The 45700-nt window shown below is 70.0% G+C and carries 31 protein-coding genes, 1 tRNA gene and 1 pseudogene (1 of these 33 running past the window's edge); 14 read left to right on the top strand and 19 right to left on the bottom strand.

The annotated features are described in order from the left end of the window. From G447_RS11250 to G447_RS0107010, 3 genes and pseudogenes are all read left to right on the top strand, one after another. Positions 1-219, top strand: a pseudogene (locus G447_RS11250) (hypothetical protein); the annotation flags it as partial. Positions 220-316: 97 nt separating this feature from the next. Next, the gene (locus tag G447_RS12285; RefSeq protein WP_026430545.1) at positions 317-1630 is read left to right on the top strand and encodes a DUF6318 family protein; all 1314 of its coding nucleotides are present in this window, start codon (positions 317-319) and stop codon (positions 1628-1630) included. A 296-nt stretch (positions 1631-1926) separates the two neighbouring features. Further along, positions 1927-5514, top strand: a complete 3588-nt coding sequence (locus G447_RS0107010; protein ID WP_026430544.1) for a S8 family serine peptidase — start codon at positions 1927-1929, stop codon at positions 5512-5514. A 115-nt stretch (positions 5515-5629) separates the two neighbouring features. Here G447_RS0107010 and G447_RS0107005 read toward each other — a convergent pair whose 3' ends face one another. After that, positions 5630-6430, bottom strand: coding sequence for an ABC transporter permease (locus G447_RS0107005; protein ID WP_026430543.1), 801 nt, complete (start codon positions 6428-6430; stop codon positions 5630-5632). A 29-nt stretch (positions 6431-6459) separates the two neighbouring features. Then, positions 6460-7401: an ABC transporter ATP-binding protein gene (locus tag G447_RS0107000; RefSeq protein ID WP_051226273.1), complete on the bottom strand. Its 942-nt coding sequence runs from the start codon at positions 7399-7401 to the stop codon at positions 6460-6462. A 710-nt stretch (positions 7402-8111) separates the two neighbouring features. Here G447_RS0107000 and G447_RS0106995 point away from each other — a divergent pair. Both G447_RS0106995 and G447_RS12065 read left to right on the top strand, forming a co-directional pair. Continuing rightward, positions 8112-8582 carry a MerR family transcriptional regulator gene (locus tag G447_RS0106995; protein ID WP_026430541.1) on the top strand — a complete coding sequence of 157 codons (471 nt, stop codon included), beginning with the start codon at positions 8112-8114 and terminating at the stop codon, positions 8580-8582. Beyond that, positions 8572-8982, top strand: coding sequence for a carboxymuconolactone decarboxylase family protein (locus G447_RS12065; protein WP_081491403.1), 411 nt, complete (start codon positions 8572-8574; stop codon positions 8980-8982). Before G447_RS0106995 ends, G447_RS12065 begins: the two co-directional genes overlap by 11 nt. A gap of 296 nt (positions 8983-9278) precedes the next feature. On the opposite strand, the gene ileS is transcribed toward G447_RS12065, so the two are convergent. Continuing rightward, a complete protein-coding gene (gene ileS / locus G447_RS0106985; protein ID WP_026430540.1) occupies positions 9279-12554 on the bottom strand; it encodes an isoleucine--tRNA ligase in 3276 nt (1091 codons plus the stop codon). A 270-nt stretch (positions 12555-12824) separates the two neighbouring features. On the opposite strand from ileS, the gene G447_RS0106980 reads away from it, so the two are divergent. From G447_RS0106980 to G447_RS0106965, 4 genes are all read left to right on the top strand, one after another. Further along, the gene (locus tag G447_RS0106980) at positions 12825-13814 is read left to right on the top strand and encodes a permease (RefSeq protein ID WP_034476627.1); all 990 of its coding nucleotides are present in this window, start codon (positions 12825-12827) and stop codon (positions 13812-13814) included. Beyond that, complete coding sequence (locus G447_RS11740) at positions 13811-14788, top strand: TIGR03943 family putative permease subunit (RefSeq protein ID WP_051226272.1); 978 nt, start codon at positions 13811-13813, stop codon at positions 14786-14788. The genes G447_RS0106980 and G447_RS11740 overlap by 4 nt, the downstream gene beginning before the upstream one ends. Before the next feature lie 277 nt (positions 14789-15065). Further along, a complete protein-coding gene (locus G447_RS0106970) occupies positions 15066-16583 on the top strand; it encodes a sulfatase family protein (protein WP_026430538.1) in 1518 nt (505 codons plus the stop codon). Positions 16584-16591: 8 nt separating this feature from the next. Further along, a complete protein-coding gene (locus G447_RS0106965) occupies positions 16592-17872 on the top strand; it encodes an anaerobic sulfatase maturase (RefSeq protein ID WP_026430537.1) in 1281 nt (426 codons plus the stop codon). Positions 17873-17976: 104 nt separating this feature from the next. Here the strand turns inward: G447_RS0106965 and G447_RS0106960 are convergent, their stop codons facing one another. From G447_RS0106960 to glpA, 4 genes are all read right to left on the bottom strand, one after another. Then, entirely contained in the window at positions 17977-18738 is a 762-nt protein-coding gene (locus G447_RS0106960; RefSeq protein WP_026430536.1) for an SDR family NAD(P)-dependent oxidoreductase, read from the bottom strand. Positions 18739-18810: 72 nt separating this feature from the next. After that, positions 18811-20103, bottom strand: a complete 1293-nt coding sequence (locus G447_RS0106955) for an anaerobic glycerol-3-phosphate dehydrogenase subunit C (RefSeq protein WP_051226271.1) — start codon at positions 20101-20103, stop codon at positions 18811-18813. A 29-nt stretch (positions 20104-20132) separates the two neighbouring features. Then, positions 20133-21383, bottom strand: coding sequence for a glycerol-3-phosphate dehydrogenase subunit GlpB (gene glpB / locus G447_RS0106950; protein WP_026430534.1), 1251 nt, complete (start codon positions 21381-21383; stop codon positions 20133-20135). Next, entirely contained in the window at positions 21380-22966 is a 1587-nt protein-coding gene (gene glpA, locus G447_RS0106945) for an anaerobic glycerol-3-phosphate dehydrogenase subunit GlpA (protein ID WP_026430533.1), read from the bottom strand. Before glpA ends, glpB begins: the two co-directional genes overlap by 4 nt. Before the next feature lie 280 nt (positions 22967-23246). Between glpA and G447_RS0106940 the strand changes: the two genes are divergently transcribed. Together G447_RS0106940 and pepN are read left to right on the top strand one after the other, a co-directional pair. Continuing rightward, positions 23247-25310: a M13 family metallopeptidase gene (locus tag G447_RS0106940; protein WP_026430532.1), complete on the top strand. Its 2064-nt coding sequence runs from the start codon at positions 23247-23249 to the stop codon at positions 25308-25310. Positions 25311-25432: 122 nt separating this feature from the next. Further along, a complete protein-coding gene (gene pepN / locus G447_RS0106935) occupies positions 25433-27991 on the top strand; it encodes an aminopeptidase N (protein ID WP_026430531.1) in 2559 nt (852 codons plus the stop codon). Between the two features lie 208 nt (positions 27992-28199). On the opposite strand, the gene G447_RS0106930 is transcribed toward pepN, so the two are convergent. From G447_RS0106930 to G447_RS0106875, 12 genes are all read right to left on the bottom strand, one after another. After that, positions 28200-30623 (bottom strand): N-acetylmuramoyl-L-alanine amidase family protein, encoded by a 2424-nt coding sequence (locus G447_RS0106930; protein WP_424141093.1) that lies wholly within the window; start codon positions 30621-30623, stop codon positions 28200-28202. A gap of 200 nt (positions 30624-30823) precedes the next feature. Next, a complete protein-coding gene (locus tag G447_RS0106925; protein WP_026430529.1) occupies positions 30824-32596 on the bottom strand; it encodes a CAP domain-containing protein in 1773 nt (590 codons plus the stop codon). Positions 32597-32873: 277 nt separating this feature from the next. Further along, positions 32874-32949 (bottom strand) — tRNA-Ala (locus G447_RS0106920). Between the two features lie 228 nt (positions 32950-33177). Then, the gene (locus G447_RS0106915; protein ID WP_026430528.1) at positions 33178-33906 is read right to left on the bottom strand and encodes a histidine phosphatase family protein; all 729 of its coding nucleotides are present in this window, start codon (positions 33904-33906) and stop codon (positions 33178-33180) included. A 1-nt stretch (position 33907) separates the two neighbouring features. Continuing rightward, positions 33908-34336 (bottom strand): ribosome silencing factor, encoded by a 429-nt coding sequence (rsfS, locus tag G447_RS0106910; RefSeq protein WP_026430527.1) that lies wholly within the window; start codon positions 34334-34336, stop codon positions 33908-33910. Continuing rightward, on the bottom strand, positions 34311-35009 hold the full coding sequence (gene nadD, locus G447_RS11240) for a nicotinate-nucleotide adenylyltransferase (RefSeq protein ID WP_081697877.1): 699 nt from the start codon (positions 35007-35009) through the stop codon (positions 34311-34313). The genes rsfS and nadD overlap by 26 nt, the downstream gene beginning before the upstream one ends. Next, positions 35006-36283, bottom strand: a complete 1278-nt coding sequence (locus G447_RS0106900; RefSeq protein WP_026430526.1) for a glutamate-5-semialdehyde dehydrogenase — start codon at positions 36281-36283, stop codon at positions 35006-35008. The genes nadD and G447_RS0106900 overlap by 4 nt, the downstream gene beginning before the upstream one ends. A 33-nt stretch (positions 36284-36316) precedes the next feature. After that, on the bottom strand, positions 36317-37417 hold the full coding sequence (gene proB, locus G447_RS0106895; protein ID WP_026430525.1) for a glutamate 5-kinase: 1101 nt from the start codon (positions 37415-37417) through the stop codon (positions 36317-36319). After that, complete coding sequence (gene obgE / locus G447_RS0106890) at positions 37414-38946, bottom strand: GTPase ObgE (RefSeq protein WP_026430524.1); 1533 nt, start codon at positions 38944-38946, stop codon at positions 37414-37416. Before obgE ends, proB begins: the two co-directional genes overlap by 4 nt. Positions 38947-39021: 75 nt before the next feature. Continuing rightward, positions 39022-39282, bottom strand: coding sequence for a 50S ribosomal protein L27 (rpmA, locus tag G447_RS0106885; protein WP_005871435.1), 261 nt, complete (start codon positions 39280-39282; stop codon positions 39022-39024). A gap of 33 nt (positions 39283-39315) precedes the next feature. Then, entirely contained in the window at positions 39316-39636 is a 321-nt protein-coding gene (gene rplU, locus G447_RS0106880; RefSeq protein WP_009400213.1) for a 50S ribosomal protein L21, read from the bottom strand. Between the two features lie 210 nt (positions 39637-39846). Then, positions 39847-42465 (bottom strand): ribonuclease E/G, encoded by a 2619-nt coding sequence (locus G447_RS0106875; RefSeq protein ID WP_131295709.1) that lies wholly within the window; start codon positions 42463-42465, stop codon positions 39847-39849. Positions 42466-42929: 464 nt separating this feature from the next. On the opposite strand from G447_RS0106875, the gene G447_RS0106870 reads away from it, so the two are divergent. From G447_RS0106870 to cydD, 3 genes are all read left to right on the top strand, one after another. Next, entirely contained in the window at positions 42930-44480 is a 1551-nt protein-coding gene (locus tag G447_RS0106870; protein WP_026430522.1) for a cytochrome ubiquinol oxidase subunit I, read from the top strand. Positions 44481-44497: 17 nt separating this feature from the next. Continuing rightward, the gene (cydB, locus tag G447_RS0106865; protein ID WP_005867505.1) at positions 44498-45619 is read left to right on the top strand and encodes a cytochrome d ubiquinol oxidase subunit II; all 1122 of its coding nucleotides are present in this window, start codon (positions 44498-44500) and stop codon (positions 45617-45619) included. Between the two features lie 80 nt (positions 45620-45699). After that, position 45700 carries a 1-nt sliver of a thiol reductant ABC exporter subunit CydD gene (gene cydD / locus G447_RS0106860; protein ID WP_243442330.1) on the top strand. 1694 nt of this gene lie beyond the right edge of the window, so only 1 of the gene's 1695 nt is visible here; only part of the start codon is in view: it crosses the right edge, with 1 base visible at position 45700; the stop codon falls past the right edge of the window.

Here is a 45700-nt window from a genome sequence, read left to right as displayed (position 1 = left end):
GCCCGCCTGACCCACCACTACGAGCAGACCACCCACGGGGACGAAAGACGGGTGATCACGTTGACGACCACGTGGGACGCCACCACCACCAACCCCTTCACCGGCCAAACCCTCACCCTCCCAGCAGTAGTGACCACCACCGAGAGGTCCGACCCCTTCCCCATCTCCCACCTACGCATCGACCTGACCGACACCGCCGACGAACAAGACGGCCACTAACCCCACAACCCCGCACAACACGACCCAGGCCCCGGCAGTCCGACCCGCGCTCGGCGCGGGCCGTGGTGGTGGGGACCCTTGCGATGGAGGCACGCCGATGGCCCACGACGACCCGAACGACCCGCACAGCCCGTACGGCGAAGACGACCCCTTGGACGCGGAGTGGGAGGCGTTGATGGGGCCTGGCGCTCCCGGAACCCCGTTCGCCCCGCGCCGCAAGACACCCCCCGACCCCGCCGGGCCGGACGGGCCGGCAGGCGCGCGCCCCGGCCCCCAAGACCCCGGCACGGCCGGCCCCCAAGACCCCGGCACGGCCGGCCGTGATGGGCCCGAAACACCCGGTGGGCCCCCGGCCAGTGCCCTGGCGGCCCTCGACGAACTCGCCAAACCCCCGGCCGCCACCACACCCCGCCCCGGGCCCCTGGCCCGCCTCCTGCACCGCGCCCGCCCCACCGGGCCCGCCCAGCCCTGGCAGCACTGGTTCTACACCAGCGGGGCGTGGATCGGCGCAGACGACTGGAAGAACCACCGCGGCCCCCTCACACACGACCAACGCCGCCTGGCCCACATCGGAGCCGCCCTCGCCCTCACCCTGCTCGCCTCCGCCACCGCCTCGGCCCTCCTATGGCACTGGACCAACCCCCCACTGCCCCCACCCGGGCCCGCCACCGTCAACGGATACCCCACCGGGGCCGACTCCAACCCCACCCCCTACCCCACTCCCGCGCCCACAACCCCCACCCCACCAGCAGGAAACAACCAGAACACCCCCAACGGAGCACAAGCCACCGCCTACCACGCCCTCGCCCTGGCCGACTACACCTGGAACACCGGCGACACCACACCCCTGCACGACCTATCCGCCCCCGAATGCCAATGGTGCGCCCAAACCACCACCGACACCACCACCACCTACACCACAGGAGGATGGGCCGCCAACGCCTGGCACACCAACACCAACACCACAACACCCCCACCCACCACACCCAACACCCACACCACCACCCTCACCACAACCCAACGCACCCCCGACATCTACACGCACGGCCACTTCCAACGCTTCACCTATATCGAGAAGGCGACATTCGAGATCACGGTCCGCTGGGACGGGAACAGGTGGCTGATCAGCGAAGTCGTCCCCACCCCATCCACACCCCGTCCCGACTGGCTGCCACCCGTGGCGAAGGCTCCTGCGCCAACGACCCCGCCGCCGACCACACCACCATCCCAGCCCCCGGCTCCCACTCCTCCAGCGCCGCAACCCCCTGACGGCGCCCCCACGAACAGGACCGCACCAGAGCAGGACACCGGCCCCGACACCACTGCACCAGGGACAACCGGAAGCTCCCCAACGGACCGCAGCGCTGACGAGGACGAACCAACCAACCCCGCCGACGCCTACGCCCGCTGAGCGGGACCGCCCACAGGATCGGTACACGACGGCGACGAAGACGAGACGGCTTCCGTCGGCGGCCATCCGCGGAACCGGTCGGCCAACACCCACAGGACCCGTCGGCGAACACCCACGGGACCGGCCAGCGCCCGCCCCGCTGGACCAACTGGTGAACGCCCGCCGGACCGGCCATCGGCCGTCGTCCAACCGGTCAACGTTGGCATTCACTGGCACTATGCTTAGTCCATTGCTCTCATGACCGCCGTACCGGCGGCATCCCGGTGATCCCACGGGTCGATACTCAAGGAGAACTCATGCCAACGCGGAGAACGAACGCCCTCGCGTCCCTCATCGCCTCATCTTCGCTTCTCCTCGCCTCCGCTGTGGCGCTGCCCGCGCAGGCGTTTTCACCGCCTGGAGAGGACGATCAGGGGCGGGGGTCACCGGCCACGAGCCAAGCAGCCGCCGACACCGCGCTGACCTCGAAGGCCGACTACGAGAACGGGACAGGCCCCGGGCCCGTCGACGACACCCAATCGGATGCCGCCGAGCCGGACGGCACTGGGGGGCACGCGCCGGACGAGGGCGTGCGCATCATCGTCCAGTTCGAGGACGGAGTCTCGGAGTCGGACTGCGACGAAATGGTCGACCGGATCGGCGAGGCCGTCGCCGCGTCCGTGCCCTCAGCGGCGGCGGGCGGCTCAGCGGTCACCCGGGCGCGCGACTACCGCAATGTGTTCATCGGAGTCGCAATCGATGCTCCGGCAGCGGCCCTCCCCGTGATCCAGGGCGTTGACGGCGTGAAGTCCGCGTTCATCGAACGCGAGGGCCACATTGAGACCGACGAGTCCGAACAGCCCGGTGGGCCCTCCGGAAACAGCAGCCCGGCCCACGAGGCGGGCGCCGCCGGCTCCGGCTCCGCGAGTGCGGCCGGCTCGCCTTCCCCCGCCGACGCACCTTCCCCCGCGGACACCCCGTCCTCGGGCGGCACGGCTTCCAACGGGGACGATGCACCGTCCGGCGCCCCGGCGAGCGGCGCCGCGCCCTCCCAGGATCCGGCGGCCGACTCGGGGAACGTGGAGGGCACAGCGGGTTCCCTGGCCGCAGAGGGGATCGACCCGTCGAACCGGTCGGCGCACCAGATGATGCGAATGGACCGCGTGCCGCACAAGGGCGAGGGCAGGGTCATCGCGTTCCTCGACACCGGGCTCGAGGTCGCCCACCCCGCGTTCTCCGGCGCGGTCGACGCCTCCAAGACGGCCCTCAAACGGGCGGATGTCGAGCAGGCCCTCCCCCGCCTCGGCGAGGGCAAGGACGGGCGCTACGTCAATGACAAGATCCCCTTCGCCTACGACTACGCCGATGATGACGCGGATGTGGCGCCCTCCTCGGGTGCCGGGGGCTTCCACGGAACGCACGTGGCGGGGATCGCGGCCGCGAACGCCGACAGGATCCGGGGCACCGCGCCGGGCGCGCAGATCATCGTCGCGAAGGTGGCGCGCAGTGGGAACGGCTCGCTGCCGGACTCGGCTGTGCTGGCGGCGCTCGACGACATGGCGGTTCTGCGACCCGATGTCATCAACCTGTCCATCGGGTGGTCGGCTGGCATGGACAACGCCGCCGATTCCCTCTACTCGACGGTCTACGCGAGGCTGCAGGAAGCGGGGGTCACCGTGGACGCGGCCGCGGGCAACGCGTACTCGGCGGGGCGCGGCAACAACTCTGGTAAGAACCTCCCCTACGCCTCGGACCCTGACTCGTCGGTCATGGACGAGCCTGCCACCTACTCCTCCGCGGTCGCGGTGGCGTCGGTGGACAACGCCCCGGCGAACGGCGCGTACAAGGCGAGCGACTTCTCCGCGTGGGGGGTGAGCCCGGATCTTCGCCTCAAACCGGAGATCGCCTCCCCCGGTGGCGGGGTTGTCTCAGCGGTTCCGGGCGGTGCCTACGATCAGGCTTCGGGCACGTCGATGGCGACTCCGCAGATGGCGGGCATCTCCGCCATCGTCCTCGAGAGGGTGAACACCGACCCCCTTTTCGCCAGCATGAGCGCGGCGGAGAGGATGGGAGTCGCCCAGAGCCTCATCATGGGAACGGCGCACCCCCTGGTGGACGCTGACCAGGGCACCGGGGCGTTCTACTCGCCGCGCAAGCAGGGCGCGGGCCTGGTGGACGCCCTGGCGGCGACGACCTCCCCCGTGTACCCGACCGTGGACGGCGCGGCCGAGCCCTCGCGCCCGAAGGCGGACCTCGGTGACGGGACGGCGGGCTGGTCCTTCACCATTACCGTGCACAACCTGTCCGATTCGGCGAAGTCCTACGCCCTGTCCTCGCAGGCGCTGTCGGAGGCCGTCGAAGGCGGGTTCTTCACGCTGCGCAGCAAGGATTGGGGCGGCAGGGGCATCTCGGTGTCGTACTCGGGGGCGGCCGTGGCCGGAAGCGGGGAGGGCGCGACGCTCGCCGTCCCAGCCTCCGGGCAGGCGTCCGTGACGGTGTCCGTCTCCCCGGGCGCCGACTTCGCCTCCTACGCCGCAGCGAACGCCCCGAAGGGCACGTTCATCGACGGTTTCGTGCGGCTCGCCGCTCAGGGCGGGTCCGGCCCCGATCTGTCGGTGCCCTACCTGGGGTTCTACGGGTCGTGGGGGGCCGCCGACGTCTTCGACGCTAAGGCGAGCGACGCCGCCGCCTCGCCCGCGCACATCTACCCCTCGGCGTTCGTCGATTCGCGGACGGGCCGGTCCCTGGGGGCGAACCCCTTCGCGCCGCAGAACACGGAGACGATCCCGGATCCGGGGCGCTACGTCGTCTCCCGTGCCGCCTCCTCCCTGGCGACGCGCCGCGCGGAGCCGCGCACCGGTCTGCTGCGCAGCGTGCACACTCTGACCTCGACGTACACGAACGAGGCGGGGACCACCGTCCTGGAGTACAGGAACTACCAGAACTACAAGTCGGTGCGCAACGCGAATGGGACCGTCTCCCGCGCTGAGTCCTACCACCTGGCGCCGGTGTTCGATTCCGAGGACAAGCAGGTGGCCGGTCTGCCCGACGGGAAGTACACGCTGACCATCGCCGCCACGACCTCCGGCCCCTCCCCCACGCGGCACGCGATCGCCTACGACTTCGCGCTGGACACCACGGCCCCACGCGTCACGGTCAGGGGCGTGAGCGGCGAGGGGGCCGGGGCGAAGGTCGCCTTCGATGTCACGGACGCCTCGCCCCTGGCCGCCTTCGACTTCCACGACCCGTCCAACGGGACGTGGTACTACCGCGAGTTGGTCAACGACGACGGGACAGTGAACCCCGACGGATCCCACACCTACCATTTCGAGGTGTCCGCCTCGGCGCTGCAGGCCGCGTGGGAGGCGCAGCACGGAAAGGGCGCCGCCCCGTCCGAGCCCTACGTACTCGCGTGGGATTGGGGCGCGAACCCCTCTGACAAGGCGGTCGTGCGCTTCCCGGGCACCACTTCGGGCGCTTGGACGCACGATTCCCACGGGTGGTGGTACCGCCTCTCCGACGGCTCGTGGCCGTCGTCGACGTCGATGGTCATCGACGGCGCGACCTACCGTTTCGACGCCTCGGGCTACATGCGCACCGGATGGGTGAGCGAGGCCGGCTCGTGGTACTACCATCTGCCCTCTGGGGCGATGGCGAAGGGGTGGGCCAACGTCGGCGGCACCTGGTACTACCTTTCCTCCGGCACGGGCGCGATGGCGATGGGCTGGCTCAACCAGGGTGGGACCTGGTACTACCTCGCGGCCTCCGGCGCCATGGCGATCGGATGGGCCGACGTCGGGGGGACCTGGTACTACTTCTCCCCCTCGGGCGCGATGGCCACGGGGTGGAAGTGGATCGACGGCGCGTGGTACCAGTTCTCGTCCTCCGGGGCGTGGACCGGCTGACGCCGAGCCAAGCAGGCGCGGACGCCGGGTCCCTCTCGGATCCCGGCGCCCGTCCTCGGCCCCACCAGCGGTTCGTTCCGCGGCGCCCCCTGTCCGCGGTTCCGCGGCGGTCCGACTAGCGGTTCGTGTCGCGGCGCTGCCCCCACACCGCTATGCCCACGAACAACACGGTCCACACGACGAAGTTCACCGGGTCCACCCAGTGGAAGGAGTCGAGCCCCTGGAGGGGGACTTGCACCATGTTCGTGATGCCGTACAGGGGCGTGAACGGGGCGATGGCCGAGAACACGGGTCCCATCATGCTCAGGGGCATGAACATGCCCGCGCACACGGCGCTGAGCAGGATGACCGCGCTGGACGCCGCGTAGGCGCCGTCGGATCGGACTGTGAAGGCGACGGCCAGTCCGATCGCAGCCGCCAGGATGGAGGCGGGGAGCATAATGACCGGTGTGAGCACCCACGCCGAGGCCTCCATCTGCGCTCCCGTGAGGGCCCCCACGGCGTAGACGATGGCCACGACAATGACTCCAGCGCCCACGGCCGCGACCAGGCGCGCCAGGATATTGACGGAGGAGCGCATGGGCGTGAGGGCGAAGAGGCGGGAGATCCCCATGGTGCGGTCCAGAGCCACGTTGGCGCCCATGGACGAGGCGACCAGGACGACGCCGTAGGTCGTCATGTTCGCCAGGACGGAGGCGGCGGCATTGCCATGGACGCCCCAGTTCTGGGCGTAGCTCTGGCCCGATCCGAAGATCAGGTACATGAGGATCGGGAGGACCAGGGAGAAGCTGATGGTGATCGGGTTGGTGATGAACTTCCAGAAGGTGAACCAGGTGAGGACGCCGAATCCTTTGAACCCCGAGGACGGGGCGCGGCGGGAGATTGCTTCGTCGGTGAATACTGTGGAGGACGACATGGTGATTCCTTATAGTGCTGGCGGCGCGGTCACGCGGTGAGCGAGGTGAAAACGTCCTCCAGCGAGGACGCGGTGATCTCGAGGCCGTGCGCCTCTGGGTGGGACAGCAGGATGCGGGCCGCAGGGTCGGTGTCATCGCCGTCGACGACGATCCGCCCTCCTTCGGTCGAGATCTTCCACGCCCCTGCCTCGGGGGCGGCGCGGAGCTGTTCGACGAGGCGGGGGCCGGCACCGGGATCCACGTCGACAGTGAGGTGGAAACTGCGGTTCATCCGGCGCAGCTCATCGGTGGGTGCGTCCTTGATGACGGAGCCGTCTTTGATGATGACGGTGCGCTCGGCGAAGTCCTGCGCCTCGGTGAGGTAGTGGGTGGCGAAGACGATGGTCCTGCCGCGTTCGGCCTGGGTGCGCATGACGTCCCAGAACTCGCGCCGGGCCGTGGCGTCCATGCCCGCGGTGGGCTCGTCAAGGATCAGCAGGTGGGGGTCGGGCAGGAGGGCCAGTGCGAGGCGCACGCGCTGCTGCTCGCCGCCGGAGAGCTTGCGGATGATCCGTCCGCTCATGTGGGCCAGCTGTGTCTCCTCGAGGATGGTCCCGTAGTCCACGTGGGTGTCGTGGGTGGAGCCGAACAGGTGGAGAGCCTCGGCCACGGTGTAATCGACGGGCAGAGAGCCGGTCTGGAGGACGACGCCGACCAGGGAGCGCCGTATCGCGTCGCGGGGCGCCAGGCCGAATACGCGGGCGGCGCCCGAGGTCGGGGCCTGCAGGCCGAGGATGATGTCGATCAGAGTGGACTTCCCGGCGCCGTTCTTACCGAGCAGCGCCATGATCTGGCCCCTGGGGATGTCCAGACTGAGGGCGTTGAGGGCGCGGACCTTCCCGTAGTCTTTCGTCACCTCCTCCACTGAGACCGCTCGTGCGCGCCTCTTCGCGCGCGGTGGGTGTACTGCGGTGGTGTGTTCTGTGCTCATGGCTCTCAAGTATTAGCCACACCACACCGATGTGACAGTGGCAACTAACCCGGAGGAGACTGTGCCATATGTCATGGTTGCCCAGTCATCGTTGTTTCACTCCAGGACCTTTTACCCCAGAAATCGCACCAATTGGCGGAATGCTTGAGTGCTCGCGTTTTCCATCGGTGGTGGCGCGCCTGGTGCTGGTGGCGGGCCATTATTGCCTCCCCGGCCCCATGTCGTGGTCGTCGGTGTCAGGGCGCCCGCCCAGTCAACCGCATGCCCACGATCGGGGGCTCACAACCCGTCGGATGGGTGCCCACTTCTGCGCGCCCACGGCCGCCGGGGGCAGCACGAGAGCGCGCTCCTACGAGGCCCCTCCTCCGCGGTGGCGTGTGGATCCACGTGGGAAGTCGCCCCGTGGCTGATCGTGCGCCCATCGGCCGCTGGGGAGCCAGCACATGGCGCCCCCGACGGTCAACGGCGCATTAGGGTGGGACATGGTAACGGCCTCCTGGACCAGGACACGGACTTCGACACTCCACATCCTGCCAGGGGCCGCTACCCCACGACAACAACCTCACACCCCACAACAACTAGCCCCGGCCCCACCAATGATGATCTATGGGTGAGCCGCCAGGATAATGAGGCCCGCGGATGTCCACCACCAATGGGGGCCGTGTCCTGGTCTTGCCTTAGAGCATGCTCACAGGTTTAGCATCGCAAACATGATGGACGATCAACTATTAAAAGCACTGCGCCTGGCAGTAGACCCCCCTGGCGCCATCAACGTGCAAGCCCTGCGCGACCTGGCCTGTGACGACGACACCATCCATTGGGACATATCCACCGTCGCGGAGCACTTACAGGTCAGCCCACACACCTTGCGCTACTACGAACGAGCCGGCCTGGTAACGGTTGGCCGAGACCAATCCGGTTATCGGCAATACGATGCTGCAGCTGTACGCAGACTGGTGTTCATCACGCGAATGCGAGTATCCGGCATGTCGATATCCGAGCTCCAACGCTACATACACCTCGTTGAAGCAGGCGACTCCACCACCGATGAACGCCTCAAACTGCTGCTGGAACACCGCGACGCGCTGCGCCACAAGATCGAACAGTTACAGATTTCCCTCGCAGCCACTGAATACAAAATCGCCATCTATCAGGAAGGAATGCTAAGCCATGACCACTAAGCAATACGACATTGAGACATCAGAAAACCTCGAACGCCGCAACCGGGGACTGGATGTCCTCTCCCACATCGATGGGGCCGCAGGGCACCGTGTTATGGATTCCCTAGCAGTTGCCAACCCCGCTCTTGGCCACCACATCGCAGCCTTCGCCTTCGGCGATATCTATGACCGGCCTGGTCTTGATCCACGAAGCCGCCAACTCGTAACCCTCGGTGCCCTCACCGCCTTGGGCGGGTGTGAAGCACAGCTGAAGGTACACGTGGGCGCTTCCCTCAATGTTGGGATAGCCCCCGAAGAAATCAGAGAAGCCATCCTGCATGCTTCTGTGTACTGCGGATTCCCCAGGGCGCTAAACGCAACATTTGCAGCCCAAGAGGTGATCGAGTCACGGAAACAATAGCAGGCAAGTGCCCGGAACAAGGCGGCCACTACCCATCACTAATCACGCGCGAACGAGACAGGCCCACTACCGCCGCACGAATCACACCAACAATGAAGAGACTCACCCTAGGGAGATTCCCAGTGCTGGTGGTCCACTCGCCCTCGTCCCTGTTCCCAAGCCAGCCAGCAGCTCCATCGGATCGCAATCAACGCCAGGCCCGGGAGCCGTTCCTCCCGGGCCTGGCGCACGCAAGCGGGTGGGCCGCGCACCGCGCGGCCCACCCGCCCCTGCGATAATCGGCGCTTGGCGGCGCCTCAGCGGGCGCGCACCGACACCGATACCGCCAGCGCCTCCGCCTCGGAAACCGACACCGACAGAGCGAGGGTCTCGGCGGCGATCATGTCCCGCCAGGCCTCGACGTCGGCCACGTGGGCGGCCGGGACTGCCAGCTCCAGGTCGATGCGGTCGGCGATGTGCAGGCCCGCGTTCTTGCGCTCCTCCTGGACGGCGCGCACGACATCGCGGGCGTAGCCCTCGGCCTCCAACTCGGGGGTGAGCTCGGTGTCCAGGACCACGAACGTGCCCGAGGGGAGCACGTCGGCGACCTGCCCCTCGGCCGCGTCCACCGACGTGGACACCGAGAACATGCCATCCGTCAGCACAATCGGGGAACCATCGGCCAGCACGGATGGGAAGCGGCACGACCCGTCGTCCAGAACCTCCCAGTCGCCCGACTTCTGGGCCTTGAACAGCTGGCTGGTGAGCTTGCGGAACGCGGGGTCGAAGGCCCGCGGGTTGAGGCTCAGCTCGGTGCGCACGCCCAACCCCGATTCCTCGGGGGCGGAGAAGACCACGGACTTCACGTTCACCTCGGAGGCGATCAGCTCCGCGAAGGGCTCCAGGTCCGCGTAGCCCTCGGACACGACCCGCAGGGAGGCGAGCGGCTGGCGCACGCGCAGCTGATGCGTCTTTCGCAGCGCGTGGGCCGCCGACACGACGGAGCGGACCTCGTCCATGGCGGCCACGAGAGCGGGGGCGGCCACGGCCTCGTCGATGACGGGGAAGTCCTGCAGGTGGACGGACTCACCGCCTGTCAGGCCGCGCCAGACCTCCTCGGCCAGCAGGGGCAGCAGCGGGGCAGCCACCTCCATGAGGACCACCAGCGCCGTGTACAGGGCGTCGAAGGCGGCGGGGTCCTCGTCCCAGAAGCGCTGGCGCTGGGTGCGCACGTACCAGTTCGTCAGCACGTCCAGATGGTCGCGCACCGCGTCGCAGGCCCCCGCGACGTCGTAGGCGTCCAGGCGGGCGCGCACGTCCTCGGCGAGGCCGCGCGTGTGGGCCAAAAGGTAGCGGTCCATCTGGGCCAGGCCACGGGTCGCCGAGGCGGACGACAGGTCGAGGCGGCGCGCCCGGTAGCCCGCGCCCTTGTCCGCGGCGCCCGCGTAGAGGGTGAAGAAGTAGTACGTGTTCCAGATGGGCAGCAGCACTTGGCGCACGGTGTCGCGGATCGCGGACTCCTTGACCATGAGGTTGCCGCCGCGCACCACGGGGCTGGACATGAGGAACCAGCGCATCGCGTCGGAGCCGTAGCGGTCGAACACCTGCGACACGTCCGGGTAGTTGCGCAGCGACTTGCTCATCTTCATCCCGTCGTCGCCCAGGACGATTCCGTGGGACACGCAGTTGCGGAACGCGGGCCGGTCGAAGAGCGCCGTGGCCAGGACGTGCAGCGTGTAGAACCAGCCCCGCGTCTGGCCGATGTACTCGACGATGAAGTCGCCCGGGTAGTGGGACTCGAACCACTCCCGGTTCTCGAAGGGGTAGTGCACCTGCGCGAAGGGCATCGACCCGGACTCGAACCAGCAGTCGAAGACATCGGGGATGCGGCGCATCGTCGACTTGCCCGTCGGATCGTCCGGGTTGGGACGGGTGAGCGAATCGATGAAGGGGCGGTGGAAGTCCGCCACCTCCACGCCGAAGTCGGCCTCCAGCTCGGCGATCGACCCGTACACGTCCGTGCGCGGGTACGCGGGGTCGTCGGACACCCACACGGGGATGGGCGCCCCCCAGAAGCGGTTGCGGGAGATCGACCAGTCGCGGGCCCCGGCCAGCCACTTGCCGAAGACGCCGTCCTTGATGTGCTCGGGGGTCCAGTTGATCTGCTGGTTCAGCTCCACCATGCGGTCGCGGATCGCGGTGACGCGCACGAACCACGAGGACACCGCCTTGTACATGAGGGGCTTGCGGCAGCGCCAGCAGTGCGGGTAGGAGTGGGTGTAGGACGCCTCCGCCACCAGGGTGGCGCGCACCCGCGGATCCCGCCGCGCGATGGGGCCCGACTGGTCGCGCAGGTCGGCCACGATGTGGCGGTTCGCGTCGAAAATGTGCATTCCCCGGTAGTCGGGTACCTCGGAGGTGAATACGCCGCCGTCGTCCACGGGCAGGACCATGCCGATGCCGTACTCCATGCACGTCCACATATCGTCCTCGCCGAAGGCGGGCGCCTGGTGGACCAGGCCGGTGCCGTCCGTGGTGGTCACGTAGTCGGCCGCCACGACCGTCCACGCGTTGGGGCCGGGCACCGCCCCCTCGGCGCGGTGCGCGTCGTCGTCGAAGTAGTCGTAGATCGGGTGGTAGCGCCGGCCCACCAGGTCGGAGCCCTTGAAGGACGCGACGACCCGGGGCTCCTCGCCGAGCTGTTTGGCGTGGGCGGCCAGCAGGTCCCGGGCGATGAGGACCCGCTCGCCGGCCACCGGCGACGCCGCATCGGGGTCCGCCTCGACGACCACGTAGTCGATGCCGGGGCCGACGGCGACCGCGGAGTTCGACGGCAGGGTCCACGGCGTCGTCGTCCACACGAGGGCGAGCTCGGGGCGCTCGGAGTCCGCCAGGAGGGCCTCAGTCAGGCGCAGGCCCACGGTGACCGTGTTGTCCGTGCGGTCCTGGTAGACCTCGTCGTCCATCCGCAGCTCGTGGTTGGACAGGGGGGTCCGGTCGTTCCAGCAGTACGGCAGCACGCGGTGGCCCTGGTAGGCCAGGCCCCTGTCGTAGAGCTGCTTGAACGCCCAGATCACGGACTCCGTGTAGGGCATGTCCAGGGTCTTGTAGTCGTGCTCGAAGTCCACCCAGCGCGCCTGACGGGTGACGTAGTCCTCCCACTCCTTGGTGTAGCGCAGGACGGAGGAACGGCAGGCCTCGTTGAAGGCGGCGATGCCGACACCGCCCTCGCGGGTGATCTCGGTGACGTCGTCGATGCCGAGCTGGCGCTGGGCCTCGAGCTCGGCGGGCAGGCCGTGGGTGTCCCAGCCGAAACGGCGCTCCACGCGATGGCCGAGCATCGTCTGGTAGCGCCCGACCACGTCCTTGACGTAGCCGGTGAGCAGGTGCCCGTAGTGCGGGAGGCCGTTGGCGAAGGGGGGGCCGTCGTAGAAGACGAACTCGTTGGAGCCGCCCTCGCGCCGGGCGATGGACTTGCGGAAGGTGTCGTCAGCGGCCCAGAAGGCCAGTGTCGCGCCCTCCATCGCGGGGAAGGACGGGCTTGGATCCACCTCGTCGTCCCGGTGGAGGGGGTAGAAGCCGTGCTTCGTCATGGCAGTCCTCGTGTTGCGCCGTGCACAGGGACGAGGACCGGCGACGCCGGGACCCGCGGTACCACCCCGCTTGCCGCGCTCACGCGGCCTCTTCGTTGGGGCTGTGTCGGGCCCTCCCGTCCGGTTCTACTGGGGGACGGGGCAGCGCCCAGCGGATCCCTGTTCTTCCGGATGCTCCCCGGTGATGCCCCGCTGAGCGGGCCGGATCATAGCAACGCCGATTCTACCCACAGATGCGCGCCCGGTGCTGGGTATGCTGGTGGCGTGACCATGGAACGCACCCGGCCCGCCGCCCTCGCAGCCTACTCCGCCGTCGCCGTCGTGGCCGGGGCGGTGGTCCTCGCCGGAGCCCTGGGCGGCCAGGGCGTGCGGATGTGGGCGATCGGCGTCGGCATTTTCTTCCAGGCGGCGCCCTTCCTGGCCCTGGGAGTGCTCGTGTCGGAGCTCATCGAGGAGTTCGCGCCCCCCGAGCGCCTCGCCCGCCTCTTCCCCCGCGGTCCGGCGTCGATCGCCGCTGCCCTGGCGGCCGCGCTCGTCCTGCCGGTGTGCGACTGCTCGGCGGTGCCGGTCTTCCGCTCCCTGGTGCGCAAAGGCGTGCCCACCTCGGCGGCGGTCACCCTCATGCTGGCCTCCCCCTCGATCAACCCGATCGTCGTGTGGTCCACGTGGTACGCCTTCGGCTCGTGGCGGATCGTCGTCCTGCGCGCCCTGCTGGCCGTCGCCGTGACCGTGGTCGTCGGAGTCATGATGGGCCGCGTCGGCGGGCCCGTCCTGGTGGAGGACGAGGCGGAGTGCGCTGCCGGGTGCGGGTGCCACCCGGGTGGGGGCGGGGCGGGCGCCCCCGTCGGCGGGCGGCTGGCGCTCGTGGCCTCCCACAGCGCCACCGGCTTCGGCCGTATCCTGCCCTACCTGCTGGTGGGCATAGCCCTGTCGAGCGCGGCCCAGGTGCTCATCTCCCCCACCCAGTCCCTCGACGGGGCGCCCGCGCCCGTGGCACTGGGCGCGATGATGGCCGCGGGATTCGTGTTCTCCCTGTGCTCCTCCTCCGACGCGATCATCGCGCGCTCCCTGTCGGCGCTGGCGCCCGCGGGCGCGCTACTTGGCTTCATGGTGTACGGACCGATGATGGATGTGAAGAACGTGCTCCTGCTGTCCAGCTCCTTCGACAAGCGCTTCGTCGCGAAACTCTTCGTCGTCGTCACAGTGACCAGCGCCGCCGCCGTGGGCTGCGTGTGGGCGCTGGGATTGGTGGCGCTGTGAGCGGGAAGGAGCGAGAGGGGCAGAACGGCCAGGACCGGGCGTTCCTGGCGATCGCGGGGGACTTCGAGGCGTCCCAGCGCCGCAGGGCGGCCCGCCGCGCCGAGGAGGAGGAGCGCCGGCCCCGGCTGGTCGCCTGGGCGGAGGCGGCGGTCCTGGTGGTCCTGGCGGCCTCCCTGGCCCTCGCCGTCGTCTCGGGACGCTACCTCAAGGTGGTGCCCCCCAGGGCGGTGTGGGGCATCGGCTTCCTGGTCGTGTGCTGCCTGGTGTGGGCGTGGGCGAGGGCGCGCAGCGCCCGCAGGCGCCAGGCCCCGGCCCGCGAGCCCGGGGCGTGGGTCCGCGTCATCGGCCTGTGGGCGGCGGCGGTGTGCATCGCGCTGCCCATCAACCCCACCCCTTCCCAGCTGCTCGGCTCGGGGGCGCCGCGCTCGCAGACCTCCGCCCACTCCCAGCTCTCCCCCGCCCCTGAGGCGCCCTCCGCCCCCGAGGACCCCGCGGACCCGGGCGCCGACCCCACAGCCGCGTCCTCTCCCCCGACCGGCCCCTCCCCCTCGGCCAGTCCGGCCGCGCGCGCCACTGGCGCCCCACAGGGCGCGCCTTTGGAGGTGGGCACGGAGACCTTCTACTCGACGCTGCGCGAGTTGTCTGCCAACGGCGCCGCCTACGAGGGCCGGGAGATCACCGTCACCGGTTTCGTCGTGTCGCCGCAGACCGCCGCCTCGCAGCAGGGCCTGCCACGACTGGCGGCCACCGATTCCTTCGCTCTCGCGCGCATGACGATCTGGTGCTGCGCCGCCGACGCCTACGCCCTGGGGTTCGCGGTCGAGGCCCCGGCGGGCACACAGGTGGAACCGGACCAGTGGGTGCGGGTCCACGGGCGGCTCCACTCCCGCGGCGGCAAGGCGCTGGCGCTGGAGGCGGACAGCGTCGAGGCCGTGGACGCCCCCGACCAGGAGTTCGTCTTCGAGGAGCGGTAGCCGCCCCCTCGGGGGCGTTGGACCGCCTGGCCCGGTGCCGACTCCGCACCGGCACCCCGGATTGAGCGGTGGCGCATTTCACTGTAATAGTTGTGCCTATGACAACGGCCATCGAACAACGTCCGCGCTGCGGAGCGCGGGAGGGGGATCCCCTCCCCCACCGCCCACCGGCGAGCGCGGACCCCGCCCGCAGATCCCACGGATCCGGCGCCCCGGGCCTGGCGTCCGCCGTCGCCGGGCGCACAGCGTCCCGTCCGACCGACGCGAGGAGGCGTCCATGACCCGTTCGCACGACATCCCCGACAACGTCCGCAACATCCTGGTCGTCATGACCGACCAGCACCGCGTCGACACCATCGGCTGCCTGGGCAACCCCCACGCCCGCACCCCCGTCATCGACCGGATGGGGCGCGAGGGCTTCGCCTTCACGAACGCCTTCACACCCACGGCGATCTGCACGCCCGCCCGCGCCTCGCTGCTCACGGGGAAACGCCCGGGCAAGCACCAGGTGCTGGCGAACCCCGAGTGGAACATCGCCTACCGGGTGTCGATCCCGGAAGGCACGTGGACGTACACGCAGGAGCTGCGCGACGCCGGGTACAACGTCGGGATCGTGGGGAAGTACCACTGCGGCCACAACCTGCCCGACAAGTTCGGCGCGGACGACGACACGTTCTGGGGCGCGGAGAACCCCGTCGCCAACGAGGAGTACGTGGCGTGGCTGAACGAGCGCGGCCTTCCCCCTGTGCGCGCTCACGACCTGTGGCGCGGAAAGCTGCCCGGCGGCCGGGACGGGCACATCCTCGCCGCGCGCCTCGACCAGCCCGAGGAGGCGACCTTCGAGCGCTTCCTCGCCGACCGCGCCATCACGAGGCTGCGCCAGTACGCGGCCGACTGGAAGGAGGCGCGCCGGCCGTTCTGCCTCGACGTGCACTTCTTCGGCCCGCACCTGCCCTACTTCCTGCCCGACGAGTGGTTCGACCTCATCGACCCGGCGGATGTCGAACTGCCGGAGAGCTTCGGGGACCCCCTGATCGGCAAGCCCCCCATCCAGCTCAACTACGCGACCTACTGGTCCACGTCCTCGTTCACGAACGAGCAGTGGAAGAAGCTGATCGCCGTCTACTGGGGGTACGTGGCCATGATCGACTTCGAGATCGGTCGCATTATGGACGCGGCGCGCGAACTGGGGGTCCTGGACGACACCGCCGTGTTCTTCTGCGCGGACCACGGGGAGTTCACGGGCGCCCACCGCCTCAACGACAAGGGACCGATGATGTACGACGACATCTACAACATCCCGTTCATCGCCCGCATCCCCGGGGTGTCGGCTGTGGGCGCCTCCGACGACTTCGTCTCCCTCATCGACCTGCCTGCCACGGTCCTCGACGTGGCGCGCCTGGACACCTCCCTGGTGGAGGACGGGCGCTCCATCGTGGACCTGACCCGCGGCGGGGAGGTCGAGGGGTGGAGGCAGGACATCGTCTGCGAGTTCCACGGCCACCACTTCCCCCTCCAGCAGAGGATGCTGCGCACCCGCGACTTCAAACTCGTCATCAACCCCGAGTCGGTCAACGAGCTCTACGACCTGCGCCGCGACCCGGCCGAGATGACCAACGTGTACGCCTCCCCCGTCTACGACGAGGTCCGTCGGGAACTGGCCACGAACCTGTACCGCCAGCTGCGCGAGCGCGGCGACCACTCCTTCGCCAAGTGGATGGCCGCCATGACCGACTTCGACGTTCCCCTGGCCAACACGGCGCGCTCCGACCTCGACGGGGTCGGAACCGAGTAGGCGCCCCCATGAGCAGCCCCCTCCCCTTCTCCGTCGTCGTCAAACCCACGGGGGCGGCGTGCAACCTGGACTGCCAGTACTGTTTCTTCCTGTCCAAGGAACTGCTCTACAGCGCGCGCTCCCAGATGATGGGCGAGGACACCATGGAGGAGTACGTGCGCGCCCACCTGCGCGCCAGCCCCGACGGGGACGTGACGATGCTGTGGCAGGGCGGGGAGCCGGCCCTGCGGGGCCTGCCGTTCTTCCGCGCCGCCGTGGACGCGTGCGAGCGCCACCGCCGCCCCGCCCAGCGCGTGCGCCACTGCCTGCAGACCAACGGGACACTGATCGACGACGAGTGGGCGCGCTTCCTCGCCGGCAACGGCTTCCTGGTGGGCGTCTCCATCGACGGCCCCGCCCCCATGCACGACGCGTACCGCCTCAACCGCGGCGGGCGCGGCACCCACTCCATGGTGCTGCGCGGCTGGGAGGCCCTTGAGCGCGCGGGAGTGGACGTGAACGTGCTGTGCGCCGTCCACGCGGCCAACCAGGACCACGGGGCCGAGGTCTACCGGTACTTCCGCGACGGACTGGGCGCCCGCTTCCTGCAGTTCATCCCCATCGTCGAGCGGGTCCCCGCCGCGGCCCTCGCCCAGGCGGAAGCCGGGTGGCGCAGCGGGGCCGCTGCCCTGCTGTACCGCCAGGAAGGGGACCGGGTGACCTCGCGCTCCGCCTCCCCCGCCTCCTACGGGGCGTTCCTGTGCGAGGTCTTCGACCAGTGGCTGCCCCGCGACGTGGGCGGGGTCTTCGTCCAGGACTTCGACTCGGCGCTGTCAGCGCTCTTCGGCGCGCCCACCGTGTGCGTGCACGCCCCCCGGTGCGGGGCGAACATGGCGATGGAGTTCAACGGGGACGTGTACGCGTGCGACCACTGGGTGGAGCCGGACTGGCTGATCGGCAACATCGCCGATTCCTCCTTCGGGGAACTGGCGTCCTCGCCACGCATGCGGGAGTTCGTCGAGAAGAAGCCCGACCTGGACCCCGACTGCCGCTCCTGCCCGCACCTGCCCCTGTGCTGGGGCGGGTGCCCCAAGGACCGTTTCGTACCCACCGCCTCGGGTGCCCGGCGCAACTACCTGTGCGAGGGCTACCGCGCTTTCTACTCCCACGCCCGCCCCGCCTTGGCCGCCATGGCGCGCCTTCTGCGCTCCGGCCGCCCCTCCTCCGACATCATGGATCCGCGCACGGCTGCCCTCCTGGGCGTCGCATTGCCCGCCGCGGAAGACGGCTCGTGCGCCCACGCTCGTTGAAGCGCTCCCGGTCGGCCTCCCCACCGGCTCCTAGCGGTCCCCGGTCCCCCCACCGGTATCGCGCCCGTCCTCGAACGAGGCCCCCGCGGCCCACGCGAGGGCGCTCACCGCTGCTCCCCGTCCGCGCTGCGGGCGACCACCGTGTTCGTCGCCTGCGCCACGGGTCGCACGATCATCGAGTCGATGTTCACGTGGCTGGGGCGCTCCAGGGCCCACACGATCGCCTCGGCGATGTCGTCGGCCACCAGTGGCTCGGCGACGCCCGCGTACACGCGGTCCGCGGCCTCGCGGGAGCCGAGCCGGTTGAGGGAGAACTCCTCGGTGCGCACCATGCCCGGGGCGATCTCGATGACGCGGACGGGCTCGCCCACCAGCTCCTGGCGCAGGGTGTTGGCGATGACGCGCTCGGCGTGCTTGGCGGCCACGTAGCCGCCGCCCCCCGGGTAGGTGTCGTGGGCGGCGGTCGAAGTGAGGAACACCAGGTCCCCTCCCCTCTTGCGCATCGCTGGCAGGAAGGCGCGCGTGCAGTGCAGGGCGGTGAGGACGTTGCGGTCGAACATGGCGCTCCACCTGCCCGCGTCCGCCTGCGCCACATGGTCGACGCCGATGGCGCCGCCCGCGTTGTTGACCAGTGCGTCCACCGGCCCGCCCTCCAGGACGTGGGAGACCATGCCCTCCACCTGCGCCTCGTCGGTGAGGTCGGCCGCCCAGTACTCGCAGCCGATCTGGTCTGCGAGGGCCTTGAGGCGCTCGCGGCGGCGGGCGACGGCGACGACCCTCCACCCGTGGTCCACCAGCATGCGGGCGGTGGCCTCCCCGATCCCGGTGGAGGCCCCGGTGACGACGGCGCGGCGCGGAGTGCTCATGGCGCAAGTGTATCCCCAAGTGCGGGGCCGGAAGGCCCGCGACGCCCGGGGCTGAACGCCCGAGTGCGGGCCTCAGCCGTTGGGCAGGCCGTAGGCCTTGTGGATGAGCCAGATCGGGTGGACGACGTTCGCGCCGGTCGCGGTGCGCAGCTGCCAGCGGCACGTCTCCGTGTCGCACGCCGCCAGTTCGGCGTTGACCTGCTTGATGAAGTCGAAGACGGGGGCGCCCACGGCCTGGGCGACGGCGTACTTCTCCTTCTTCATGCCGTAGGTGCCGGCGATGCCGCAGCACGGTTGCTGGGACTCGACGACCTTCACCCCGGGGATGAGGCCCATGACCTCCATGGCGGGCAGCCCCAGTCCCTGGGACTTGAGCTGGCAGGGCGCGTGGTAGGGGATGGTCACGTCGATGCGCTGGAAGTCCGTGTCCAGCTCCCCCCGGTCGTGCAGGTCCAGCAGGAACTCGCAGATGTCCCAGGTCCTGCTGCCCACGTCCTCCAGCTCGGGGGTGTCCATCTCCAGGATGTCGTGCGCCTCGTGGCGCAGCATCCCGGCGCACGAGCCGGAGGCGGAGACGATCGGGGCGCCCCGGTTCACCTTGCGCAGGTCGTCCGTCAGGCGCGACACGTACTTGCGGGCGTCCGAGTAGAGCCCGTTGGACTGCAGCGCCAAGCCGCAGCACCCGTGCTTGGGGACCAGCACCTCGTAGCCCAGGTGCTCCAGGACCAGGACGGAGTGGATGGAGGTCTCCACCTCGAAGTACTGGCCCGCGCACCCGTGGAAGAAGATGACCTGGCCGCGCTCGCCCGACGAGGGCAGGGGCTTGTGCTTCTTGAACCACCCCTCGAAGGTGCGCCCGTAGGCGCGGGGCATCGGGGCGGAGCGGTGGACGCCGATGACCTTCTCCATGACCATGCGGATCGGCTTGACGTCGAGCGCCCAGTTCGCGATGGGCGCCACGGGCGTCATCATCGTGCCGATCAGGGAGGTGCGCCCGATGAGGCGGTCCCGCACGGGGATCCCCATGGCTATCTTCATCTCGGTGCGCCGGTGGTGGATGATCTCCGTGACCTTCACTCCCTGCGGGCACACCAGGGAGCAGGTGCCGCACGAGGAGCAGTAGTCGATGGACTTGTCGACGATCTGCCCCTTCTGGCGGAAGCGCTCGGCCTGCGGGCCGGAGTACTTGGGCCCGCCGAACAGGTCGGTGACCCGCATGACGGGGCAGTTCGTCTCGCAGATCGTGCACTTCACGCACGCGTCGAGGCTGCCGCGCAGGCCTCCGACGGTGGCGTCGCCGAGGCTGATGACGTCCTCCTCCTCGACGCCCTCCGACGACAGCCCCCCGTTGAAGGCGGGGAACATCCCGGCGATCCCTTTCGTCGTTCCAGCACTCATCGCAGTCCCTCCACAATCGTGTCCGCGGCGCGCACCGCGCTGGCGAGGGCGATGCCCTCCCCGCTCTTCTCCCTCCACCGGGTGGCGCCGGCCAGGTTCCCGCCGACCGCGTGGAGGTTGCTGTGAACGGCGCTCCCGTCGGGGCCGACGGGGCGCATCTGGTCGTCAACCGCGATCCCGGCTAGGAACAGGGGCTGGTCCTCGCCCCAGAAGTCGGCGTGCAGGAGCTGCCCCTGCGCGCCCATGACCGGCAGGCCGAAGACGGTCTCGGACACCTGGCCGTGGGAGTCGACGGCGAGGGCGCCGGATTCGAATCCCCCGGCCGCCAGGACGAAGGCGCCCGCCTCGATGGTGGTGGGCCTGCCCGCGGTGGAGATGTCGACGGAGACGATCCTGCCCGCCCGGCGCTTGAAACCGGTGACCGCCGAGCCCATTATGAGGCGCCCCTCGTACTTGACGATCTCGCTGAACGCGGTGTTCAGGCGCATGCCCGGCACCGACGGGGGCTGCACGGGGATCTCGAAGACCTCGTGCCCCAGGCGCCCGGCCAGGTCGGCGGCGGCGTCGGGGTCGGCCAGGCCCAGGACTGCCGGCAGTCCGACGACCTCCCCGGCCGACAGGAGCGGTCCGATGGTGTCGGCGAGGCGCTGGCGGGCGTCCGCCTCGTCCAGGGCGCGCGCGTGGTTGGTGCCCGTGGAGTCCGCCTCCCCGGCCCGCACCTCGAAGTCGACGCTGATGGCGCGCGCGTCCAGGCGCTGGCCGTCGGGGCCCATCTGGCGGGAGAGGTTCTCGGCCACCAGCGCCGGGTAGAAGTCCTTGAAGCGCTTCAGGCCGACGATCGCGTAGGAGGCGCCGGGGGTGGGCACGCCCGCCGCCATGGACGGCTGGTACAGGCTCGTGGGGCGCAGCGCCCCCACGCCCGTCGGTATGGTGACGTTGCGCGAGGCGTCCCCCACCAGCAGGGACGGGCCCGCGGTGTCGCGCAGCCAGTTGACGGCCTCCCCCACGAACCCGGGGGTGAAGTGGGAGTAGGGGTGGCTCTCGCGCGAGGCCACGTGGGGGCCTATCGCTTCCAGGGGGCGCTCGACGCGCTCCGGGGAGTAGCCGAGGACGTCGACTGTCCCTGTGCCCAATTGCAGGCCGCCCACGCCCTTGGCGACCAGGGTCACCGAGGCGCCCGAGCGGGCGAGGCGGATAGCGGCGGCGAGCCCTGCGATGCCCGCCCCTATGACGACTGCGTCCCTCATCGCACGACCTCCTCGACCGGGACGGGCAGGTGCTCGACATCGAGCGTGCCCTCGTGGATCCAGTTGTCCAGCGCCGCCTGGCGGACCTGTTTGCCGTAGAGGATCGGCCACAGGCCGATCCACCGGTTCTTCAGGAAGAGGCGCAGCAGCCCGTTGGCGCGCTCGGCGTCGATGTCGCCGCGCTCGTGGGCGATGCCCGCTGCCCGCTGGGAGCAGAACCCGCCCTGGCACGGCCCCATGCCCAGGCGCATCTGGCGGCGCACGTCGTCGAGCTGGCTCTTGGGCAGGGTGTCCATGACCCTCTCGAGCATGGCGCGCGTGGCCATCTCGCACTCGCAGATGATCTGCTCGTGGGAGGGCCCGTCGTTGCGGGACTCGACGTTGTCGAGGCGGTGGCCGATGGTGTAGAGCCTGCCGTCCTCGGCCGGGGGAACCGCCTCGCCCGCGGTCTTGCAGGGCCGCTGCCCGCCCATCTCGGAGCACATGATGTCGACGACGCGCTCGGCCATGAGCCGGTAGGTGGTGAGTTTGCCGCCCGCGATGGTGAGCATCCCGTAGACGCCGTCGCGGCTGTGGTGGTCGATGACGCTCATGCCGCGCGCCATGTGGCGGGTGTCGGTGGCGGCGACGCGCGAATCCTTGATGAGCGGGCGTGCCCCCGCCCACGCGTGCAGGGCGCGGGAGCGGCGGAAACCGGGGATCATGGCCTCGCCGGAGTCGAGCATCTGCTGGACTTCGTTGGCGGGGATGGCCAGGCGGTCGGGATCCTCGGCCTTGATGTCCGTGGTGCCGATGATGCACACCGTGTGGTCGGGCACCAGGATGTCCCCGTCTTCGGGCCACACGCAGCGGTTGAGGACGGTGCCAGTGAGCCGGTGGTTCATTGCGATCATGATGCCCGCGCCGGGCACCACGTCCACGCCGTGGCAGTCCGCCATGGCGGCGATCTGGCCGGCCCACGGACCGCCGCAGTTGACGACGAAACCGCATTCGACGCGCAGGTCCTCCCCGCCTCTCTCGTCGTGGACGACGACGGCGCTGACGCGGTCGCCCTCGCGGTCGATGGAGACGACCCTGTGGTAGGTGAGGATCTTCGCGCCGTACGCCTCGGCGGAGCGGATTGCGCCCCACACCATCTGCCAGCCGTCGACCGTGCCGTCCTCGACCTCGAAGGCCCGCTTGATGCGCGGGTCCAGGCGGGGCTCGCGCGCCAGCGCCTCCGCGATGGTGATCTCGCGGGCGGGCACCTTGGCCGCCGATGCGCGGGCGAGGAACTGGTCGGCGTAGTCCTCCTCGTCCTGGGCCGTGGTGACGAAGAGGCCGCCCGTGGCCTCGACGGCGTTGGCGTTGATCCGTTTGACGATGGTGTTCTCCTCGGCGCACTCGGTGGCCGACTCGGGGTCGGAGGCGATGTAGCGCCCACCCGAGTGCAGCAGGCCGTGGAAACGGCCGGAAGTGCCCTGGGCGATGTCCGCCCGGTCCACCAGGACCGCCGAGAATCCGCGCATGGCGGCATCGCGAACGACGCCCGCACCGGTGGAGCCGCCGCCAATGACAACAACGTCAGTGTGAATGGTTCTCACCGCTCGTTCCCTTCAGGTGTGAATACGAGGCGCCGGTGCCTCGGTGTTGCCCACAATAATGCACCTCCAGAACCGTTTTGAACGAATCACTCACCCACATTGCACAAATGTGCAGGTATTCCGGGGTCCGGGCACCACCACTCCTTGGGACAGGGAGTGCCCCATCGGCGCATTTACGACGAACGACCATGCCATAATTCGATTTCACGGCCCGCGAACACGCCCGCCCCAACCTCCCCGCACCAGCGCGCCGCAGGTCACGAGCACCTAGAGTGGGATCATGGACCACGACATCCGCGCCCGCTCCGGCGAGGCCGCCAACGCCGACCCCTCCGTGCGCCCCCAGGACGACTTCTACCGGCACGTCAACGGCGGCTGGCTCACCCGACACGAGATCCCAGCCGACAGACCCATCGACGGCGCCTTCCACGCCCTGCGCGACCAGTCCGAGGCGCACTGCCGCGCCATCGCCGAAGCAGCCGCCGCCGGGGCCCTCGACGACCCCGACGCCGGAAGGATCGCGACCCTGTGGAACCAGTTCCTCGACGAAGGCGCCATTGAGGCCGCCGGCGCCTCGCCGATCGCCCCCGACCTGGAGGCCATCGCCCAGGCGCCCACGCGCGCGGACTTGGCCGCGCTGACGGGCCGCCTCATGCGCGAGGGGGTGGGGGGCCTCGTCGGCGCGCACGTCGGCACCAATCCCCACGACTCCTCCCAGTACATGGTCTCCCTGGTCCAATCGGGCATCGGCCTGCCCGACGAGGCGTACTACCGCGAGGACGACTACGAGCCGGTCCGCCGCGCCTACGTCGCCCACACCGCGCGCATGCTCGAACTGGCGGGCGCCCGGGACCCCGAGGGCGCCGCCGGGCGGATCATGGCCTTCGAGACGGCTCTGGCCGCCCACCACCGCGATTCCGTGTCCGACCGCGACCCCCTGCTCTCGGACAACCCCACCCCCTGGGAGGACCTGGTCGCCGCCAACCCCGGTTTCGACTGGCAGGGCTGGGCCGACGGGGCGCACCTGCCCACAGACTCCCTGGTCGTCAACGTCGACCAGCCCGAGTTCCTGCGCGGCGCCTGCGCCCTGTGGGCCGACACCGACCTGGGCACCCTCAAGGAGTGGGCCGCCGCCTCGGTGATCGACGCGCGCGCCCCCGTGCTCTCCTCGGCCTTCGTGGAGGAGAACTTCGACTTCCACGGCCGCACCCTGGCCGGGACCGAGCAACTGCGCCCCCGTTGGAAGCGGGCCCTCGGCCTCATCGAGTCGTGCCTGGGCGAGGCGATGGGCCGCGCCTGGGTCGCCCGTCACTTCCCGCCCGCCTCGAAGGAGCGCATGGACGACCTGGTCGCCCGCCTGCTGGACGCCTACGGGCACTCCATCCGCGCCCTCGACTGGATGGGGGACGCCACCAAGGGCCGCGCCCTGGACAAACTGGCCACCTTCAATCCGAAGATCGGATACCCGCCCAAGTGGAAGGACTACTCGGGCCTGGACATCGACCCCGCCGTCCCCCTGGTCGACAACCTGCGGGCCGCCGCCTCCTACGAGACCGAGCGGGAATGGGCGCGACTGGGCGCCCCCGTGGACCGCGACCGCTGGTACATGACCCCGCAGACGGTCAACGCCTACTACAATCCGACCCTCAACGAGATCGTCTTCCCCGCGGCCATCCTCCAACCCCCCTTCTTCGACCCCGGCGCCGACGACGCCGTCAACTTCGGCGCCATCGGCGCCGTCATCGGGCACGAGATCGGGCACGGCTTCGACGACCAGGGGTCCCGCTTCGACGAGAGGGGGAACCTGGAGAACTGGTGGACGGACCAGGACAGGGAGCGCTTCGAGGAGCGCACCCGCGCCCTCATCGACCAGTACAACGCCCTCACGCCCGCGGATCTACTGCCCGGCGCCCCCGCCTCGGACGACGGAGCCGGGGGGACGGACGAGGCGGAACGGCCCGACGGAGCCGGGACGACCGGCAGAGCGCCCCACGTCAACGGCGCCCTGACCGTCGGGGAGAACATCGGCGACCTCGGAGGCCTCACGATCGCGTGGAAGGCGTGGGCGGCCGTCCTGGCCGAGCAGGGGCTCGCGCCCGCCACCGCGCCCGTCATCGACGGGCTCAGCGGGCCCGAGAGGTTCTTCCAGTCGTGGGCCCGCGTGTGGCGCACTGCGACGCGGCCCCGCTTCGCCCGCCAAATGCTGGCCGTGGACCCGCACTCCCCCGCCGAGTTCCGGTGCAACCAGGTGCTGAAGAATTTCGATGAGTTCGCCACCGCTTACGGTGTCACCGAGGGCGACGGCATGTGGCTGGACCCCGCCGAACGGGTGGCGATCTGGTGATATTGCTCAAATGACGGTCTTCCGCAACGCGGGCATCCAGTCGCACAATCAGACGAACGCGTGCCAGTATTAGATAAGCGCACGCACGAAACGCGTCCTATTCGACCAACGGAAGGCGAACAATGCCAGGCCTTAACCTGACCCGCGACGAGGCGCTCGCACGCGCCGGAGTCATCAGCGAGGTCATCCGCTACGACATCGAACTCGACCTCACCCGGGGTGACACCGACTTCGGCTCGCGCACCCGCGTCGAGTTCACCGCCACCCCCGGCGGCGCGGCCTTCGCGGACCTGGTCTCCACCAATGTGCGTTCCATCAAGCTCAACGACCGCGACCTGGATCCGGGCGTCCACCACCAGGACTCGCGCATCAGCCTGGACGACCTGGCCGAGCACAACGTCCTCGAGGTCGACGCCGACTGCCAGTACATGCACACCGGCGAGGGCCTGCACCGCTTCGTCGACCCCGCTGACGGCAAGGCCTACACGTACTCCCAGTTCGAGGTCCCCGACGCCCGCCGCGTCTACACCACCTTCGAGCAGCCGGACCTGAAGTCCACGTTCGCCCTGACCGTCAAGGCCCCCGAGGGCTGGAAGGTGTTCTCCAACGCCCCCACCCCCTCCCCCGAGAAGGAAGGCGGGGCCTGGACCTACCGCTTCGCGACCACGGAGAAGATGTCCACCTACATCACCGCGGTCGTGGCCGGCCCCTACGAGGGCGTCACCGACACCCTCACCTCCTCCGACGGCCGCACCATCGACCTGGGCGTGTACTGCCGGGCGTCCGTTCTCGAGCACCTGGACGCCGACGCCATCATCGACATCACGCGCAAGGGCTTCGAGTTCTTCGAGGACGCCTACGGCATCGCCTACCCCTTCACCAAGTACGACCAGGTCTTCGTGCCCGAGTACAACGCCGGGGCGATGGAGAACGCCGGTTGCGTGACCTTCCGCGACGCCTACGTGTTCCGCACACGGCCCACCGAGGCCCAGCTGGAGTCCCGCGCCAACACGATCCTCCACGAGCTGGCCCACATGTGGTTCGGCGACCTGGTGACCATGAAGTGGTGGAACGACCTGTGGCTCAACGAGTCCTTCGCCGAGTTCATGAGCCACCTGGCGCTGGCCGAGAACACCCCTTACACAGAGGGGTGGACGGGCTTCATGGTCCGCAAGGACTGGGGCCTCAAGCAGGACCAGCTGCCCACCACTCACCCCATCACCGCCGAGATCCGCGACCTGGCCGATGTCGAGGTCAACTTCGACGGCATCACATACGCCAAGGGCGCCTCCGTGCTGCGCCAGCTCGTGTCCTACGTGGGACGTGACGCGTTCTTCGCGGGCCTGCACGAGTACCTCACCGCGCACTCCTACGCGAACGCCACCCTGGCCGACCTGCTCGGCGAGTTGGAGAAGGCCTCGGGCCGCGACTTGGCCGCCTGGTCGAAGGTATGGCTGGAGGAGGCCGGCGTCACCCTGCTGCGCCCGTCCGTCGAGACGGACGGGGACGGCAGGATCACGCGCCTGTCGATCGAGCAGGAGGCATTCAGCGAGGGCGCCTCACTGCGCCCCCACCGCCTCGCCGTCGCCGGGTACTCCCTGGAGGGCGAGTCCTTGAATCGGGTCTTCCACGAGGAGCTCGACGTGGACGGCGCCTCCACCGGTGTTCCCTCCGCCGAGGGCATGGCCCGCCCCGACTTCATCTTGGTCAACGACGGCGATCTGGCCTACGCGAAGATCCGCCTCGACGAGGACTCTCTGGCCTTCGCGGTCGCCAATATCACGCGCTTCACGGACTCCCTCACCCGCGGTGTCGTCATGGCCGCTGCGTGGGACATGACCCGCGACGGGCAGATGAAGGCGCGCGACTACCTGAACCTGGCGCTCACCGCTGTTCCCGCCGAGACGAACATGCAGTTGCTGACGCTGACGCTGCGCCACATCGACGAAGCCGTGCGCACTTTCGTGGCCCCCGATGCCCGCGCTGAGGCCGCCGAGATGGTGGGCAGGCGCCTGCTGCTGCTGGCCCGCACCGCCCAGTCCGGCTCCGACGCGCAGCGCATGCTGGTGGCGGCCTCCGCCCGCAACGCATCCAGCGCCGAGCAGTTCGAGGCCGTCAAGGCCCTCTACGACGGGTCAGCGACCCTGGACGGCCTCGAGATGGACGTCGACCTGCAGTGGTCGCTGCTGATCGCCCTGGTCAGGGGTGGCGCCGCCGGGGACGCGGAGATCGACGCCCGGGAGCAGGAGGACGACACGATGACGGGCCGCCAGAACGCCGCTGCGGCCCGGGCGGCGCGCGGCGACGAGGCTGTCAAGGAACAGGTGTGGGAGCAGGTCCTGGGGGACAAGTCGATCCCCAACGACACCCGTTGGGCGATGGTCTCCGGGTTCTGGGCCCAGGCGCGGACCACCCCATCGCTGTACGAGCCCTACGTGGAGCGCTACTTCGCCGCACTGGAGCGGGTGTGGGAGGAGAACACCTTCCACACCGCCGAGGATCTGACGACTCTGCTCTTCCCCTCCGATTTGGCCGGTTACGCGCCCGGTGTCGACGTGGTGCGCGCGGGCCACGAGTGGATCGAGGCCCACCCCGAGGCACCGGCCGGAGCCGTGCGCATCATCCGCGAGCGGATCGATGTGTGCGAACGCCAGATGGCGAACCAGGTGGCCGACGCCTGAGGCTGCCCGCCACACGGTTCCCGGGTGGCGGACGCGGCGCGCTCCTCAACGCCGACGGGGACCGCAGCCATGTGCTGCGGTCCCCTTCTCTTTTCCTGCCCTTGTTCGTCGTGCTTCGTTATGCACGGCGGCGGCGCGCGTCCGGCGGGAACGGTCCGGGCCCCACGGCTCACGCCGCAGGGCCCGGACCGGGGAACCTCATTCGTGCTCAGCGCACCCAGACCCCCGAATCGTCGAAGACGCGGAACACGCCGTCGATCCAGTGGCTGCCCGTCGCCATCTCACCGGAGGCGAACAGGTAGTACCACGCGCCGTCCACCTGCTGCCAGCCGGTGGCCATCGCGCCGGTGCTGGCCAGGTAGTACCACTTCCCGGAGTCTTGCACCCAGCCGGTGGCCATCTGACCACCCGGAGCGAAGTAGTACCAGCTTCCACCGATGGCCGTCCAGCCGGTGTCCATCGCGCCCGATGCGCCCAGGTGGTACCAGGCGCCGCCGATCCACTGCCAGCCGGTGGCCATCGCGCCCGATGCCTGCAGGTAGTACCACGCGCCGTCCACCTGCTGCCAGCCGGTGGCCATCGCGCCGGTGGCGGGGTCCATGTAGTAGTAGCTGCCGCCGACCAACGTCCAGCCGCTGGCCTGGGCGCCGGAGGGAGCGTAGTAGAACCACTGGCCGCCGACCTTCGTCCAGCCGGTCACCATGTAGCCCGCCTCGTTGAATCGGTAGGTCACCCCGTCGATCTGCTCGGTGCCGTTGGTGGTGTACGAGCCATCGCTGTGCCGGTACCACCAGCCGACGGAGTCCTGGATCCACTGGCCTTTGCCCTCCCCGGGATTCGGGTCGCGCTCCGCGCCCACGCGGACCTCGGCCGAAGACACCCAGTCGGATGCTTTGAACTCGCCGGAGATCTCGCCCGCGTTGCGGACCGAGGCGACGTACACGCCGTCGGGGACATCCCCGAAGACATCGGATCGCAGGGAGTTGTCGTGCTGGTGGTGGCTCTTGGTGCCGAACAGCGGGTCGGAGCAGTCACGCACGCAGGCGAGCGAGATCTCCCAGCCGCGAGAGGGGGTGGCGCCGGTGTAGACCCAGTCGACCTTCACGTTCGTGCGACCGGAGTCGGCAACGGCTGCCGCGGTCACCGAGTCGACGGGGAAGACCGCCTTGGGATCGTAGTCGACCGCTTTGAAGGTGATCTTCTCGGCGTGGTCCAGGCTGCGGTCGGACAGTGCGAGGCCGTGGGCCGCCATCGTGCCGATGTAGTAGGTGTGCGTGCGGTCCAGGGTGTTCTCCGGGATGGTCAGCTTCACCGTGAAGGAGCCCTTGCCTGCTTCCAGCTGGTCCGGTGTGACCCATGCGGAGGTGATCGCCCCCTCATCGCCCTTCGCGTTCATGTACTCGCCGGGTTTCCAGATCTTCTCGTCCATGAGGACCACGTAGACCCCGTTCTGGATGGAACCGGACGTGAAGTCCTTCCCCTTGACGGTGACGACGGTTTTCACCGTCGGATCGATGTCCTGGTAGGGGGATACCTCGATGCTCGGCTTCGCAGAAGGGCCAGTCGTGGGCTTACCGGTGGGTGCCGGGGTCGGTTCCGCCGTGGGCGCAGGACTGGGGTCGGCCGTGGGCGCCGGGGTCGGCTCCGCCGTGGGCGCAGGACTGGGGTCGGCCGTGGGCGCCGGGGTCGGCTCCTGAGTGGGGCCGGGCTGGGGGGCCGGCGCGTCATCGATCTGGGGCCACGTGATCGTCACGGGCAACGCTGGCTTGCGCGCGTCTCCACTGCTGCCGGTGGAGTACCAGTAGGAGTGCTGGCCGGTCTCGCCCTGGAAGGCGACGAAGTCCGCGGGCCACGACCCCCAGTTCTCGCCCGTGCGAGTCTGCGGGCTGGCACCCTCCGGATTCGTGACCTCGACGCCCTTGTACTCGGGTGTGACGGTGATGCCGGTCTTGGTGACAGCGACGTTCTTCAAAGTCGCCAGGGTGACCTCGCGGGCCTGGAGCGGCTTGAGCGCAGCGTCGGGATCCTGCATCGAGGCGCCGAATCCGGAGACCCGGGCTTTGATGGTGCCCTGGCCGTTGGCGACCTCGAGAACGGGGTTGGTGGCGCTCCAGTAGGTCATGCCGGAGTAGTAGACGACGGTCCAAGAACCGATCCATTTGATGGACGCGGAGTTCGTCGTCGGGTCAACGGTGCCCGAACCCTTCTCGATGTTGACGATCGACTCGGAGACCGCGCCGCGCGTGTTGGTGCGCGCGCCCGTGCGGGTGAGGCACTTGTTCGCCCACGTCTGGGCGACGAGTTGGCCGTCCGCGTTCGGTTTGAGGATCGAGACGTTGCCTTCCTTAGGCCGCCAGAGGACGTCCTGGTCGGGGCCGCCGACCAGGAACTCTCCGTCTCGGCCGGATTGCACGTTGTTCGGCCACTGGCCGCCGCCCGAGTTCCCCGACACCATCGCACTGAAGAAGTTGCAGGTGCCCGGCGCGTAACCGGCGGAGCCGGATTCGTCGTTCATAGCCCATTGGAAGACCGCTGAGGAGACCTGGCTGCCCCCCTCGTCGGTTCCGGCGTGAGCGGCGTTCGCCGTCACGATGGGCGCGGCAAGAACTGCCGCAGTGGTAAAGGCCGCCACTGCAGCGCCACGAAGGCGTTGTGCGCGCATCACTTCCCTCTCTGAACTTAGTAGTTGGAATATAAGCGCAAGTTAGCCTACCCTAACGTGCGAAGTGGCACAAGGCGCCTGCTGGCGGCGTCCGCCTCGGCGCCCTTCGAAGAGGAACGGGTCCGGGCGGCATCAGCCGCCCGGACCCGTTCCCGCGCTATTCGCATGCACTACTTGCCTTTGCGCCTCTTGGCGACCAGCATCGCGCCAACACCGATCCCCAGGACGACGAGCGCGCCGATCCCCAGGACCAGGGTCGTGGATCCCGTGCTCGCCAGGTTCGTTGTCCGAGCGCCAGTGGCATCCCCCTTGTCAGCGGCCCCGGGGGCGCTCTCACCGTTATTCGCCGCATTGGCACCCTGCCCGGCGCCCCCGGTCTTCGCGGAAACGGTCTGCCCGCCGTTCCCGTCACTGCCCGCCGCAGGGCTGGACTGCTGCGACGAAGTGGGGCCAGCCGGGGCGTTGGACTGCTGCGACACGGAAGCAGGAGCGCCAGCGCCTCCTGATTGCGCGGGCCCGGCGGCCTGCTGGCCCGTCGTGGCCAGGCACCCGGCCAGTTTCTTCCGGTACGCCTCGACCGGGTAGTACGACGAGTTCGTATTGGGCGCGGAGACGACGACACCCCCGTCGGACTGCGGGCGCACGCCCGTTTGGGAGCCGATGGACTCAGCGATCCCATCCAGTGCCGCAGTGGCGGCCTTGAGGTTCTCGACTGCTTGTGAGTACGCGGACTGCGGATTCGCCAGGAAGTCGTCCAGAGCCTTCTGGGCGACATCCACAGCGGCCTGGGCCTGGGCGACGGCGGATCCGTCAGTGGTGGGAGCGGGATCCGGCGTCGTGGAGGGAGCCGGGGACGGGGATGCCCCATCCTTCGCGGAAAGGGACGAGGGGGCGACCGGGAGGGCCTGGGCGGGCAGGTCCCCGACGATGGCGGTCCACGCCGCCTGGTTCTGCTTGACGCCGTCTCCGGCCAGACCGGAGACGTAGTCCGTGTTGTCCGCGTTGAAGGCCGCCCCGTCGAAGCCGTAGGCGCTGGCGGTGTCGCCCGTCGTGTGGAAGCGGGAGAGGTCGATCGACCCCTTGTCCGAGATCGCGTAGAACTTCTGCGTCCCCCATACGGTCAGTCCGCCGTCCGCGAGGTCGCCGATGTGCACGCCCACCCCGACGACGTTGTTCTCCGCGAGCATGTTCTTGTCGTGGCCCTGGGAGTTCTTCCACTGCTCGAACAGGTCGGAGGCCGCCTGATCGGGCGTCTTGTAGTCGTTGCCCCTGGCCCCCAGTTGCGCTCCGAAGTTGCGCATCGAGTTGTAGGCGATGTTCTCGCCCGCGTAGTTCGTCGAGGCGCCGTCCAAGCTCTGCGACCCGAGGTACCGGAACTCGGGGTCGTGGTTGAAGTCGTTATCGACCGCCATGTGCTTCGACCAGGCGCGCGAGTCCGTGGTCAGGGTGTCGGAGACGACCAGCGGCGGCAGGCCCGCGTTGGCACGGTAGGCGTTCATCTTCTGGACGATGAGGGCCTCGATGATCTGCGCCTGGGTGGGGCGATCGACCTTCGACCAGTCGACCCACCCGATGCCCCGGGACGGCTCGGACGTGGGCTGGGTGGCCGTCGGCTGCGCGGTCGGAGCGGGAGTGGCCTTCGCGGCCTCCAGCGCCGCCTGGGCGTCGGCGAGCGTCTGGCGCAGCTGCGCCTCGGTGGCCGCGGTCCCGCCGTTGGCGGCATTGCGCGCAGCAGTCTCCGCGGCGACGGCGTCGGCGTAGGCGCTGAGGGCGGGGTTGTACTCGCTATCGATCCGCTCGTGCGCGGCCAGCAGCGCCGGGCACACGGCGTCGGCCGGGGGCGTGCCATTCTCGGCGAGGGCGGGGATGACGACGAAGGAGGCCGCCACTGTAGTCGCTGCGGCGACGATCGACATGTGCGTGCGCGACAGTTGGAAGGTCATCGACAACCGGCCTAACACTCAGAGGACAGGACACTCAAATCTTGCCATCCGGTTTGGGAAACTTCAAACACCCCTACCAGCCTCCTATTGGCGTTCCGCACCATTCCAACGATCGCACCCGACTGCCCCTTCCCACAGTCTCACATGGCGATACCAAAACGTTATAATTTGATCCCGGAGAGCAAAGCTGACCGAGGACGGGGCCCAGCTGGCGCACACGGGCTGCGCACCCCCACCGCACAACGAAAGACTCCAATGCGACCGCATTGGAGTCTTGTGGTGGAGCTAGGGGGATTCGAACCCCCGACCTCTTCCATGCCATGGAAGCGCGCTACCAACTGCGCCATAGCCCCTTATTCAGTTCACCGCCCGTCGGCGACTCGATAACTTTAGCGGACCGCCGAAGATGCGCGCAAATCCAGAATAATGTCGGTCGTCACACGGTGTTCTTCACTTGCGCGTTCGCGCCCCGGCTTGGCCCCCGGGCCGTCTCTCCCAGGGCGCGCGCACAAGGGAAGGACAGGCGGACGGCGGGCCACGTGGGAAGGCGAGGACGCGCCAACGCGATCACGCGACGCCCCCTAAGCGCCCAGCACGTCTTCGCGCACCCCGACGTTGTGCGCGGCCAGGCGCCAACCCAGGGACACAGTCCCCCTGCGCTTGGCGTGCGCGATCGGCACGAGCTCCGACCAGTGGCAATTGTCCACCCCGCGCAGCCCGTCGAAGGCGTCAGGATCCAGCCCCAGCAGTGAAGTGATCCCCCGCGCGATCGCGCTCCCGTGGGAGACGACGAGGAGGGTCTGGCCGTCACGGCACCGGTCCTCCGCCTCCAGCACCGCGTCGCGCATCCGCCGCCCCACGGCCCCCGACGGCTCGACCCCGGCCTCGGGGCACTCCCCGCACGCGCGCCACTGCTCGACCTGGGCGGGGTAGAGCTCGGCCAGCTCGGCGAAGGTGTGCCCCTCCATCCTCCCGAAGTCCCGTTCGGTGAGGCGCTCGTCGACGAAGGGGCCGTCCAAGGGCTTGCCCGCGGTCTCGAAGACATCGGCGAGAATCCGCGCCGTCATGCGCGCGCGCAGCAGGGGCGAGCAGATGAGGCGCGCACCGCCGCCAGTGCGCGCACCGGAGTCGGCGTTCACGCCCACCTGCTCGCCCGGCCCGTTCAAGCGGGTGGCCAGGACGCCCGCCGCCGCGCGCGCCTGGGCACTCCCCCGCTCGTTGAGGGGCTGGTCGGCGCGGCCCTGGAAACGGCGCTCGACATTGAAGTCCGTCTGCCCGTGGCGCACGAACACGATCCTGCGTCCGCCCACGTCACGCACCGCCTTCCACCGCCGTGTGGGCGAGTGATCGGGCGGCGGCCTCGCGCCGCGCGGCGTCGGCGCCGTCGTCCAGACGGGTGGCGGGGCAGTCCCCCCACATCCTCTCCAAGGCGTAGTACTCGCGGTCCTGCTGGCCCATGACGTGCACGACGAGGTCGGAGTAGTCGATGAGGACCCAGGTGCCCCCTCCGCGCCCCTCGATGTGGGCGGGGCGCAGGCAGGCGGCGCGGGCGACGCGGTCCATGACCTCCTCCGCGACCGCACTCACCTGGCGCGGCGTCGGCGCCGACACCACGACGAAGGCGTCGGCCAGGTCCATGCGGGAGCGGACGTCGACGAGCACGGGGTCCGTGCCCCCGCGCTCGTGGGCGGCGGCCGCGACCAGGGCGGCCAGATCAGTGGTCTGGGCGGGAAGGGGCATGGTACTCCACGAGGGATCCGGGCGGCCTGTACAGGCCGTGTTTGCTGATGTACTGGACGACCCCGTCGGGCACCAGGTACCACACGGGCTTGCCCTGGGCGACTCGGGCACGGCAGTCCGTCGACGATATCGCCATCGCGGGCACCTCCACCAGTGACACCGCGCTCCCGGGGAGCCCCTGGTCGGCCAGGACGTGCCCCGGCCTGGTCACGCCCACGAAGTGCGCCTGCTCGAAGAGCGTGTCCGAGTCCTTCCACTGCGCGATGTGCGCCAGAGCGTCCGCCCCCGTGATGAAGGAGAAGTCCGCGTCCGGGTACTCTGCGCGCAGGTCGGCCAGGGTGTCGATCGTGTAGGTCGTGCCCCCGCGGTCGATGTCCACGCGGGACACCACGAAACGCGGGTTCGAGGCGGTGGCGATCACTGTCATGAGGTAGCGGTGCTCCGCGGGGGTCACGCGCTTGCCCTCCTTGAAGGGCTGCACCGAGGCGGGGACGAAGACGACCTGGTCCAGACCGAAGGCGTCCATCACCTCGGAGGCGGCGACCAAGTGCCCATGGTGGATCGGGTCGAAGGTGCCGCCCATGATGCCTACGGCCCGCCTGCGGCTGGCCGGGGTCCGTGGGGCGGCCGCTTCGGCCCTCGCCCCGCCGGAGGCCGTCGCGGTCCCGCTCACGGGCGGATCGTCCCGTCGCCCTCGATGACCCACGTCGTGGTCGTCAGCTCCGCCAGCCCCATGGGGCCCCGTGCGTGCAGTTTCTGAGTGGAGATCCCCACCTCGGCCCCCAGCCCCAGCTGGCCGCCGTCCGTGAAGCGCGTCGACGCGTTCACGGCGATGGCGGCCGAATCCACGCCCGCCCGGAAAGCGTTCGCCGAGGCGAGTGACGGCGTGCAGATCGCCTCGGTGTGCCCGCTGGAGTAGGCGCGGATGTGGTCGATGGCCGCCTCGATGGAGTCCACGACCCGCACGGCCAGTTCCATCGCGAGGTACTCGGTCGCCCAATCCTCCTCGGTGGCCTCCCGCAGCATCACCGGGTCCACGCCCGCCTCGGCTGCGCACTCCAGCACCGCGGGGTCGCCGTGCACGAGCACCCCCGCGCCCGTGAGCTCGCGCAGTGCCGCCGGGAGGAAGGAAGGTGCGGCGTCGCGGTGCACCAGCAGGGTCTCGGCGGCGTTGCACACGCCCACGCGCTGGGTCTTCGAGTTCATGACGATGCGCAGCGCGGCCTCCACGTCGGCGCCCGCGTCCACGTACACGTGGCAGTTGCCGGTCCCCGTCTCGATGACGGGCACCGTCGAGTGGGAGACGACCGCGTTGATCAGGCCCGCCCCTCCCCTGGGGATGAGCACGTCGATGCCGCCGCGCGCCACCATCATGGCGTTCGCGCCCGCCCTGCCCCACGGGTCGACCGTTTGGACGAGGTCGGCGGGCAGCCCCGCAGACTCCAGGGCGCCCCGCATGACGCCGACGAGCGCGGCGTTGGACGCCTCGGCGGCGCTCCCCCCGCGCAGGACGACGGCGTTTCCCGCCTTGAGGGCCAGGGCAGCGGCGTCCACGGTCACATTGGGGCGCGCCTCGTAGATCATGCCGATGACGCCCATGGGGACGCGGACCTGGGTGATCCTCAGGCCCAGTTCGTTCGTCGTGCCGCGCACGACCTCGCCAACGGGGTCGGGGAGCGCCGCGACCTCGCGCACGGAGGCCGCAATGGCCCGCAAGCGCCCGGAGGTGAGTTCGAGGCGGTCGAGCAGCCCCTCCGCCATGCCGTTGGCGCGTCCGCGCTCCATATCGCGGGCGTTGCCAGCCAGAATGTCCCCGGCCCGTTCCACGAGCGCCGAGGCGATCGCCTCCAGCGCGGCGTTCTTGCGCGCCGGCGATGCGCCCGCCAGGACACGCGACGCGCTGCGCGCCGCCGACGTCACTGCCCAGATGTCCACGTTCTCGTCCATCCGCCAATCATGGCACACTTCGCGCCCGCCGCGTCACAACAGCGGTGCCAGGTCGTCGCGGTGCACGACGGGGCGCACGTGCTCCCACCCGGTCCCCTCCAGCTCCGGGGCGCTGCGCCCCGCGATCGCGGCCAGCGAGTCCGCGTCGTAGGACACGATCCCGCGGGCCACCAGACCAGTCGGCGAGGCGATGTCGACGACGTCGCCCGCATCGAAGTGGCCGGTCACGGAGACGACCCCGGCGGCCAGCAGGGACTTCTTGCCGGCAGTGATGGCGCGGGCGGCGCCGGCGTCGACGACGAGCTCGCCGCGCGAGGGGGCGGCGTGGGCGATCCACAGGCGCCGCGAGGCGGGGCGCTCGTGGGTGGGGGCGAACCAGGTGCCCGTGCCCTTTCCCGACAGCGCCTCTTCGACGTTGTCGGCGTTGGCCAGCAGGACGCCGATGCCCGAGGCGGAGGCCATGGTGGCGGCCTGGACCTTCGACGCCATCCCCCCGGTGCCGACCTTGGACCCTGCCCCGGTCACCAGGACGCTCATGAGGTCGTCCGTGGAGTCCACGCGCTCGATGAAGCGCGCGCCCGGGCGCGAGGGAGGGGCCGTGTACAGGCCGTCGACGTCGGTGAGCAGGACGAGCGCGTCCGCCTGGACCATCTGCGCGATGATCGCGGCCACGCGGTCGTTGTCGCCGAAACGCAGTTCCCGGGTGGTCACCGCGTCGTTCTCGTTCACGATGGGGACGACGCCCAGGGACAGCAGGCGTCCCAGCGCTGCACTGGCGTTGGTGTAGTGGTCCCTGGCCATGACGTCCTCGGTGGTGAGCAGGATCTGGGCGGCGTCGACGTGGTGGGTGTGGAACGCCGCCGTCCACCTCGCCACGAGGAGGCCCTGCCCCATGGCCGCGGCCGCCTGGACGGAAGCGAGGTCCGAGGGCTTGGAGGCGAAGCCCAGGGGGTCCAGCCCGGCCGCGACGGCTCCCGAGGAGACGACCACGGCCTGCCTGCCGCCCCTGCGCCAGCGGGCCACGACCCGGGCGACAGCGTCGATGCGGTTGAGGTCGAGGCCCCCATCGGGGCGTGTGAGCGACGACGAGCCGATCTTGACGACGACCCGGTGCGCCTCAGAGAGCGCCTTCACCTGTCCGCTCCCCCGTCGTCGGCGTCCGTCCAGTGGCCGGCGGCGCGCTCGGTCCACAGCTCCTCGCGGGCGGCCGCCTTGGCGTCCATGGCCTGGTGGTAGGCCTGGCGCCTCTCCTTGTTGGTGCGGCGGGCCGACTGGTCGATGCGCGAGTCGGTGCCGCGCGAGCCCAGCAGCTCCGGGCCGGTCGTCAGCGTCGGCTCCCAGTCGAAGACCACGCCGCCGTCCAGCTCCCCGATGACGACGGCGTCCCCGGCCACGGCCCCGGCTTTGACGAGTTCGTCCTCGACGCCCGCCGCAGCGAGGCGGTCCGCCAGGTAGCCCACCGCCTCGTCGTTGGCGAAGTCGGTCTGGCGCACCCAGCGCTCCGGCTTGTCCCCGCGGACCTGGAAGACCTCCTCGCCGTCCTTGCGGGTGCGGCGCACGCTGACGGCGGTGCGCTGGCCGACAGCCCGGGGCCGGATCACGGGCCGCGCGGCCTGAAGGGCGGGGCGCCGGGCGCGCTCGCGCTCCACGATCCCCGCCAGCGCGAAGGACAGCGCCCGCAGCCCCTCGTGGGAGACGGCGGAGACCTCGAACACGGGCCACCCGGTCGCCTCGAGTTCCGGGCGCACGATCTCGGCCAGGTCCCGCCCGTCGGGCACGTCCACTTTGTTGAGCACGATGACGCGGGGGCGCTCCATGAGCGGGACGTGGCCCTCGAGGCCGCCCAGGTCGCCCTGGAAGGCACCCAACTCCGCCTCAATGGTCCGCAGGTCGTCCACGGGTGTGCGCTCGGCCTCGTAGACGGCGGTGTCGAGCACGTGGACGATGACCGCGCAGCGCTCGATGTGGCGCAGGAAGTCCAGGCCCAGGCCCTTGCCCGCGGAGGCGCCGGGGATCAGGCCCGGCACGTCGGCCATCGTGTAGCGCACGTCCCCGGCTGCCACGACGCCCAGGTTGGGGACCAGGGTCGTGAAGGGGTAGTCCGCGATCTTGGGGCGCGCGGAGCTCATCGCCGCGATCAGCGACGACTTGCCCGATGACGGGAAGCCCACGAGCGCCGCATCGGCCACCGACTTGAGTTCGAGGACGACGTCGCGTTCCTCGCCGGGCTCGCCCAGCAGCGCGAACCCCGGCGCCTTGCGGGCCTTCGAGGCCAGGGCCGCGTTCCCGAGGCCGCCCTTGCCGCCCTGGGCGACGACGAAGCGCGCGCCCGCCCCCGTCAGGTCGGCCAGCAGCTCCCCCGACGTGGATTTGACGACCGTCCCGTCGGGGACGGGCAGGACGGTGTCGGCGCCGTTCTTGCCCTGGCGGAAGTCGCCCATCCCCTGCGTGCCGTTCTGGGCCCGCTGGTGGGGCGAGCGGTGATAGGTGAGCAGCGTCGTCTCCTGGTCGGAGACCTCGAGGACCACGGAGCCGCCGTCCCCGCCGTCCCCGCCATCGGGCCCCGCCAGCGGCTTGAACTTCTCCCGTTTGATGGAGGCGACGCCGTTGCCCCCGTTGCCGCCCGCCGCGTGCAGTGTCACGCGGTCGACGAAGTCTGCCATGGTCCCTCCTGCGGAGTCGTGGATGTGGGAAAAGGGCGCCCGGCACTGCCGGACGCCCTCGTCGCGCGGTCGGTCTCAGGCGGAGGCGGACTCGACCACGGAAACGACTCGGCGGTCGCGCTTGCGCCCGAACGCCACCTCTCCTGCGCGCAGGGCGAACAGGGTGTCGTCCTTGCCGCGCCCCACGCCGTCACCGGGGTGGAAGTGGGTGCCGCGCTGGCGGACCAGGATCTCGCCGGCGTTGACGCGCTGGCCGCCGAAGCGCTTGACGCCCAGTCGCTGAGCGTTCGAGTCGCGGCCGTTGCGCGAGGAGCCGAGGCCCTTCTTGTGTGCCATCAGGAACTACTTTCTGCTCGATTGAACCGGGGGTCAGGCGATCTCGGTGATCTTGACGACCGACATCTTCTGGCGGTGGCCCTGACGCTTGCGGTAGCCCGTCTTGTTCTTGTACTTGATGATCGAAATCTTCGGGCCCTTCGCCGAGTCGACGACCTCGGCCTTGACGGTGACCCCGCCCAGCTTGGCCGCGTCGACGGTGATGGCGTCGCCATCCACCAGCATCAGAGGCTTGAGCGACACGCTCGAACCGATCCCCTCTGCCAGTTTGTCGACGACGACGACGTCACCGACGGACACCTTTTCCTGCCGGCCGCCAGCCTTGACGATCGCGTAGACCACGTTGGAGCTCATCTCTTCTCGTTCTCGGAACAGGAACGCCCGCGGCTCGAGAAGAGCCGGGATACGCGTCCCGTTGGCGCTTGTTGCGCCGACGATCAAATCTAGCGGAAATCGTTGCCCGATAGCAACCTGGCGCGGCCCGCGGGCGAGGCAGTCCGCTGTGCTGTTCCACACCCCGCCCTGCCCTGTGCCCCACGCCGCTCCGGGCGCGGGGCAGGGGCGTCAACCCGCGTCGACGACCCCCGTGGAAACAGCTCGGCGGCGGCGCTTGGGGCGCTCTTGCGCTGCGGGGGCGGGCAGGGTGATCTCCTCGGGCGTCATTGTGGCCGCAGCGGGCGCGGGCTCGGCCACCCTCTCGGGCAGTTCCAGTACGGGGGCCGCCTCCGGTTCGACCGATCCTGCGCTGGCTGCGCGGCGGCGCCTGGGCTTGGCCGCTGCCGCGGACCCGGCTGCCGCAGGGGCCGCAGCCTCGCTGGAGGGGGCGGCGCTGCGCTGGGATCCGTCCTCGGCGCCCGAGTCCGCCCCGGGCGCCGGATCGGCCGGGAGGCCGGAGGCCGGAACCTGTTCGGGGGCGGTGGCCTTCTTCCGGCGCGCTGCCTTCGCCCTGCCGCCCCGTGGGGCGGGATCCGCGGAAGCGGCCTCTTCGGAGGGGGCGGCGGAGTCCCGGGCAGGAGCAGGATCGACGGAAGCGGCCTCCTGGGAGGGGGCGGTGGCGGCGGCCCTCTTCCGACGCGCCCTGCCTGTGCCCTTGGGCGCGCCGTCCGCCGCCCCGGCTCCCCGGTCGTCGCCACTGCCCTCAGCGCCCTCGGCGGGGGCCTCGTCCTTGCGCGTGGCCGCGGCGATGGCGCTCAACGCCTCCTTGGCGCGCTCGTGGTCGGCAGGCGGCTCGCCGCCGGTCCGGCGCCCCTCGGTGTTCTTCTTGGAGCGCTTGGATCCCTTGCCGTTCTTGTCGGAGGCGCCCGGGTGCTCGACGGGATGGGAGTGGACGATGAAGCCGCGGCCCTCGCAGGCGTCGCACTGGGTGGAGAACGCCTCGACGAGCCCCTCCCCTACGCGCTTGCGCGTCATCTGGACCAGGCCGAGCGACGTGATCTCCGTTACCTGGTGCCGAGTGCGGTCGCGCCCCAGGCACTCGACGAGGCGGCGCAGCACCAGGTCCCGGTTCGACTCCAGCACCATGTCCACGAAGTCGATGATGACGATCCCGCCAATGTCGCGCAGGCGCAGCTGCCGGACGATCTCCTCGGCTGCCTCGAGGTTGTTGCGGGTGACCGTCTCCTCCAGCGTCCCCCCGGCGCCGATGTACTTGCCGGTGTTGACGTCGATGACCGTCATCGCCTCGGTGCGGTCGATGATGAGGGTCCCTCCGCTGGGCAGCCAGACCTTGCGGTCCATGCCCTTGGCCAGCTGCTCGTCGATGCGGTGGGCGTGGAAGACGTCCTCCTTGCCCACCCATTGCTCCACGCGGTCCGACAGCTCGGGACTGAGCTCGTCGACGTACTCCTTGACGGTGGCGTAGGTCCCCCGGCCCTGGACGACCAGGCTCGTGAAGTCCTCGTTGAAGATATCGCGCACGACTCGCACGGCGAGCTCGGGCTCCCCGCGCATCAGGGCGGGCGCGCTGCGGGTGGACTTCTGCTTGGCGCGCACGTCCTCCCACTGCTTCGTCAGGCGGTCCACGTCCGCGCGGATCTGTTCCTCGGAGGCGCCCTCGGCGGCGGTGCGCACGATGACGCCCGAACCGGAGGGAACGACCTGCTTGAGGATCTTCTTGAGGCGGGCGCGCTCCTTGTCGGGCAGCTTGCGCGAGATCCCCATCATCGAGCCGTTGGGAATGAGCACCAGGTAACGGCCCGCCAGCGTGATCTGACTGGTCAGGCGCGCCCCCTTGTGCCCGATGGGGTCCTTCGTGACCTGCACGAGCACTGAGTCGCCGGACTTGAGGGCCGATTCGATGCGCCGGGGCTTGCCATCGAGGCCGACGGCGTCCCAATTGACCTCGCCGGCGTACAGGACGGCGTTGCGCCCGCGCCCAATATCCACGAAGGCGGCCTCCATCGAGGGCAGGACGTTCTGGACGCGCCCCAGGTAGATGTTGCCAACAACCGATTTGGAGGTGCGGCGCGCGACGTAGTGCTCGACGAGGAGGTCGTCCTCAAGGATGGCGATCTGGTCGAGGCCCTCGTGGTCGCGAATGACCATGGCGCGTTTGACCGACTCGCGGCGGGCGAGGAACTCCGATTCGGTGATCGAGTGGCGCCTGCGGCCCTCTCGGCGCCCCTCCCGGCGCCGCTGCTTCTTCGCCTCCAGGCGCGTCGAGCCCTTGAGGGCCTTCACCTGGTCGGACAGGTCGCCGCCGGCTTCCGCCTCGGCGGAGGAGCGGGGGCGCCGCCGGCGGCGCCGGCGCCCGCCGTCCCCGTCCGCCTCCGGGGCCCCCTGGTCCTGGGTGTCGGGGGCGGGCTCCTCCTTCTTCGCGCGCCTGCGGCGCTTGGGGGCGGTCGCCTCGCCACCCTCCTGCGGGCCAGCACCCTCCCCATCGGCGGGCGGGGCGTCCCCCGAGGAATTCTTGCGGGTCCGGCGCTTCTTCGGCGGCGCGTCGGCCGCCCCGTCGTCGGCGGGGGCGCCCTTGGCGTCCGGTCCTGCGACGTCCTCGCGGGCGGCCCGGCTGGAGCGCTTCCTGCGGGGGGAAGCCTCCTTGGGCTCGTCGCCGGCGTCCGCGCTGCGGCGCGAGGGGGCGTCGCCGGGGCCGGCCGCCCCCGCGGGCTCCTGGAAGACGGGGGCCTGGAAGAGCAGGGATGCCGCCGGCGCGACGGGCGCGGGGGAATCAAGTTCGGGGGTCACGGTTCTCCAATTGTCGGGCGGCACCCCGTGCCAGGACCCGTCCTTCCTCAATCGCCCGCTGGGGGCGGAAACCTAGTGGGGCCGCGAACGCGGCACGGCCGGAGGCGCGTGTGCGCGCCGCGTCGGCACTCGTTGTGGGGGCACGCCCACAACGCCCATTCGCAGTCATTGTCTCACAGGAGTCAAGCCCCCCGGCACGGCGGCCCCGGGCGCGCCCGGGGCCGTCCAGGCGGGCCGGGCGCCGCGCCGGCGCCCCGGGAACGGCGGGGGCACCGCCTCCCCAGGAGCAGTTCCGCGCGAGCGCACACGCGCAAATGACACGGAGTAGTGCGGGAAACCCCGCCCCGCCCGCAATCAGCACGCGCATCCACGTCGTTTGCGCTACATTATCTACAAACCCGTGACGAAGGTCCCAGACCTTCGGCACGGCCTATCCCTATTCACCCACATGTAAGAAGGCACACATGACCCTCGCGCAAACGGCGCTAGATGCGGTCACGATCGGGCGCTGGCAGTTCGCCATCACCACCGTCTACCACTTCGTCCTGGTCCCCCTGACCATCGGCCTGTCCCTGCTGGTCGCCATCATGCAGACCGTCTGGCACCGCACCGGCAAGGAGCACTGGCTCAGCGCCACCCGTTTCTTCGGCAAGCTCCTCCTCATCAACTTCGCCCTCGGAGTCGCCACCGGCATCGTCCAGGAGTTCCAGTTCGGGATGAACTGGTCGGAGTACTCCCGTTTCGTCGGGGATATCTTCGGCGCCCCCCTGGCGGTCGAGGCCCTCCTCGCGTTCTTCCTGGAATCCACCTTCCTGGGCCTGTGGATCTTCGGGTGGGGCCGCTTGTCCAAGCGCGCCCACCTTGCGTCCATCTGGTGCGTCGCCCTGGGGACGATGTTCTCCGCGGCCTGGATCCTGGCCGCCAACGCGTGGATGCAGCACCCCGTCGGAGCCCGCTTCAACCCGGCGACCGGGCGCGCCGAGCTCGACGGGGCCTCAGGGTTCCTCGAGCTCATCACATCGGGCGTCTACCTCAGCGAGTACGCCCACGTCATCACCTCCGCGTGGCTGGTCGCCGGATCTTTCGTCGCGGGCATCTCCATCTGGTGGATGGTGCGCTCCTCGCGCGAGGGCTCCCAGCAGGCCGCCGAACACGCGCGCAGCGTCTGGCGGCCCATTGCCCGCTTCGGCATGGCCGTGATCCTCGTCGGCGGCCTGGGCACCGCGGCCTCGGGCCACATCCAGGGCCAGGAGTTGGTCGAGGTCCAGCCCATGAAGATGGCCGCCGCAGAGGGCATCTGCGTCGACACGGAAGGCGCGGCCTTCACCGTCGCGCAGTTCGGCTCATGCCCCCTGGGCGACGACTCCCAGCCCCTCCAAATCGTCCGCGTCCCCGGGGTCGCCTCGTTCATGTCGCACAACTCCTTCACCGCCACATCCGAGGGCGTCGCCGACATCCAGGACCGCATGGTCGCCCTGCTCAACGCCGACCCCAACTTCACGGCGAAGTACGGGGACGCCTCGGCCTACGACTTCCGGCCCCCGCAGATGGCGGTGTTCTGGTCCTTCCGCCTCATGATCGGACTGGGAATGGCCGCCTTCGTGCTGGCGGCGTGGGGCCTGTGGGCAACGAGGCGGGGGCGGGCGCCCGGATCCGTGTGGCTCTCGCGGCTCGCCCTGGCCAACATCCCCCTGCCCTTCGTCGCCGCGTCCTTCGGGTGGATCTTCACCGAGATGGGCCGCCAGCCGTGGGTGGTGGCCCCCAACCTGGGCGCCCTTTCCAGCGGATCCCCGCTCGGCTCGGTGGCGCTCATGACCCAGATGGGCGTCTCCCCCAACGTCCCGGCGTGGCAGACGCTCATCACCCTAATCCTCTTCACCGTCCTCTACGGCGTGCTCGGCGTCATCTGGTACCTCCTCATGAAGCGCTACGCCCTGGAGGGCATCCGCACGGCGCCCACGAGGGCCACGGCCGCCGGCGCCGAATCCGCAGCCGACCTCGCCTTCGGGTACTGAGGGCTTAGGAGCACCCCATGACACTGTCAATCCTGTGGTTCGTCCTCATCGCCGTCCTGTGGACGGTCTACCTCATCGTCGAGGGCTTCGACTTCGGCGTCGGCATGCTGCTGCCCTTCGTGGCCAAGGGCGACCGCGAGCGCACCCAGACCGTGCGCACGATCGGCCCCCACTGGGACGGGAACGAGGTGTGGCTGCTCACCGCGGGCGGCGCCACCTTCGCCGCCTTCCCGGAGTGGTACGCCACGATGTTCTCCGGCATGTACCTGGCTCTCTTCCTCGTCCTCGTGTGCCTCATCGTGCGCGTCGTGGCCCTGGAATGGCGCTCGAAGATCGCCACCGAGCAGTGGCGGCGCACCTGGGACTGGATCCACGTGGCCTCCGCGTGGCTGGTGCCCCTGCTGCTGGGCGTCGCCTTCGCGAACTTCGTGCAGGGCATGATGATCGAAGTCGTCGACCAGCGCTCCGGGATGGTCGTGGACCCCACGGCCGTCGCCTCGTCGCTGGCCACCGCCACCCACCAGCTCACCGGGGGGTTCTTCTCGCTGCTCACGCCGTACACGGTCCTGGGCGGCGCGGTCCTGGTGTCCGTGTGCCTCGCTCACGGCTCCCAGTTCCTCGCCCTGAAGACCGAGGGCGAGGTGCGCGAGCGCGCCAACGCCATCGCCGCCCCGGCCACCATCGGGGCGACCGCCCTGGCGGTCGTGTGGATGATGTGGGGGCAGTTCGCGTTCACCACGAACGTGCTCGGGTGGTTCCCGCTGGTGGTCGCCGCCCTGGCGGTCATTGTCTCCACGGTCCTCAGCCAGCAGACGCTGCGCCACGAGGGGCGCTCCTTCGCGGCCTCCTGCGTGGCCATCGCCGCCACGGTGGCGTGGGTGTTCGCCGCCATGGCGCCCGCCGTGCAGAAGTCGTCGATCAACCCCGCGTACTCGCTCACCATCGACCAGGCGTCGTCCACGCACGCGACGCTGACCGTGATGACGGTCGTCGCCGCATGCCTGGTGCCCGTCGTGGCCGCTTACGTGGCCTGGTCGTACTGGGTGTTCCGCTCGCGCGTGGGGCCGGGCGACGTCGATACGAGGACGGGCCTGCCCCTGGGGAGGATCCGCTTGGGCGAGAACTTCCTGGCGGGCTGAACCCGCCTGGCCGCCCCGCGCCGGTGGGCGGGGCGGCCACCGGGCACCCCGACGGGGCCACGGCCCCGAAGACGACGCAGA

It is taken from the genome of Schaalia georgiae DSM 6843 (assembly GCF_000429245.1).
GTDB lineage: Bacteria > Actinomycetota > Actinomycetes > Actinomycetales > Actinomycetaceae > Pauljensenia > Pauljensenia georgiae.
Note: the sequence above shows the minus strand (reverse complement) of the source record. Positions and strands in the feature narration are given on the sequence as shown.

Bases quoted from the DNA above. Each gene is read 5' to 3' on its own strand.
- G447_RS12285 (WP_026430545.1), top strand. From the start codon at position 317: ATGGCCCACGACGACCCGAACGACCCGCACAGCCCGTACGGCGAAGAC.
- G447_RS0107010 (WP_026430544.1), top strand. From the start codon at position 1,927: ATGCCAACGCGGAGAACGAACGCCCTCGCGTCCCTCATCGCCTCATCT.
- G447_RS0107005 (WP_026430543.1), bottom strand. From the start codon at position 6,430: ATGTCGTCCTCCACAGTATTCACCGACGAAGCAATCTCCCGCCGCGCC.
- G447_RS0107000 (WP_051226273.1), bottom strand. From the start codon at position 7,401: ATGAGCACAGAACACACCACCGCAGTACACCCACCGCGCGCGAAGAGG.
- G447_RS0106995 (WP_026430541.1), top strand. From the start codon at position 8,112: ATGATGGACGATCAACTATTAAAAGCACTGCGCCTGGCAGTAGACCCC.
- G447_RS12065 (WP_081491403.1), top strand. From the start codon at position 8,572: ATGACCACTAAGCAATACGACATTGAGACATCAGAAAACCTCGAACGC.
- ileS (WP_026430540.1), bottom strand. From the start codon at position 12,554: ATGACGAAGCACGGCTTCTACCCCCTCCACCGGGACGACGAGGTGGAT.
- G447_RS0106980 (WP_034476627.1), top strand. From the start codon at position 12,825: ATGGAACGCACCCGGCCCGCCGCCCTCGCAGCCTACTCCGCCGTCGCC.
- G447_RS0106970 (WP_026430538.1), top strand. From the start codon at position 15,066: ATGACCCGTTCGCACGACATCCCCGACAACGTCCGCAACATCCTGGTC.
- G447_RS0106965 (WP_026430537.1), top strand. From the start codon at position 16,592: ATGAGCAGCCCCCTCCCCTTCTCCGTCGTCGTCAAACCCACGGGGGCG.
- G447_RS0106960 (WP_026430536.1), bottom strand. From the start codon at position 18,738: ATGAGCACTCCGCGCCGCGCCGTCGTCACCGGGGCCTCCACCGGGATC.
- G447_RS0106955 (WP_051226271.1), bottom strand. From the start codon at position 20,103: ATGTTCCCCGCCTTCAACGGGGGGCTGTCGTCGGAGGGCGTCGAGGAG.
- glpB (WP_026430534.1), bottom strand. From the start codon at position 21,383: ATGAGGGACGCAGTCGTCATAGGGGCGGGCATCGCAGGGCTCGCCGCC.
- G447_RS0106940 (WP_026430532.1), top strand. From the start codon at position 23,247: ATGGACCACGACATCCGCGCCCGCTCCGGCGAGGCCGCCAACGCCGAC.
- pepN (WP_026430531.1), top strand. From the start codon at position 25,433: ATGCCAGGCCTTAACCTGACCCGCGACGAGGCGCTCGCACGCGCCGGA.
- G447_RS0106925 (WP_026430529.1), bottom strand. From the start codon at position 32,596: ATGACCTTCCAACTGTCGCGCACGCACATGTCGATCGTCGCCGCAGCG.
- rsfS (WP_026430527.1), bottom strand. From the start codon at position 34,336: ATGCCCCTTCCCGCCCAGACCACTGATCTGGCCGCCCTGGTCGCGGCC.
- G447_RS0106900 (WP_026430526.1), bottom strand. From the start codon at position 36,283: ATGGACGAGAACGTGGACATCTGGGCAGTGACGTCGGCGGCGCGCAGC.
- obgE (WP_026430524.1), bottom strand. From the start codon at position 38,946: ATGGCAGACTTCGTCGACCGCGTGACACTGCACGCGGCGGGCGGCAAC.
- rpmA (WP_005871435.1), bottom strand. From the start codon at position 39,282: ATGGCACACAAGAAGGGCCTCGGCTCCTCGCGCAACGGCCGCGACTCG.
- rplU (WP_009400213.1), bottom strand. From the start codon at position 39,636: ATGAGCTCCAACGTGGTCTACGCGATCGTCAAGGCTGGCGGCCGGCAG.
- G447_RS0106870 (WP_026430522.1), top strand. From the start codon at position 42,930: ATGACCCTCGCGCAAACGGCGCTAGATGCGGTCACGATCGGGCGCTGG.
- cydB (WP_005867505.1), top strand. From the start codon at position 44,498: ATGACACTGTCAATCCTGTGGTTCGTCCTCATCGCCGTCCTGTGGACG.